The organism is Pseudomonas kitaguniensis (genome assembly GCF_049199985.1).
In the GTDB taxonomy this organism is placed as follows: domain Bacteria; phylum Pseudomonadota; class Gammaproteobacteria; order Pseudomonadales; family Pseudomonadaceae; genus Aquipseudomonas; species Aquipseudomonas kitaguniensis.
This window is the reverse complement of record NZ_JBLZPT010000026.1, coordinates 1-54,940: the sequence shown is the minus strand read 5'-3', so window position 1 is coordinate 54,940 and position 54,940 is coordinate 1. Positions and strand designations below refer to the sequence as shown.

The window sequence follows — 54,940 nt, the reverse complement described above, 5'->3', positions numbered from 1 at the left end:
AACGTGCTGTTGTACTCGTTCACGCACCTGCGTTTTACCCTGGTGGGCCGTTACTTTCACAACGGCGGCAACTGGGATGATGGCAGTGAGTTGAATTTCGGCGAGGGTAACTTCCGCGCCCGCTCCGATGGCTGGGGCTACTACGCCGGCGTCGGCTACCAATTCTGATCAAGGAGTATTAGATGAAAGCGTTTACCCGTCTCTCGCTGGCCGTTGGCCTGGCCCTGCTGCCCCACGTGGTGTTGGCTGACACCGCGCCGATCAAGCCCAAAGTGATGCTGATCACCATGTTTGCCCCCGAGGCGCAAACCTGGATTGACCGCCTGGAACTCAAGCAAGAAGTGCGCGTACCCGGCCTCTCGGCTGAATACCCGGCCATCCGCTGCAACGCCCAAGACGTTTGCCTGCTCGTCACCGGCATGGGCCAGACCAACGCCGCCGCCTCGACGCTGGCCTTGGCGCTGTCGCCCAAATTCGACCTGCGCCAGAGCTACTTTCTGATCGCAGGCATCGCTGGCATCAACCCCAAGCACGGCACCATCGGCACCGCCGCCTGGGCGCATTACCTGGTGGAATTCGGCACCCAATGGGAGCTTGATTCGCGGGATGTGCCCAAAGATTGGCCGACTGGTTACATCGGTATCAACACCAAAGGCCCCAACGAAAAACCACCGTTGGACTACAAGACCGAAGTGTTTGAGCTGAACCCCACGCTGCAAGCCAAGGCGTTTGCCTTGTCGCAAAAGGTTGAGCTGACGGAAAGCAAGGAATCCAGCGCCTGGCGCAAACACTACCCGGCGGCACCGGCGAATCAACCGCCGCAAGTCACCCGTTGCGACACCTTGGCCGGCAATACCTGGTTCTCCGGCACACGCCTGAGCGAGCGCGCCGAAGTCTGGACCCAATTACTCACCGACAACAAAGGCGAGTACTGCACGACGCAGCAGGAAGACAACTCCACCTATGAAGCCTTGCTGCGCGCCAGCCGCGAAGGCCTGGTGGACATCCAGCGCCTGGCCGTGGTGCGCGCCGGCTCTGATTTCGACCGTCCGTACCCCGGCTACAGCGAAGTCGACAACTTGCTGAAGTACGCCGACCAAGGCGGGTTTGTACCGGCGCTGGAAAACCTCTATCGCACAGGCAACCCACTGGTGCAGGCGATTCTGAAGAACTGGTCCGCCTGGGAGAAAGGCGTTCCGCAAGACTGATAAAGCGCAAACGTGTGGGAGGCCAGCGAAACCGGCCCCCACATCCACACCTTTAACCGTGGGCCGACTTGGCGCACTCACAGCCCGTCGCGGCTGCACACGGCTCACCGTGCGCATGATGCTCGGCGCATCCCTGGCAGCAATAGCCTTTACCGTCTTTGATTACCGCGTCAACGCCCAGCACGCATTTGCAGTGGGGGCAGGCACAGGTTGTATCTGGCATGATCAGACTCCTTTTGATGGTCGTCCAGGTGCGGCGAGCGCTGCACCTAAAGCAATGACTATGGGCAAGGCGCCAAGGTTCATTCCGGTTAATCGGCCTGACGCGTATTGCTGCGGTACATAAACACCAGCGCCAGCGCCAGGCACAGCATCGCCACGATGCGACTGCCCGACAGCTCTATCGCCGGGTTGCCCAGCCAACCGAAGTTATCGATCAGCATGCCCATGCCCAGTTGCCCGACGATCACCGCCACCGTCGCAACAGCCGTGCCGACGATGGGCACCGCGCCAACCATCACCATCATGTACACCACGCCGAACAACGCACCGGTCAGTTGCCATTTCGGCACATCGAGCAGGCTGATAGCCTGGGCGGGCTCAAAGAAGAAAATCAACAGCGCAGTGGTGATCGCGCCCACCGCAAAGGTCAACAAGCTGCTTCGCAACACACCCACCGACTGGCCCAAGCGCCCGTTGATAGCCGCCTGCATACTCAACACCGCACCTGCGGCGATCACCAGTACCAGTAACAAAATCAGATTCATCGCCTTACCCTCGTGCAATCAAAACAAGTGCCGCCACAATTAATGCCAAGGCAATCCAGCGCTCGCCATTGACCCGCTTGCGCGCAGTGCCGAACCAACCGAAATGGTCGATCAGCACACTCTTGCCAACCTGGCCCGACAAAATCGCGATCATGGTCATGGCGATACCGATATGCGGCGTGGCCAGGGTCAGCACCACCACGTACATCGGCCCCAGAAACCCGCCGATCAACTGCCAGCGTGGCAGCTCAGTCAACGCGGGGCCTTGCTGCGGGCCGCTGAACAGCATCAACAAAAACAGGATCGCCGTGCCCACACCAAAGATGCTCAAGGTCGCCCACAAATGCCCGACCTGCACGCCCAGTGGCCCGAGCAAACCCGCTTCCACCGACAAGCCCATGCCCGCCAGAATCACCAATGGCAGCAACAGCAACCGCAGTGCATTTTTTTTCGGCGTAGCCTGCGCCACACCCTCAATAGAACTTGCCTGCATACATCACCTGCGTTTCAAGAAAGAAAACATGGCGCGCATTATCCGGTGGCCGTCCTGTGCGATAAATGGGAGCATATGGATAACACCTTTGCGCAATACGCACAGCCTGGAGGCATGATGCAGGGCTTGAATGAGTTGAGTTTCAAGGCGATGCGCCTGTTTGTCGGCGTGCTCGACCACGGCAGCTTCTCCGAAGTGGCGCGCCGTGAAGGCTTGGCGCCCTCCTCCATTTCCCGACAAATCCAGGTGATGGAACAGGCGCTCGGCCAACAGTTGCTGTACCGGCACACCCGTGCGGTCAGCCCGACCGAGGCCGGGCGCCTGCTCGGCCATCACGCGCGGTTGATGCTGGAACAACTGGAAACCGCCGGCCAAGCCCTGCAGGAACAAGAAAGCGAGCCCAGCGGCCTGGTACGCATCAATGCGCCAATGGTGTTCGGTCAGCGTCATCTTTCGCCATGGCTGGGCGAGCTGTGTCGGCGCTACCCGAAGCTGCAACTGGACATTCAACAAACCGACACCTACGTCGACCCGCTGCAAGATGGCACCGACCTGCTGTTTCGCATTGGCGTGCTTAACGACTCCGGCATGCAGGCACGTATCTTTGCGCCCCAGCGCTTTCGCATCGCCGCCAGCCCCGCCTACCTGGCCCGCCATGGCACGCCGCAACACCCAGGTGAACTGATCAACCACCAGTGCCTGGCCTACAAAGGCATTACCGGCCAACAACGCTGGTTCTTTCGCCGCGATCAGGGCGACTGGACGCCCTACAGCGTCAAAGGCCCGATCACCGGCAACCACGCCGACACCTTGACCCACGCGGCAGAGCAAGGCTTGGGGTTGGTGGTGTTTCCTTCATGGCTGATTGGTGAAGGCCTGCGTGCAGGCACGTTGCAGGCAGTGCTTACCGAGTATGAAGTGGCGACTACGCTCGAACCCCAGCAAATAGCCGCGCTGTGGCCCGGCAGCCGACGTTTGTCGCTGAAGGTGCGCACGGTGATTGATTATTTTGTGGCGTGTTTTGGGACGGTGCCGTATTGGGATCGCTGAGCAATTTCGATCACTCAAACAGCGCTGGCGCGAAGAAAATTCCTAGCAGGAAATGTAGGTCCGTTCTGAGTTTTCGCGCCACTATTCCTAAGTACAGCACTCGGTATGCAGGCTTGAGCCTATTCTTTTATGGGGATCACCAGATGATTACCGTGCCGTTGGGCGAAGAAAAAATAACCTTTCAAAACCTGTCGATGAGGCCGCCTCCGGCAAGGTGATCACTATCGCCAAGCATGGGCGTGCGATGGCGCAGCTTGTGCCGGCAGGAAAACCCAAAGGCCATCGAATTGGCGCCATGAAAGGCAAGCTGGTCGTTCCCGACGACTTTGATGCTTCGTTGCCCGACGACCTGTTGGACGCGTTTCAGGGCGCTCAGCGATGACCCCAAGCTCTCCGGCAAGCCCGAAAGCTGATTGAAAATGCTGCAGAGATTTACGATTGCGACAGCGATCAGCGAACCGATGAAACTGCTGACGGCGCGATGCGCAGGTTGCTCAATACTCGTCTTTGGCGATGCTTGTGCAGGCTGGGGCCGCACCCATTGCCCTCCAATCAAAACAACCACTGCCCGATCAACCACGCATTCGCGCCACTGATTACCACAAACAGAAACCACGCCAACACACGTGTCGGCAGGCGGTTAACAAACGGCCCCATCAATTGCTTGTCGTCGGTCATGCGGATCAGCGGGTACAGCGCAAACGGTAACTGCAGGCTAAGCACCACTTGGCTCAAAATCAGCAACTTGCCGATGGCATCGTCGCCCATCAGCCACACCCCGAGAAACGCCGGGATCAGCGCCAGCCCACGGGTGATCAAGCGTCGCTGCCAGCAGGGAATACGCAGGTTGAGGTAACCCTCCATGATCACTTGCCCGGCAATCGTGCCCGTAAAGGTCGAACTTTGCCCCGAGGCCAGCAAGGCCACGCCGAACAGGATGCTGGCGAACGCACCGCCCACCAGTGGGTCGAGCAGATGGTAAGCGTCTTGAATCTCGACCACATCGGTGTGGCCGGTCTTGTAGAAAGCTGCGGCAGCCAGCACCAGGATGGCGGCGTTGACCAGTAACGCCAAGGCCAGGGAACCGATGGTGTCGATACGCGCCAGCTTGACCGCGTCCTGTTTACTGGCGAGGTCTTTGCCGATCAGCCGGGTCTGCACAATCGAGCTGTGCAGGTAGAGGTTATGCGGCATCACCGTAGCGCCCAGGATGCCGATGGCCAGATACAACGGCGCCGCATCGCTGATGGCCGACAATGACGGGGTGAAGCCCCTGAATACGTCCGGCCAGTAGGGTTTGATCAGCACCAGCTCGATAAAAAAACACACGCCGATGGTTGCCACCAGCGCCAGCATGATTGCCTCAAGGCGGCGAAAACCGCGGTTTTGCAGGGCCAGTATCAACAGTGTGTCGAACGCTGTAATCACTATCCCGGTAGTCAGCGACACGCTGAGCAGCAGGTGAAACGCCAAGGCGCAGCCGAGCACCTCGGCAAGGTCGGTGGCAATGATCGAGATTTCGGCCAGCGCCCATTGCGTGCGTGCCGAGCGTTTGCTGTAGCGTTCGCGGCACAGTTGCGCCAAGTCCTTGCCGGTGGCGATACCCAGCCGTGAGCACAGGCACTGCACCGCCATCCCGGCCAGGCTGGCCAATAACACCACGAACAACAGGCTGTAGCCGTAACGTGAACCCGCTTCGATGGCCGTGGCCCAGTTGCCGGGGTCCATGTAGCCGATAGAGATCAGCAGGCCGGGGCCGGCGAACATCAGCGCGCGTTTAAAAAACGAAGCCTTGGGGTCGACGATGACGGAGCCAGCCACTTCCGGCGGGCAGAACGGGGCGGTAGCGATTTTCGGCAGGCTGAATTTCACGCGGTATCCCAAGCAAACGTACGAGTCAGACGCGCAGCTTATCAGTCGGACGCGACGGTGCGCATCACCGTCTCACGCGGTAAGTCAAACGCTTCGACGACTTGCACCACCAGGTCCATCTCCTGGTTCAGCGCCTCGCGTTCCATGCGCTGGCGAACCACGCCCACCACCAATACCGCCAGGGTGGTGATGGAATAGGCCGGGCCGGAAAACGCCCGAACACCGCTGACCAGCAACATCGCGGCCGCCAGCGCCTGACCCACCACCGGAATCGCCGTGGCGGCGCCGCGCCGTAGCATAAACCCGGTCAACCCCGCCAACGCCGTGCCGCTCAGCGCAGTAGTCGCCGAGCGGCCAACATCGAAACGCTTGAACAAGCCCTGCTCTTTTTGCGCGGCGGCCTTGAGTTCAGCATCGAAGGCCTGCCGATCGGCATGACTGAGTTTGTCCTTGTACTGCGTGATCAGCTTTTCCGCCACCTGAGCCTCAATGTCCGCCAGCGACACGCTTTCCAGCGGCGCTTTGAACTTGATCCCAAGGCGCTGCGCCACCGCTTCGGCGATCTGGCGATAACTCACGCCGTGGCCACGAGAAAGGTTCATAAAGCTGTCACCGCCCATGCGCTGCAATGCGATGGCCAGCTTTAACGGCTCGCGTACGGCGGCATCAATCGAGGCGCTGCGCTTTTGCGCGATTAATTCGGCGAGGAATTTAAGCTCGTCCGGGCGCGCTTGCAGCAGTACCGGGAACAGTTCCGCGTCCTCTTCGGCGAAGCGTACCTCGCGGCTGCGCTGATCGGCGCGGATGATGCCGCGCCGCTCCTGCAACAGGTCGGTGTATTGCACCACGGTTTTCAACTGCGGCCAGTACGCGGCATGGTCGAAAGTAGCCAAGTGCACATTGGTCACTTTGGCCTTGAGCGCAGGTGTCAGCGCAATCGCATAACGGCCAATGCAGCGTTCGGTGTCCGGCTTCATCGCCAGCGCCCAGTCCTTGCTTGAGTAGCAATTGATCACGCGCCCCTTGAGCGGCGCCGACACCGCCTCCCACGGGCTGGATGTGCAAATAGCCCCGCCCATCAGCAACACGTTATTCAATGGCAGTTCGCGAGCGACTTCGGGGCTGGCCAGCACACTCTTGACCAGAATGCGTGCGCCGAGGGAATGACCGATCAGGTTGATGCGCCGCACCTCCAGCGATTCAGCGTGCAGGTAGCTGGCCAATTCCGGCAACAAGGTCTTGGCCACTTCATCAACACGCGCCTCGACACTTTTGTAGTGGTCGAGAAAATACGCAATCGCCTTGCCCACGCCCACAGTTGCGGCACCCAAACCACCGCCGCCGAGCATTGAGGTGATCACATCCTTGAACGGCGCGAAGATGTTTTCCAGAAAATGCCCCGCCGGCCAGAACAGCATCAGGTTGGTCGAGCCTTCGATGCTCGCCAGTTGTTGCTTGAAGTTGCCCAGTTGCTGGCGGTTGAAGAATGCCGAGTAACCGTGAACATAGAGATTGAGCACATCGCCCTGAGGCTCGCCACACATCACAAACGTGGGCTTGCGGGTGCGGTGCATTTCATCCCACTGGTGTTGCATGGGCCGGTGACTCCTGGTGACGATGGACGGCGATAGTAACAAAGCGTGAGCGCAAGTGAGGTGAATCCTGACCGGCGTGCGCGGCGCTGTCCACCTCGTCCAGCTCATCCACCAGGCGCCGGGCATGGCGGTAATACTCCAGCCCTTCAGGCGTCGGCGCCAGCGCCAGCGCCAGCGCCAGCGCGCGAGTGGTGCGGTGCATCAGCTTGATGCCAAGGTGTTTTTCCAGGTCCGTGACCACTTGCTGACGGTGGAGCGCGGCAGCGCCAACTGGTCGGACGCACGGCTGAATGAACCGGTATCGACCACACGCACGAGGGTGCGCATAGCGAGGAGCTGGTTCATGTGGGTCGGCCAATATGCATCAGTGAGCGAAGTTGTCGATCTTGACCTGCCCGTCTGGAAACGTCGCGATGATTTCCAGCTCGCCACCCATCGCACGGATGTAGTCACGCAGCGTGCTGATGTACATGTCGGTACGGCGTTCCATTTTCGACACGGCCGCCTGGTTGATCTTCAATGCCTTGGCGAGAGTCTCCTGGCTCAACTGTTGTGCCTTGCGCAGCTCATGCAGCGGCATTTCCTTGAGGTGCTGGTGAAACAGCTGCTCGGCCTCGGCCCGAGCCTCAGGCGCCATGCGAGCTTGAAGTTCAGCAAATTTTTTAGCCATGTTTAAGGCTCTCCTTACGCAATGTGTCCAAATGTACGTCATACAGCTTTTCAGCTACCGGAACGTACTCTTCATACCATCGGTCTTGTGCAGTTTTATTGCCGCCAATCAGCAATACCGCGCAGCGCCTGGGATCGAATGCATAGAGCACTCGATAAGGGCGCCCCGCGTGCTGTATACGCAGTTCTCGCAGGTTGCCATGCCGAGCCCCCTTGATATCGCTGCTGTGGGGAAAGCGCAGGCCCGGTCCAAAAAGCCCGAGCAGATCAACGCTGGCAGACACCGACGATTGCTCCCTTGCATCCAGGCAACCCCACCAATCTGCGAATTCATCCGTGTATTCAACGTCCCATATCATGCGAATATGCCACCTAAGGAATATAAACTCAAGGGCATAACTCTGGTTCACATAAAGCCATCCAGCCAGCCGCACTCCACCGTAAAGTGTTTGCACATTGTTCTGGCAGCGTGCAGAACAGGCATCTCGTCGTAGCAAGAGCCAGGCCGATACGTTGCGCAAGCACTGTTTGCGCGTGGGGTGACAGTCGACGGTCAGCGACTGTCGCGACAAAAATACAAGTTTCCGGATGTAAAAAAGCGCTCTAATACCCACCTGTTGATTGGCAATAAAGATTCTGGAGTTCGCAATGCCCCATGAAGGCAACCTGTTACAAGCAGCCGTGGTGTTCCTGCTCGCCGCCGTGCTGACCGTGCCCTTGGCCAAGCGCCTGCAACTGGGTGCGGTGCTGGGCTATTTGTTCGCCGGCGTGATCATCGGCCCGTCGGTGTTGGGCTTGGTGGGTAACCCGCAAAGCGTGGCGCAGTTCTCGGAACTGGGCGTGGTGCTGCTGCTGTTTATTATCGGCCTGGAGCTGTCGCCCAAGCGTTTATGGGTGATGCGCAAGTCGGTGTTCGGCGTCGGCCTGGCCCAAGTGTTGCTCACGGGCGTGGTGATGGGCGTGGTGGCGCTGTGGCTGTTTGGCCAATCCTGGAACGGCGCCATTGTGCTGGGCCTCGGCCTGGCGTTGTCCTCTACGGCTTTTGGCCTGCAAAGCCTGGCCGAGCGCAAGGAACTCAACCAGCCGCACGGGCGCCTGGCCTTTGCGATTTTGCTGTTTCAGGACATCGCGGCGATCCCGCTGATCGCGATGGTGCCACTGCTGGCCGGCAGCGATCACCCGACCACCGAGGCCCAAGGCCTGCAACACGTGCTGCAAATTCTCGGCAGCATCGCCGTGGTGATCCTCGGCGGTCGCTACTTGCTGCGCCCGGTGTTTCGCATTGTCGCCAAAACCGGCCTGCGCGAAGTGTCCACCGCCACCGCACTGCTGGTGGTGATCGGCACCGCCTGGCTGATGGAACTGGTGGGCGTGTCGATGGCCCTCGGCGCGTTCCTCGCCGGGTTGCTGCTGGCGGACTCGGAATACCGTCACGAGTTGGAATCGCAGATCGAGCCGTTCAAGGGGCTGTTGCTCGGGCTGTTTTTTATCAGCGTGGGCATGGGCGCCAACCTCAGCCTGCTGCTCAGCTCGCCGCTGGTGGTGATCGGCCTGACCCTGCTGTTGATCGGCTTGAAGCTGCCGATCCTGTACGCCGTGGGTCGGCTGGCGGGTGACCTTAACCGCGAAAGCGCGTTGCGCTTGGGCGTGGTGCTGGCCGCGGGTGGTGAGTTCGCGTTTGTGGTGTTCAAGATCGGCCGCGATCAAGGCCTGTTCGAACCGCACCTCTACGACGTGCTGGTGCTCACCATCACGCTGTCGATGGCGGTGACACCGTTGCTGCTGCTGGTGTGCCCAAAATTGTTCAAGCCCAAGGTCAAACCCGTCAACGTGCCGGAGGAATACCGCGCCATCGAAGGTGATGCGCCACGCGTGGTGATTGCCGGCATGGGCCGAATGGGCCAGATTGTGGCGCGTATTCTGCGCGCGCAAAACATCTCGTTTATTGCCCTCGATACCTCGGTAGAAACCATCGAACTGACGCGCAGTTTCGGCGGCATGCCGGTGTTCTATGGCGACCCGCAACGCCCGGAAATTCTGCACGCGGCCAAGGTCGACCAGGCAGAATTTTTCGTGATCGCGATGGACGATCCGGAGATCAACATCAAGACCGCCGAACTCGTCCGCAACCTCTACCCGCACATGAAAATCATCGCACGCGCGCGTAACCGCCAGCACGTGCACCGCCTGGTGGACCTGGACGCGTCACCGGTGCGTGAGACCTTTTATTCAAGCCTGGAAATGAGCCGGCGCACCCTGGTCGGGCTGGGTTTGAGCCAGGCGCAGGCCGATGCGCGTATCAGCCGCTTCAAAAACCACGACCTGCAGTTACTCGCCGCGCAACACGCGGTGTACGACGACGCCGCCAAGGTGATGCAGTCCGCCCAGGAAGCCCGTACGGAACTGGCGCGGCTGTTTGAGATGGACCGGCTAGAGGAAGAGTCCGACAAGGTTTGAGGCTATGTATGAACGTTATTGAGAATTTTCTGACAAAATACCGTGCAATTTCGTTCATCACTGGAGCGTTTCATGGCCACTTTCACTAAAACCGTCGCCCTGCTGGCCCTCGCGCTCACCGCTGGCAGCGTGTTTGCAGCCACCAAGCCCACCGAACAGACCATTTCGACGCTGGGCGGCAAATTCACCTTCAACTTGCCTAAGGCTTACACCGCCGACACGTTGCCAAGCGGCAAGGTTGAGGATGGCACCGCCGACACTCAGGGCACCCTTTACGCCAACTCGACCACTAAAAGTGTGGTGATCGTCGCCGAAACCGTGCGCAAGGACGCGGCGCCGATCAAGGACAATGACCCGCAGTTCCTCGATGGCGCCGTGGCCGATTTCGTCAAAGACCAAAGCGCCGCACTGCCTGACTTCAAGAAGCAAAACGAGAAAAAACTGACCGTTAGAGGCCTTGGACTGCGCCAAGTGGACAGCACGGCCACCCAAGGCGGCGGCAAGACCTTGAACTCCACCTTTCTGGGCGGCTCGGGCAACCACTTGCTGGTGATTCAGGCGATTTCGCGGGCGGATGATGTAAAGGGCCACGCCGAGTTGGTGAAGCAGATTACCGGCGCCAAGTAAGTAAACCGGCACAACAACACAGATCAAATACTGTGGAAGCGGGCTTGCTCGCGATAGCGGTGTGTCAGTTGAAAAATACTTATCTGACGTACCGCTATCGCGAGCAAGCCCACTCCCACATAAGGCGCTTTTGACCCAGGCTTGCCACAGGTTTATTTCAGGCTTTTTTCCAGCCAGGCTTTCAAATCCTGCACCTCGGCGTCACTCACGGTGTGCGGCATGCCCGGATACCCGTGAAACTCCGGCTTCAACCCCAACCCCGTCAACACCTCGTTCGCGCGCGTCGCCGAGGTATACGGCAGGGCCTGATCCAGCGTGCCGTGGCCGATAAAAATCGCCAACTGGCCCAACGCTGCGCTGGGCTTTAGCTCAGCCTTGAGCACCGGCAACACACTGCCACTCAACGCTGCGATACCGCGCAGCAACTTGGGCTGCCGCAAGCCCACCTCGTAAGACATGATCGCGCCCTGGCTGAACCCCACCAGGAACACCCGATCGCTTTGGGTGTGGTACTTGGCCGTGGCTTTGCCGACAAAGTCTTCGATCAGCTTGGCGCTGCGTTGCAAATCAGCCGTCCCGCCATCGTAATCGCCATCACCCGGCGTCTTGGTAAACCAGCGATAGCCATTCGGGGGCACCGGCAGCGGCGCGCGCGCCGACAAATAGGTCCACGTCGACGGCAGCGCGTCTTTGATGCCGAACAGGTCTTCCTCGTTGCTGCCAAACCCGTGCAAAAAAATCACCAGCGGCTGGTTGCGCGCCTCGCTTTGAGTCTGTTCCAGGTACGCCAACGGCAAGTCGGTGTGCAGTTCAGAATCGGCATGTGCGGAGCCCGCGAAAAGGGTCAACGCCAGGGCAAACAGTTTGAGCATGGGGAAGCTACCTCAGGGTTTGCGCAACAAATAAGTGTCCATGATCCAACCGTTTTCCAGGCGCGCAGCCTTGCGCACCCGTTCGATTTGTTCTGCCACTTCACTGACTTTGCCGCTGATGAGGATTTCATCCGGCGTGCCCAGGTAGGCGCCCCAGTAAATATCCAGGTCCTGATCAGCCACACTGCGGTAGGAATCTTCGGCGTCGAGCATCACCACCAGGGTGTCTGCATCACTCGCCTGCCCCGCCGCCAACCGGCGCCCGGTGGTGATCTCGACGGAACGGCCGATGCGGTTCAACGCCACCTTATGCTGGGCGGCCAGGGCCTGCACGCTGGTGATGCCGGGGATTACCTCAAACTCAAATTCACAGCGGCCGCTGGCCAGAATCGCCTGCAGAATGCGCAGGGTGCTGTCGTACAGCGCAGGGTCGCCCCAGGCCAGGAACGCGCCGACTTCACCGTCAGCCATTTCTTCGTTGATCATGCGTTCGAAGGTCTGCTGCTTGTCACGGTTGAGGTCTTGTACGGCGGTGGTGTAGTCAATATCGCCGCGCACGCGCTCGGGGCATTCGGCCTCGACGAAGCGGTAGCCGGGTTCGGTGATATAGGTCTCGCAGATCTCGCGGCGCAGGTCGATCAGCTTGTTTTTGCTCTGGCCCTTGTCCATCAGAAAAAACACGTCGGTGCGGTTCAGCGCCTTCACGGCCTGCATCGTGATGTAGTCAGGGTTGCCGGCGCCAATGCCGATGATCAGGATGCGTTTCATGGGTTGCTCTCAGTGCGGGGCGTAGATTTTGCCATGTTCGCGGGCTCAGGCGTGAGTTTCCAGGCGCAGGCGCCACACGGTGTTGAAGCGCAGCTCGGTGCTGCACAGCGGCTCAACGTCGATCCGGTAGAACATCGAAACCGGGAACTGCAAGGCGTACAGCATTGCGGCGCGAATCACAAATGGGTGGGTAATAGCCACTATGTGCCCGGATTGGCATTCGAGGGATTTCATCCAGCGCCCTACCCGTGCGCACACCTGCTCCACCGACTCGCCGCCATGCGGCGCGCTGGCGCTGTCGGCCATCCACGCGCTTAACTCGTCGTCGCCAAGCTGGCTGATTTGCTGACCTTTCCAGCGGCCAAAATCAGCGTCGCGCAAGGCGTCTTCAAGCTGTGCGTTGTCGCTGAACAAGCCGGCTGTTTGTCGGGTTCTGGCCTCTGGCCCGCACACCACGCGCAGGCTTTTTTTGAAGCGACCGGCTTGCGATAAGGCGGCGCTGTGCCAGTCCATCGTGATGGGCTCATCATCAGCAAACCGCGCTTGTTTTTGAAACAGCGTGGCGGCATGGCAAATCAAGGTTAAACGGGTGGCCTGCATCACAGTTCACTCTAGTTGCGCGCGCAGTCAACGTAGACCGGCCAAATTGGTTGAGCATATTACAATGAATAGGGCGCAGGACCTCGACTGGGGTGGGTGGGCGTCGAAGGTCTTCCGGGTGGCGTAAACACAGGTTAACGAATTTTTCATGTCGTGGCGTTTATGCTGCAGCCCTTCGTTGGGGAGTAACCGGCTTCTGACTCGGTCAGAAGCGTTCGTATCAACATATTCGGCAACCTGCCGTGGTACGAACACCGTTGTGGTTGGTGAGACCAGCGACACATCCATGCCTAAAGTCGGGCGTGTGGTTGTGTCGTTGACTCATACAGCCCGACTGGAACGCTTACCGTGAACCCCATTTCGCTGATCTTCCTCGCGCTTGCCATGTCCACTGACGCCTTTGCGGCGGCGATTGGCAAAGGCTCCAGCCTGCACAAACCACGCTTGACCGAAGCCCTGCGCGCAGGCCTGATCTTTGGTGTGATTGAAGCGATCACGCCGATGATCGGCTGGGCCATCGGCCATGCGGCCACACGCTGGGTAGAAAGCTGGGACCATTGGATCGCCTTCACGCTGCTGGTGGTGCTGGGCGCGCACATGATCTACAACGGCTTCAAGCCAGACGACGAATCGGTTGAAAAACCGACGCAGCATTCCTTCATGATCCTCGCCATCACGGCTTTTGCGACGAGCATTGATGCACTGGCGGTCGGCGTGGGCCTGGCGTTTGTCGACGTGAATATTCTGCTGGCCTCGGCGGCGATCGGCCTGGCGACCATGACCATGGTGACCATCGGCATGATGCTCGGCCGAGTGTTAGGGACGGTGGTGGGCAAACGTGCCGAGATGGTCGGCGGCGTGGTGCTGATGCTGGTGGGTGCGACGATTTTGTACGAGCACTTGTCGGCCTGATTAGCCGAGAATGCAGTCAAATGTGGGAGCGGGCTCGCTCGCGATGGCATCAACCCGGTGTGCCTGATATACCGAGTTGCCTGCATCGCGAGCAAGCCCGCTCCCACAAAAAGCCTTTGATTCAAGCCCTCAAGTGGGCTTTCAGGCCGCGTGGCTTTCCTTCTTCAAACTCTCCATATCAATCACAAAGCGATACTTCACATCGCCCTTGAGCATGCGTTCATAGGCCTCGTTGATCTCCTGTATATCAATCATCTCAACGTCCGAAACAATCTTGTGCTTGGCGCAGAAGTCCAACATATCCTGGGTTTCCTGAATGCCGCCAATCAACGAGCCCGCCAGACTACGGCGCTTGAAGATCAGGTTAAACACCGCAGGCGACGGATGCGGGCTGTCAGGCGCGCCCACCAGCGTCATGGTGCCATCGCGCTTGAGCAGGTTAAGGAACGCATCAAGGTCATGCGGCGCGGCCACCGTGTTGAGAATGAAGTCCAGGCTGTTGGTGACCTTGGCCATCTCATCCGGGTTCTTCGACACCACCACTTGGTCGGCACCCAAGCGCAGGCCGTCTTCACGCTTGTTCGGCGACGTCGTAAACAGCGTGACGTGTGCGCCCATCGCATGCGCGATCTTCACCGCCATATGGCCGAGCCCACCCAGACCGACCACACCGACTTTCGAGCCAGGGCCCACCTTCCAGTGGTGCAGCGGCGAATAGGTGGTAATGCCGGCGCACAGCAGCGGCGCGACGGCCGCCAGGTTGGCGTCGTCGTGGGAGATGCGCAGCACGAACTTTTCTTTGACCACGATCGCGTCGGAGTAGCCGCCGTACGTGTTTTCGCCGCCAAACACCGGGCCGTTGTAGGTGCCGGTAAAGCCGTTCTCGCAGTATTGCTCGTCGCCCTCGGCGCAGGATGCGCACGCCTGGCAACTGTCGACCATGCAACCGACACCGGCCAAATCACCGACCTTGAATTTTTTTACATCGGCACCGACTGCGGTAACGCGGCCGACGATTTCATGGCCCGGCACCGACGGGTACAGGGTGTTGTGCCACTCATTGCGCGCGGTATGCAAATCGGAATGGCACACGCCGCAGTAAAGAATTTCGATCTGTACGTCATCCGCCCCTGGGGTGCGGCGCTCGAAGGTAAAAGGCTTGAGCGAATCCTTGGAATCCCGCGCGGCGTAGCTGTAAGTCTTGGCCATTTGGTTCACCTGTTGATGTGACGGTAGAGGTCAGTTGACCAGCATAAACCCTGAACCGTTCAATCGATCAACGGCTATCGCAACGCGTCGCCAGTGGCGCAAGTACAAGGAACGTTGCGCCAGTGCCCAGGGTCAAGAACCTATCGGCGCCCGGTTTGCATCACTCGTTATGCCGAGCTTTTTTACTCGATAATCAGGAGTTTTGTATGAGTACATTCGTTGCCAAAGACGGTACCCAGATCTATTTCAAGGACTGGGGCAGCGGTAAACCCGTGCTGTTCAGCCATGGCTGGCCGCTGGACGCCGACATGTGGGAATACCAGATGGAATACCTCAGCAGCCGTGGCTTTCGCACTATTGCGTTCGACCGCCGTGGTTTTGGCCGGTCAGACCAACCGTGGACCGGCAACGACTACAACACGTTCGCCGACGATATTGCCCAGTTGATCGAACACCTGGACCTGAACGACGTGACCCTGGTGGGCTTTTCGATGGGCGGCGGCGACGTTGCGCGTTACATCGCTCGCCATGGCAGCGCGCGGGTTGCCGGCCTGGTATTGCTGGGTGCCGTCACCCCACTCTTGGGCCAGAAACCAGACTACCCACAGGGTGTGCCGGCCGACGTATTCGACGGCATCAAAGCCGCGTTGCTGAAAGACCGCGCGCAGTTCATTGCCGACTTCAGCACGCCGTTTTTTGGCCTCAACAAAGGCCAGACTGTCTCCGCAGGCGTGCAAAGCCAGACCCTGCAAATCGCGTTGCAAGCTTCACTGAAATCCACGCTGGACTGCGTCAGCGTGTTTTCCGAAACCGACTTCCGCCCGGACATGGCCACCATCGACGTGCCGACCCTGGTGATCCACGGTGACGCCGACCAGGTTGTGCCGTTCGAGACCACGGGCAAGGTTGCGGCCGAGATGATCAAGGGTGCTGAGCTGAAGGTGTACAAGGATGCGCCACACGGTTTCGCGGCGACCCACACCCAGCAGTTGAACCAAGACCTGTTGGCGTTCCTCAACCGCTGAAGCAACTGCCCTGCCCTCTGCTCTTTTGGCCGGGCTTGCCCGGTCTTTTTTTGCCTGGTGCAAACCTTGCGCCATAGCTGCGTATGATCGTGCTGAACCGCTGACGCCTTGGCACGGTCCCAGCTCATACGCTCATCGCTACAGGAATGTTCAAATGACGCTTCCCAAAGAAATGACCCTCATCGAAATCACCACCCCCGGTGGCCCCGAAGTCTTGCAGCCACGCAGGGCCGACGTGCCGGTGGCAGGTCCCGGTGAAATTCTGATTCGCGTGCACGCCGCCGGGGTCAATCGCCCTGACGCGTTGCAGCGCGCCGGCAAATACCCGATGAAACCCGGCATGAGCCCGATTCCAGGCCTGGAAGTGGCCGGTGAAGTGGTTGCACTCGGCACCGGTGTCAACGAATACGCCCTCGGCGACAAGGTCTGTGCACTGACCAACGGTGGCGGCTATGCGCAGTTTTGCGCCGTACCGGCCAGCCAGGCGCTGCCGATCCCGGATGGCATGGACTGGATTCACGCGGCGGCCGTTCCAGAAACCTTCTTTACGGTGTGGGCCAACCTGTTCGGCCTGGGCGGTGCACACAAGGGCCAACGTGCGTTGATTCACGGCGGCACCAGTGGCATCGGCACCACCGCGCTGATGCTCTGCCGCGAGTTTGGTATTCAGGCCTACGCCACCGCCGGCAGTGCGGACAAATGCGCCGCCATTTCCAAGCTCGGCGCTGAACCGATCAATTACCGCGAGCAGGACTTTGCCGACGTCATCGCGAAAAAGACCGGCGACAAAGGCGTGAATGTGATTCTCGACATCATGGGCGCCTCGTACCTGAACAATAACCTCAAGGCCTTGGGCATGGACGGCCACTTGGTGATGCTGGGTTTCCTCGGTGGCGGCAAAGCCAACGACGTCGACCTGCTGAGCATCCTCGGCAAGCGCGCGGTGATCACCGGCTCGCTCTTGCGGGCACGCAGCAAAGACGAAAAGGCGGCGATTGCCGACCAACTGCGCGAGTACGTGTGGCCGGTACTGGCCGCTGGGCGTTGCCTGCCGATGATCGACAAGGTGTACGAATACACCGACGCCGCCCAAGCCCATGCGCGCATGGAAGCGGGCGACCATATCGGCAAAATCGTGTTGCGCGTGGAGTAAGCCACGCTCCTGTCAAACTACAAATAGCCTATTGTTTTGGCTATTGAAGTTTATCCAGGCTTGTGGCTTTGGTTTTGGGTGCATATCCGTTATTGAGTTCATGGCTTATATCGGTTTCGCTCTTACAGCGAGTCACTTTTGAAAGGCCCGGAAGCCGGCCCAATCCCCCAAGCAGAATGTGGTCAAACTGTGGGAGGGGGCTTGCTCCCGATAGCGGTGTGTCAGTCAACTCATGTATCAACTGTAAAACTGCTATCGGGAGCAAGCCCCCTCCCACAGAAAGCCAAAAAAGCAGATCTGCTGTGTATGCAAAAGCCGCCCTTGATCTGCTTCAACCACTCAGGTCGGCTTTCAGGCCACCGTGCTTTATTCGGCGTAAGTCGGGTAATCGGTATAGCCGCGTTCCGAGCCGCCGTACAAGCCTTCGGCATTCAGGGGATTCAACGGCCAGCCATTAAAAATCCGCTGCGGCAGGTCTGGGTTGGCAATGAACGGGCGGCCGAATGCGATCAGATCCGCCAGCCCCGCCTCGACCAGTGCCGCCCCGCGCTCAGCGGTGTAACGGCCAGCGTAGATAATCCGCCCGCTGAAGGTGCTACGCACGGCTTCACGGAAGGTATCGGGCAGCACCGGCGCATTGTCCCAGTCGGCTTCGGCAATGGACACGTAGGCGATGCCCGACGCTTCCAGCACTTTGATCGCTTCGATGTAGGTGTGGTGCGGGTCTTCTTCCACCAGGCCGATGTACACCCGGTCTTCGTCGGTGCCGCTGAACAGCGGTGAGAAACGCACGCCGAGGCGTTCAGGGCCGACTACGGCGGTGACCGCTTCAACGATCTCGCGCAGAAAACGCAGGCGGTTGTGCAACGAGCCACCGTATTCGTCGTCACGCTGGTTGGCGTGGGCCGAGATGAACTGGTTAACCAGGTAGCCGTTGGCCGCGTGAATTTCGACGCCATCAAAGCCTGCGTCCAACGCATTGCGCGCAGCTTGGGCGTAAAGCTCCACCAACTCTTCGATCTCCAGCGCACTCAATGCGCGGGGTACGGGCGGCTGCTTGAGTTCACCCACGCCAGGCCCGGTTTGGATAAACGCTTTGGCTTGCTCGGCGGCAATCGCAGACGGCGCGACGGGTGCGGCGCCGTCAGGCTGCAACGCGTTATGCGACACACGCCCGACATGCCACAGTTGAGCAAAAATCACCCCGCCTTCGGCATGCACTGCATCGGTGACTTTACGCCAGCCGTCAATTTGCGCGGGTGTGTAAATACCTGGCGTCCAGGCGTAACCCTGGCCACGCGGCTCGATCTGCGTGCCTTCGCTGACCATGAAACCTGCGGTGGCACGCTGGCGGTAATACTCAGCCATCACGTCGGTGGCAATATCACCCGGTTGCGCGCTGCGTTGACGCGTAAGCGGCGGCAATACCACACGGTTATTCAAGGTGTGATGGCCCAGTTTGACCGGGGTATTTAAACTGCTGTTATTCATGTGAAACATTCCATCTTCAGGGCGCACTAAAGCATTGGCGGCTCTTGCGAGCCGCCAATCAATACAGCGATTAATTAACGTTAAGCGGTGAGTTTCAGCAGCGCCTTGGCGACATCGCTGGAACTGGCAGGGTTTTGCCCGGTGATCAGCAAACCATCTTCAAGTACAAAGGACTGCCAATCAGCGCCCTTTTCATAATGGCCGCCGAGTGCCTTGAAATCATCTTCAATCAAAAACGGCACCACATCAGTCAGGCCCACGGCCGCTTCTTCGCTGTTCGAGAAACCGGTGACGCGACGGCCTTTGACCAGTGGCTCGCCATTCACAGCCTTGACGTGACGCAATGCGCCGGGGGCATGGCAGACAAAACCGATGGGCTTGCCGGCGCGCTCGAAAGACTCGATCAGCGCGATGGACGTGCTCGACTCCGCCAGGTCCCACAGCGGCCCATGACCGCCTGGGTAAAATACGGTGTCGAAATCGTCGGCGTTAACTGTGTCCAGCTTGACGGTGCTGGCCAGGGCTTGCTGCGCCGCCGGGTCAGCGGCGAAACGCCGGGTTTGCTCGGTTTGCGCATCCGGCGCATCACTCACCGGGTCCAGCGGAGGCTGGCCGCCGGCCGGGGATGCCAGCACCAATTCAGCGCCGGCGTCCTTGAACACATAATAGGGTGCGGCAAATTCTTCAAGCCAGAAGCCGGTTTTTTTGCCGGTATCGCCAAGCTGGTCGTGAGAGGTCAGTACCATTAATACTTTCATTTTCCAGTGCCTCGATCGATGTGAATGTCAGTGTTTTCAGGGCAACCCAACAAGTGCCGGGTCAGCTGTAACGCCTCTTCAAAAGGCGCGGGTGTTCGGGTGATCTTGCTCATGACGCTGGTCCCCAACCACAACGCATACAGGCGTTCGGCCAGGTGTTGCGGGTCTTGCTCAATCGTCAGCGAGCCGTCTTCGAGCCCGTGCTGCAAGGCCTCGGCAAGCAACGCAATGGTGCGTGCGGTGCCGCGCTGCAGGGCCAAACGCATGGGCTCTGAGAGGTCTGACACCTCGGCACCCAGTTTGACGGCAAGGCATTTGCCCGCGTCGGTGCAGCCGGTCTGGTTATCGATCCAGGAAAGCCAATAGCGCAGTAACTTGGCGGACCCGGACAGTTCGGGTTGCTTGAACAGTTGCTCCATACCCTGCACATAGTTGTCGAAATAGGTATCGAGCAATACAACACCGAACGCATCTTTGGAGTTGAAGTAGTGATAAAACGAACCCTTTGGCACATCGGCGGCTTGAAGTATTTCGTTCAGCCCCACCGCAGAAAACCCTTTACGGCTAACAATTAATTGCGCCGTGTCCAGGATCGTCTGGCGTGCACTTTTGGATTCGTTGTTCATGCTTGCTCCCCACCGATTAGACCAGTCGTCTAGTTCGTTGAGGGAATCTTAGGCGTCGAGAAAAACTTCAACAATGTCATATCCGCAAGGATTTCGGACATCACGCAAAGTCAGTTGCCGTTTACGCGGCAGCCGCCGACAATCTGCCCTCCCGAGCCCCTGGAGAATAACGATGCACAGCGTTGCGCTGATGGTTTACCCGAACTTCCAATCGTTGAGCCTCAGCCTGGGCTCGGTGTTCGAGTGCGCAAACCTGCTGCGCGGCGAGCCGGCTTATGAATTTCACCTGGTGTCGGAGAGCGGCGGCGCAGTCATGACCTCGCAGGGTTTTTCCGTGAATACCTCGCCGATCCGCGCGCAGGGTTATGACACGCTGATCGTCAGCGGCTACCTGGAATTTCGCTTGCCGGAAGCCAACCTGCTCGAACTGGTCAAGGCCGCCTCCGCACAATCGCGACGCGTGGCCTCGTTGTGCATGGGCATCTTTGTGTTGGCCGAAGCCGGTTTGCTTGAGGGCAAACGCACCACCACCCACTGGATTCACGCCCCGGCGTTCCGCAAGCGCTACCCGCATATCCAGTTGGAAGACGACAAGCTGTTCGTGGTCGACGGGCAAGTGTGGACGGGGGCCGGCATGAGCGCCGGGGTCGACCTGGCACTGGCGATGGTCGAGGCCGATTTGGGCAGTGACCTGGCGCGGCGTATCGCGCGCAAGCTGGTGATCGCGCAACGCCGAGGCAGTGAGCAGTCGCAGCTGTCGGCGTTGTTGGAACTGGACCCCAAATCCGACCGCGTGCAACTGGCCCTGGCCTACGCCCGCGAGAACCTGACCCACGACTTATCCGTGGAAGCCCTGGCGGAAGTGGCCCGGCTCAGCCCGCGCCAATTCAGCCGGGTGTTTCGTGAAGAAACCGGGCAGACCCCGGCCAAGGCCATCGAAGCGTTGCGCGTAGAAGCGGCGCGGGCGCTGATGGAAACCAGCCGGCACCCGGTTGAAGTGGTGGCCCGCGAAACCGGGTTTGGTGACCGCGAGCGCATGCGCCAGGCGTTTTTGCGCGCATTCGGGCAGCCCCCCCAAGCGATGCAGCAGGCGTTTAATGCAGCGCCGCCCGCGTAATCAAGTAATTCACCAACTGCGGGTCATCCTCCAGCTCGATTGACTGCACCGAGCACGGCAAGTCGTCCAGCACTGCGCTCCAGAATGCCTGGGACACTTCATCCTGGTCAAAAAAACGTACCAGCCAACGGGTCTGGCCACTGCTCAACACCTGCGTGGCGATGGCACGGCCAATGCCCTTGCGGCGATAGCGCTTGAGGATGAACAGGTCGGCCAGCTCCAGCGCATCGATGCCGGGTAATTCACTGCCTTCAATCAGCAGGAAGCCGGCGATAGAGCCGTCCACCAGCAGCAGGTTGGCGCTCCATTGCGGGTCCTGCCAGTAGCGCGTCAGGTGCTCGTCATGGATATAAAAGCGGCCATCGGCCTCTACGTCTTCCTGTTCCCAGTCCGACGATTCATAGGCGTAGTACTGGTAAAGATTACGGATCAGCTCAGACGCTTCAGGGCCGGTCTGGATCAATTCGACGGTGGTTTCAGGCATTGGGCTCTCGGTCAAAACAGGCAAGGCGCCATTGTTCACAAAATGCCCGCGCAGGCCAATACATTGCATAACCTTTCTGTTTGCTGAACCGATTGCGGATTTGTCCGGCCACGTCCAAAATCTTGAAACATTTAGAATAAACTTCGCCCATTGCGTTTTTCAAAGACTCTTTATTTCAAGGACATGCACTGTGACAAACGTCTGTTCCGCCGGCCTGGATGTGGGCTTTGCTTCCCTGGACTACCTGCAGATCTTCATCCTGGGCGTGATCCAGGGCATTACCGAACTGTTGCCGGTGTCGTCCACCGCGCACATGCGTGTGGTGCCTGCCCTGCTCGGCTGGCAAGACCCGGGTTCAGCGTTTTCGGCTGCCATGCAGTTGGCGGCACTCGCGGCGGTGGTCAGTTACTTCTGGCGCGATGTGCGCCAAGTGGTCAGCGGCAGCATCGGCGCGGTGCGCCAAGGTGATTACGACAACCAATGGTTCAAGCTGGCGGTGGCGATTGTGCTGGCGACCATCCCGATTTGTATCGCGGGCCTGGCGCTGTCGTCGACTTTGAACAGCTGCAATTCGCCGTTGCGCGGCCTGATGGTGATCGGCATTTCCTGCGTGGTCATGGCGGTACTGCTGGCCGCCGCCGAGCTACGCGCGCGGCACACACGTGACGTAAGCCAAATGCGCCTGCGCGATGCGCTGATAGTGGGTATTGCACAGATCGGCGCGCTGATTCCCGGTGTCTCGCGCTCCGGCTCCACACTGACCGCAGCACTGTTTTTGAACTTCAAGCGTGAAGAAGCGGCGCGCTTCTCGTTCCTGCTTGGCCTGCCGGCGATTGCCCTCGCCGGCTTGAAAGAGTTGTGGGTGCTGCTGCACACCGACCTGCCCGCCCATGCCTGGCCGCACTTGCTCTTCGGCCTGGTGGTCGCCAGCGTGTCGGCGTTCTTCGCGATTTGGGGGCTGATGCGGTTTTTGGAGCGGTTCTCTACCTGGCCGTTTGTGATCTATCGCGCGTTGCTGGGGGTCTTTTTGATTGTGGCGGTCAGCACCGGCTTCTTATAGGCACTAGCGTGCTGCACAACAATCGTCCCAGACCTTGCGAATCAAGGTTTTCATCTTCAATGCCTGCGCCCAGCGATCACTGATCTCACGGCCCTGCGCGTCAGTGATCGCATACGGCGGCGGGCCTAACTCGCAGGTGAAGGACAGGCTGTGCGAGGCGTCAGGTCGGCGCAGCCAGTCTTCGATCGCGTAGCGCCACCAGTCGGTGAAACGCTGCACCCAGGCCTGGTGCTGGGGGAAATCCAGCGAGACCTGCACCTGCTCGCTGCTGGCCACGCGACCGTGCAAGCCCCAGCTATGCCGCAGGATCGTGCGGATCTGCTCGTCGTCTTCCAAGGCGCCAGGCTCGGGCAACTCGCGGCCGACCACGTAGTGAGACAAGTCGGCCAGCAGTTTGAGGTCGGGCATCTGCGCCAGCAGGTCGAGGGTGAACAGCAAGTCGCTGGTGAGGCGATAGCGGTGGGTTTCCAGCAGAATCGGGAAATCCACCTGCTCGGCCAGGCGCTGCCAGCCTTCGATCAGCCGCACCGCCTCGGCCTGGGTGCGCGGGCGTACATCAGCTTGCAGGGTGAGGTGGTGGCAGCCATGGCGGCTGATCACCTCCAGCGCGGCAGCGAGGTCGTCCACCGACTGCGGGAACACCTGGCCTTCGATCTGCAAACCCCTGGCGTTGGCGGCGGCGTGCAGGCGCTGCACGTCGGCGGTTTTCCAGTAATGGTCGGTGATGCCGTCAAAGCCTGCGGCGACAATTCGGTCAAGCTGCGCCTCAAGCGGGCCGGGCTCGGTTTGCATGGCCCAAAGAGATTGGAATACCACAAATTGGCGCATATCAGCCTCGCAGCAACTGTTTAAGGGACAGGTCGGGGTCGGCCAGGTTGGCCTCGTTGAGCACGGTGCCTGCGCTGATCAGGCGTTCGCAGAGTTTGATCTCCTTGGCCACGCTGTTGCCCGGCGCCCAGCCGCAGGCGCCTTGCAAACGGCGGTCGGGGTCGAGGTAGAACAACAGCAGGCCAGCGCCAGGCAATGGCCGGTTGACGCTCAGCGCGGTGATCGCGCCCACCGTCTGCAAGCCCCAGTCGTACTGATCGGACCAGAACCCCGGAAGCGCCTCGAACGCCAGCTCACGCCCGAGCAGATTCAGCGCGGCATGCCGACCCTGAGCTTCAGCGTTGCGCCAGGTTTCCTGACGCTGGTAAACCCCGCCCACGCTGAACTCGCAGACGTCGCCCGCCGCGTACACATCCGGCGCGCTGGTGCGCAACTGCGCATCGACACGAATGCCCTGCCCGGTTTCCAGCCCAGCCGCCACGGCCAATTCGATATTCGGTTGCATACCGATGCCGACCACCACCCAGTCGCACGGCACGTGCTCGCCGCCTGCTAACTGCACGGCGTCGGCGTGGATGGCCTCTACCACCACGTTCAAACGCACGTCCACTGCGTGCTGGCGATGCAGGTCGAGCAGCGCCTGCGAAATCACTGGCGGCAGCACCCTGCCCGCCAGCCTCGGCCCGGCTTCGAGCACCGTCACTGCGCAGCCCAAAGCTCGGGCGCTGGCTGCGACTTCGAGGCCGATAAACCCGCCACCGATAATCACCAGCCGTGCGCCGGGGCGTAACGCGCTGCGCAAGGCCACCGCGTCATCATGGGTGCGCAGGTACAGCACGTGCGCCAGGTTTGCGGGCAAACGCCGCGCCCTGCCACCGGTGGCCAGCAACAAGCCGGCATACGGCAGCCACTGGCCATCGGCCAATTGCAGGCGATGCTCGTGCGGCTGCAACCGGGTCATCGGGTTACCCGCTATATGCTCGATGCCCAACTCGGCAAGCCGGGCGCTGTCGAGCAAGCTGCAGCCTGCCAGGTCCATGGTGCCCTGCAGCACGCCCTTGGACAGCGGCGGTCGCTCGTAGGGCAAGTGCGGCTCATCGCCGATCAGGATCACGCGCCCGGTGTAGCCCTCTTCGCGCAGGGTCAGTGCTGCGCGGCCACCGGCATGGCCGGCGCCGACGATAATCAGCGGGTTATTCATCATCACGCCGTGACAGCGAGCAGCACCCGCCCCGCTTCGACCCGCACCGGGTAAGTCTTGAGGTTGATGCACACCGGCGCGCCCATCGCCTGGCCGGTGCGGTAGTCGAAGCGCCCGTTGTGCTTGGGGCACTCGATGATGTGGTCCATCACCAGGCCGTCGGCGAGGTGAATTTTCTCGTGGGTGCACAGGCCATCGGTGGCAAAAAACTGGTTATCGGCGGAACGGTAAACCGCGTAGGTGTGCGGCCCGTGGTCGAAGCGCAGCACATCTTCTTCATCTATTTCGCCCACGGCGCAGACATCGATCCATTGATCGTTCATGGCGTTTTCTCTTGTAATTGGGAGGTATCAGCGCGCGCAGGCGTCTGCATGCACAGCGGCATCTGCGGCCGGTTCAGGGCGCGGGCGTAACGGGCGCTGCACGAAATACGCCGGGTCGCTGCGCTGCTTCCAGAGCGTCGGGATGATTTCCTTAAACGCCTCAACCATATTCGCGTAAGGCGGCGGGCAGTCGTCGCGGATCTCCTGGTGCAGTTGCGCGAGGGCGTGGTACGGCACCATCGGGTACATGTGGTGCTCAAGGTGGTAGTTCATGTTCATGTAGATAAAGCGCAGCACGCGATTCATGTAGATCGTGCGGCAATTGCTGCGGTGGTCGAGCACATCCTCGGCCAAGCCGACGTGCTGGGTGAGGCCGAACAGGTAACCGAGCCAGGCACCGTAAAGACTCGGCAGGCCCACCAGCATCAGCGGCAACCCACTGTGCAGGTACAACGCCGCGCCGATGACAACGGCGTAAATGGCGACCCAGATACGCGCTGCGCGAAACACCTTGGGCCACTCCGACTCAGGGATAAAGTCCTGCTCCTGAGCACTCATCTTGCCGATCGAATGGCGTGCCACGCCACTGAAGGTCTTCCACGCCAGCGGCAAATTGAACAGGCTCAGGCCCATCATCAGCAGGCTCGGCGGGCGCGGCTCGACGATCTCCGGGTCACGGCCGACCACGATGGTGTCGGTATGGTGTCGGGCATGGCTCCAGCGCCACACATGCGGTTCGAAGAGGCACATAAAACTCGCCACCTGATACAGCGCGTCATTCATCCAGCGGGTCTTGAACGCGGTGCCATGGCCAGTTTCATGCCAGCGCGGGTTAGAGGCGGTGCCATACAGCACGCCATAGGCTACAAAGAACGGCACACAGGCCCATGTGCCCCAGAACCAGTAACCGCCGAAGCCGGTCGCCAGCAGCGCCAGCACCCAGAGCGCGGTGTCGAGCAACGCCGGGCCGTCGCGGCGCTGCATCAGTTCTTTCATGCGTTTACGCGAGATCGGCGACTGGTACCAACTGGCCGAGACCAGGCCTTTTTGAGCCGCGCGAGCGGCTTCCGGGCCGGTGAGGCTGTAGTCGCGACGGGTGGGATGAGCGGTGTGTTCAGGCATTCTTATTGTTCTCCGCAAGCGTGGGGTTTCAGAGGCTGTGCGAAGCAAAAGATAGAGCGCGGCTTAATCAGCCTCAAGGCCTTGAATCCATTCCCTATCAAGCTATCATCCAGGCCCAGCGCAGCTTGATGGTTTTCTATCAAGACGCATAAGGGGCCTGTCATGCACAACAATAAACGCCCAACGATCGCCACCGTCGCCGCCCACGCGGGCCTCAGTGTGGCCACCGTCGACCGGGTGCTCAACGCGCGCGCACCGGTCAACCCAGGCACCGCTGAACAAGTGTTCCAGGCCGCTGAAGCCGTGGGCTACTTTGCCGCGCGGCTGATCGGCCAGCGCATTCGCGAACGCCGCCCGACTTACCGCTTCGGCATTCTGCTGCTGGGCACCGCCCAAGCGTTCTACGCCAACCTTGCACAGTCGATCAGCGAGGCGGCGCACCACCACGCCACGGCCAACCTGACCTGCCAGTTCGACTACATCGTTGACCGCAGCCCCAGCGCCATCGTCGCTCAGATAGAACAACTGGCCGTGCAGTGCGACGCGCTCGCCGTGGTCAGCTTTGCCCACCCGCTGATCAACGCCACCCTCGCGCAAATCCGCGAAGCCGGCGTGCCGGTGGTCGCCCTGCTCTCGGCTATCCATGAGCAAGCCGCCGAGCCCTACGTGGGCCAGGACAATCATGTGGTCGGGCGCACCATGGGCTGGCTGCTGGCACGCACCTGTGGCGCGCGCAAAGGCAGCGTCGGGATCTTGCTCGGCGGTCATCGGTTTCTTGGCCATCAGGCGCGTGTCGAAGGCCTGCACAGCTACCTGGCCGAACACGCGCCGGGGCTAAAACCGCTGGACCCGCTGATCAACCTGGACAACTGCGACATTACCGAAGAAGCCACCCTCGACCTGCTCACCCGCCACACCGACCTGCGCGGCGTATGCGTAGTGGGCGGCGGCGGCGACGGCGTGATCAGTGCCCTCGCGCAATTGCCCAAGCGCCCGGCGCTGTGCTGCATTTTGCAGGAGTCCACCGAGCTGTCACGCCAGGCGCTGAGCCAGGGCCTGATCGATGTGGTGATGGATTCACAGCCACGCCAGACGGCGACCGCGCTGGTGGAATTACTGGTGCGATTGCAAAGCGCAGAAAGCTTCGACCCGGTACGGCATCGGGTGTATATCCCGCCGCTGATCGTGACCTCAGAGAACATGCCTGACTGATGGACGCCCATCAAACTGTGGGAGATTCTATGGCTGAAAAAGCGGGACGCAGAGCGTCCGGAGCGGCATTACCACGCAGAGCGTGGGAACGATCATCTAAGCCGAACTCGGTCAAACTGTGGGAGGGGGCTTGCTCCCGATGGCGGCGGGTCAGTCAACTCATGTATCAACTGTAAAACTGCTATCGGGAGCAAGCCCCCTCCCACAAAAAGCAAAAAAAGCAGATCTGCTGTGTATGCAAATCCGCCTTTGATCTGCTTCAACCACTCAGGTCGGCTTTCAGGCCGCCGTGGCGCTTTTCAGTCCAGATCACTCGCCGCGTGCCGCTCGGCCAACTGCTCGGCAGGTTCACCGGAAACCCGGTTCACCCGACGCCCGCGCTGCACCGCCGGGCGGGCGTCAATCGCGTTCGCCCAGCGCTGTACATGCGTGTACTCGTGCACCGCAAGAAACTCCGCCGCGTCGTACAATCGGCCTTTGACCAGCCCGCCATACCACGGCCAGATGGCGATGTCGGCGATGGTGTATTCATCACCGGCGATGTATTCACTCACCGCCAGGCGCTTGTCCAGCACATCCAGCTGACGCTTGGCCTCCATCGCAAACCGGTTGATCGCGTACTCCATCTTGCTCGGTGCGTACGCATAAAAATGCCCAAAGCCACCGCCCAGGTACGGCGCACTGCCCATCTGCCAGAACAACCACGACAAACACTCGGCACGCGCCGCCGGCTCAGTCGGCAAGAACGCCCCGAACTTCTCCGCCAGGTACTGCAAAATCGCCCCTGACTCAAACACCCGAATCGGCGTATCACCACTGCGGTCCAGCAGGGCCGGGATCTTCGAATTCGGGTTAACCGCAACAAACCCGCTGCCGAACTGGTCACCGTCGCCGATCTTGATCAGCCAGGCATCGTACTCAGCGCCGCTGTGACCCAAGGCCAACAGTTCTTCCAGCAGGATCGTGACCTTTTGCCCATTCGGCGTGGCCAGCGAATAAAGTTGCAGCGGGTGTTTGCCGACCGGCAGCGCTTGCTCATGCGTGGCGCCAGCGATGGGCCGGTTGATGCTGGCGAAAGTGCCGCCGTTTTCGGCCTCCCAGTTCCAGACCTTCGGGGGTACGTAGTCGCTCATGCTTACTTTTCCTTGGTGTCAGTCGTGTTCCGCCGGCAGGCGCAGCGCTTCGCAGTCTAGACCCAACCGCCGTCGACAATAAAGTTTTGCGCCGAACACATCGCTGATACATCGGAGGCGAGGAACAACGCCATGTTGGCGATGTGTTCCGGTAGCACGCTGCCGGGCAAGCACTGGCTGCGGCTGATCAATTCCCTGGCCGCGTCGTCGACCCACATCTCCAGTTGTTTTTCGGTCATGACCCAGCCGGGCACCAGGGTGTTGACCCGAATGCCGCTAGGGCCAAGTTCCCGCGCCAGCGCGCGTGTCATGCCATGCGCGGCGGCTTTGCTGGCGGCGTACACCGGGTAGCCGGCGGACGCCATCATCCAGCCGACCGAACCGAGGTTGATGATCGCCCCGCCGCCCGCCTTTTTCATCATCGGCACCACCGCCTTGGCGGCAAAAAAGGCGTGTTTGAGGTTGACTGCGATCAGCCGGTCGAACATCGCAGAATCGACTTCTTCGAGGGTGTGACGCACGTCATTCGCGGCGTTGTTGACCAGCACGGTGATGGCGCCGAGCGAGTGCTCAAAACGCTCGATGGCGGCCTTGAAGGCGATTTCATCGGTGATGTCGCAGCACACGAATTCAACGCGATGCCCTTGCGAACTCAAAAGCGCCGCCAAGCGTTCGCCCTGACTTTGCGCGCGGTCCACAAAACCGACGTTGGCGCCCTGCGCGGCGAAGGCGCGCACCATGAATTCGCCGATGCCGGAGGCACCACCAGAGACCAGTACGGTCTTACCTTTGAGGTCGGGATAAACGGCCTGTTCAGTACTCATATAACGGTTGCCTCGATCAATTAGTCTTATTTTATTTTACGTAATCGGCGTTAAAGGCTATAAATTCGCTGTCGAATCGACAAAATATCGCACATTAGTAGAACTATTCCACTCAAAACAACAAAAGGAAGTTCGACCATGAAGCACCCCAGGCATCTGCTGTCCGGCCTCGCTTTGTCCATGATGATCGTCAGCGGTGGCGCTCACGCCGCAGGGCTCACCAGCGAGCATAAACCCTTCGGCAAAACCAATGACGGCACCGCCGTCGAGCAGTACGTATTGCGCAACAGCCATGGCATGCAAGCCACGGTGATTACCTACGGTGGCGTGTTGCAGTCACTCAAAGTACCGGACAAAAACGGCACAGTCGAAGACGTGGTACTTGGCTTCGATGATGTGCAGGGCTACCAGGCCGGTACGGCGTTTTTCGGCGCAACCATCGGCCGCTTTGGCAATCGCCTGGCCGGCGGCGCCTTTGAACTCGACGGTAAACGCTACCAGGTGCCGCTCAACGATGGCCCCAACTCGTTGCATGGCGGCGCGCAGGGTTTCGACAAACACGTGTGGCAGGCCGAACCGGTCAAGGGCAAGGATTCGGTCGGCGTGAAGCTGAGCTACCTGTCCAAAGACGGTGAGATGGGTTTCCCCGGCAACCTGAAAACCGAGGTCACTTACAGCCTCAACGACAAAAACGAACTGCACATCGATTACACGGCCACCACCGACAAACCGACGGTGCTCAACCTCACCAACCACAGCTACTTCAACCTCGCCGGCGCCGGTAACGGTGACATTCTCAAGCAAGTAGCGACCTTGCACGCCAGCCATTACACGCCGGTAAATGCGACCTTGATTCCGACCGGCGAACTGGCCCCCGTCAAGGGCACGCCGATGGATTTTCTAACGCCTACCGCCATCGGCCAGCGCATCAAGGATGATCATCCGCAGCTCAAATTCGCCGAGCCAAAACAAGGCGGGTTCGACTTCAACTGGGCGTTGGACACCCAAGGCAATATCAAGCAACTGGCCGCCGAAGTGCATGACCCGGCGTCTGGTCGACGCTTGCAACTCTATACGACGGAGCCTGGCGTGCAGTTCTACACCAGCAACTTCCTCGACGGCACGGTGAAGGGTAAGGCTGGCAAGACCTACCAGCACTGGAGCGGTTTCACGCTGGAAACCCAGCATTTTCCGGATGCGCCCAACCAGCCCAAATTTGCCTCGACGCGGTTGAACCCTGGGCAGACGTATACGCAGCACACGGTGTTTAAATTCTCTGCTGATTGATGAGCTACTGTGGCGAGCCCGCTCGCCACAGGGGCCTACTTTTTATAGACGGCCCACTTACCACACCACTCTATCCGCGCTGCTTCATGCGGTCGATCACCACGGCCAACAGCAAAATAGAACCGCGAATCACATATTGGTAGAAGGTATCGATGTTCTTCAGGTTCATCGCATTCTCAATGATCGCCAATATCAACACCCCGGCGATCACGTGACGAATCATGCCCACCCCGCCGCTCAACGACACCCCGCCCAGCACACAGGCAGAAATCACCGTCAGCTCAAAACCCTGGCCGATCATCGGCTGGCCAGAGGTCATGCGCGACGCCAGAATCACCCCGGCCAACGCGCCGATCACGCCATGGATGGCGAAGATCAGGATCTTCGTGCGATCAACATTCACCCCTGCCAGCAGCGCCGCTTCGGGGTTGCCGCCAATGGCCATGGTGTTGCGCCCGTAGGTGGTGTAGTTGAGCAGCCAGCCAAAAAACAAGAAACACAGAATCGTGATCAGGATCGGTACAGGCACGCCGAACAGTTGGCCGTTGCCGAAAATAAAGAACTGATCCTGCGACACGCCAACCGCTTTGCCATTGGCAAAGATATACGCCAGGCCACGCACGATCTGCATGGTCGCCAGCGTGGTAATCAACGCGTTGACGCGCAACTTGGCGATCACGATGCCGTTGATCAGCCCCACGATCAGCCCCATCAGTAACGCCGCGCCGATGCCCAGCATCACGCTGTCGGTATCGCGCATGACAATCGCCGCCACCACGCCGGCGCAGGCAATCACCGAGCCCACGGACAAGTCGAAATGCCCCGACGCCAGGCAAAACAGCATGGTGCAGGCGGCGATGCCCACCGTCGAAATCGCCAGGCCGAGCCCCCGCATGTTCAGCGGCGAGAGGAAGTTATCGATCAGCAAGGCGCAGAGTAAAAAGATACTCACGGCGGCGATCAGCATCGCCCAGTTGTCGAGCAGCGCGCGCAGGTCGAGGGGTTTGCGTGCCGTCGGCAACGCGTTGTGTTGGGTCGTCATAGTCGTCTCTCAGTTCGCCGGGCCGCGCGGCAAGGCCAGCTGCAGCAAGTTGGATTCAGTCGCGTGTTCGCGGCGTTCTTCGCCGCGCAGGGCGCCTTCGCACAGCACCAGGATGCGGTCGGAAATGCCCATCACTTCCATCAGGTCGCTGGACACCACGATCACCGCAATGCCCTGTGTCGCGAGGTGATGGATGATCTGGTAGATCTCGGCCTTGGCGCCGATATCGATGCCTCGAGTCGGCTCATCGAGCAACAGCACCTTCATCGGCATCGACAGCCAACGGCCCAAAATGGCCTTCTGTTGGTTGCCACCGGACAGGTACATGATTTTCTGCTCTGCGTTCGGCGTTTTAACTTTCATCGCTTTGATCTGCTGGTCGGCATTGCCCTTTTCCCAGCCATCGCGCAGCAGCCAGCCAAACGCTGCATGCGCGCCTCGCGCACTGATGTTGATGTTTTCGGCAACGCTTGCCAGCGGAATAATCCCCTCTTTTTTGCGGTCTTCCGGGCACAGCAGCACGCCCGCTGCAATCGCATCACGCGGCGAGCGCAGTTGCAGCGGTTGCCCACAGAGGTGCAACTGGCCGGCAGTCGCGCGCTCCAGCCCGCTGAGCAGACGAAACAGCTCGGTACGCCCCGCACCGACCAAACCGAACAGGCCGAGAATCTCGCCTTTGTGCACCTCAAAACTCACTGGCTCACGCAAGCCAGGGCCGAGTAAACCCTCTACCTTGAGCGCAACCTCGCCGTGGTCGCGTGGGCGATAATCGTAAATATCCTGAATGTCGCGGCCGACCATGCAGGTGACCAACTGGTCGTGGGTCAGCGCGTGCATGTCGTCAAAGGTGCGCACGTAACGCCCGTCCTTGAACACGGTGACGGCGTCGCAGATGCGGAATACTTCTTCCATGCGATGGGACACATAGAGCACCACTTTGCCCTCATCACGCAGGCGCGTGATGATCGCCATCAGCCGGTCGATTTCGCGCGCCGACAAGCTGCTGGTCGGTTCATCGAAGGCGATCACATGCGCGCCACGCGACAGCGCCTTTGCGATTTCCACCAGTTGGCGCTGGCCGAGTGACAGCCGGCCAAGCTTTTCCTCGGGGTCGATTTCATCCGCCAGGCCTTTGAGGCAGGCCAGCGCCTGCTTGCGCAGCACGCTCCGATTGACCACGCCGAAGCGCGACGGCAAATGCCCGAGAAACAGGTTTTCGGCCACGCTCATTTCCGGCACCAGGTGCAGCTCCTGGTGAATCACCGCGACGCCGCTGGCAATGCTGTCGGCAGCGCATTTGAAAGCCATGCTGTGCTCGCCGATCTGCAACGTGCCGCTGCTGGGGATGTAGGCGCCGCCGAGAATTTTCAACAGCGTCGATTTGCCTGCGCCGTTCTCGCCCATCAAGGCGTGCACCTGCCCCGGCTGGGCGGTGAAGCTGATGGCGTCGAGCGCCTTCACGCCGGGAAAGGTTTTACCGATGCCGTTGAAACTCAAATGTGCACCGGCATTATTATGTGTTTGTAATTGCGCGTGCATAACCACCTCGTCACACCGATCAGGCGGCCCCGTTGCCGGGGCCGCCAAGCAAAACCATCAGTTCCACAAACCGATTTTTTCCAGTTCCTGCTTGAAGTTCTCGCGGGTAATCAGCGTCACTTCATCCATGGCGGTGTACTTCGGTGGCTCTTTGCCGGTGGTGACCCAGTCGAACATCATCTTCGCGGTGTTGTAGCCCTCGATGTGCGGGCTAGGCAGCATTGAGCCGAAGAAGCCGCTGTTGGGCTTTTTCAGTTCACCGATGGCGTCGGTGCCATTGATGCCGATACCGATCACGTTGGCAGCGGCAAAGCCTGCGCTTTCGGTGGCGCGTACGCCGCCCAGCACGGTGTTGTCATTCATGCCGCCGATGATCAGGTTTTTTGCGCCGCTGGGCAGTTTGACCAGTGCCGAGTTAGTTGCGTCCATGCTGCCGGGTACGTCGAGGGTTTTAGCGGCGGTAAAGAGGATGTGGTCCTTGGGAATACCGGCGTCTTCCAGCGATTTAACCGAACCGTCGGTGCGTTTCTTGCCGGTGTCGAGTTCGTTGAAGGTGTTGATCACGGCGTAGGTGTCTTTCCAGTCCCAGCCGCGTTTTTTCGCTTCAGCCGCCATCGCGGCGCCCTGCTTCTGGCCCACTTCGAAGGCGGCCATGCCCAGGTACGGCACGTCCTCCATGAAGTTGCCTTTGGCATCGACAAAACGGTCATCCACCGCAATCACTTTCAGGCCGTTGGCCTTGGCTTTGGCGACGATGGCCGGGCCGAGCGACACGTCCGGTGGGCAGATGACAAAACCCTTGGCGCCATTGGCCGCAAGGCTGTCGATGGCCGAGAGGGTTTTTTCGCCATCGGGCACGGCGATCTTGATCACGGTAAAGCCATGTTCCTTGCCGGCTTTTTCGGCAAAGGCCCATTCGGTCTGGAACCACGGCTCTTCAGCCTGCTTGACCAGAAAACCGATCTTCACTTCTTCTGCGGCCAGCAACAGGCCGCTCAAGCTTAAGGCCGATACCGCCACAGCGGCGCAGCACAGGGAACGGATACCACGACGACGATTCATACGGGTGACTCCTTGTTGTTGTTGTTCAAGTCTTGGGGGTTAACCTGCAAAGCGGTGACAGGCGGTGCCTGGCACGTCAACCTCGATGGCCAACAGCGCGCCATCCAGGGGGTGATCGAGTGGGCTAACGGCGCTGGTGATGTACAAGGTGCTGAGGTTGGGGCCGCCGAACACGCAACTGGTGGGGCGGCTGACCGGCAGTTCGATAATACGGTCGACTTCACCCGAAGGCGTCAGCCGCAGCAGGCAACTGCCGTCCCACCGCGCGTTCCAGATATAGCCTTGGCTGTCCAGCGCCGAGCCGTCCGGCCCGCCGCGCGCGTGCGCGCCGAACCACACCTGCGCCGGGCCGAGTTGGCCGTCGGCCTGGATCGCATGCCGATACAGCGTGCCGTCCAGGCTGTCGCCAAAATGCACGTGGCCGCCGTCTTCGCTCCACAACAAGGTGTTGGGAATGCCCAGGCCGTGCAGCAACGGCGTGACCTGCGCATAGGCATCGATGCGAAACAGGCCGCCGGAACGCCGCGTAACGGGCAGGTCTTGACCCTGCTCACCGATATTGTTTTGCATGGTGCCCAGCCACAGGCGACCTTGGGCATCGCAGCGTGCTTCATTGCCACGATTGCCCGTTTGCGGGTCGGCCACGCAGAGCAAGGTCAAGGCTTCGGTGGCAAGGTTCAGCCGGTAAACGCCGCTGCACAAGGTCACCAGCGCGTCACCGCTGGCACACGGAATAAACGCCGAGACGTGCTCGGGCAACTGCCAGATTTGCAGCTGCCCGCCCATCCAGCGCAGCGCCTGTTTACCGATAATATTTACCCAATACAGCGCCTGAGTGGGCGCGTCCCAGAACGGACCTTCGCCCAAGTGTGCGCGGTGCGGGGTAACGGCGTTACACGGCATATGGCCTCCTGGATTATTCTTCTTGTCAGGTAAGTGTTTTCAGCTGCGCGTTACAGCGAATCGCGCGACGGCGTGCCATCCACCAGCCGCTGGATACGCAACGGGTTGGCATTTTTCAACGCGTCCGGCAGCAAGCTGTCAGGGTAGTTCTGGAAGCACACAGGCCGCAGGAAGCGGTCGATGGCCAAGGTGCCGACCGACGTGCCACGCGCATCGGACGTCGCCGGGTATGGCCCGCCGTGCACCATCGAATCGCAGACCTCAACGCCGGTCGGGTAACCGTTAAGCAGGATGCGGCCGACCTTTTGTTCCAGCAGCGGGGTCAATTCGACGAACTGCTCAAAGTCTGCTGGCTCGCCAATAATCGTCGCCGTGAGTTGGCCGTGCAGGCCGTGCAACGCGGCGCTGAGTTGCGCCTGATCGGCGACTTCGACAAACACCGTGGTGGGGCCGAACACTTCTTCTTGCAGCACTTCATCGCCCTCGATCAGCAAGCGCGCACCGGCCTTGAACAACTGCGGCTGCGCCTGGTTGCCGGCTTGGGTGCTACCGGCCAAATGCTCAATGCCAGGGTGCGCCAGGAGCTTTTGCAAACCCTTGCCGTAGCTGCTCAAGGTGCCGGCGTTGAGCATGGTTTGCGCCGGTTGCTCGCCGATCAACTGGGCGACCTGTTGGGTGAATGCGCTGAATTCAGGCGATGCGATACCGATCACCAAGCCTGGGTTGGTGCAGAACTGGCCACAGCCTTGCACCACCGAAGCAGTCAAGTCGCGGGCGACGTTTTGCGCGCGCGCCTGCAAGGCGTGGGGCAACACGATCACCGGGTTGATGCTCGACATTTCAGCAAATACCGGGATCGGCTGCGCACGTGCCGCCGCCATGTCGCACAACGCGCGGCCGCCCTTGAGCGAGCCGGTAAAGCCGACCGCCTGGATCGCCGGGTGCTTGACCAGCGCCTCACCGACGCCACCGCCGAAGATCATATTGAACACACCCGCCGGCATCTCGGTGGCCTCGGCCGCGCGAATAATCGCATCAGCCACATGCTCTGCCGTCGCCATATGCCCGCTGTGGGCCTTGAACACCACCGGGCAACCCGCCGCCAGCGCCGCAGCGGTGTCGCCGCCCGCTGTGGAGAACGCCAGGGGAAAGTTGCTCGCGCCAAACACGGCGACCGGGCCGAGGCCGATGCGGTATTGGCGCAGGTCCGGGCGCGGCAGAGGCTGGCGATCAGGTAGCGCTTTGTCGATACGTGCGCCGTAGAAATCACCGCGGCGCAACACCGTTGCGAACAGGCGCATCTGGCCGCTGGTACGCCCGCGCTCGCCCTTGATACGTGCGGCGGGCAACGCGGTTTCGCGGCACACCAACTCCACAAAATCGTCGCCCAGCGCGTCCAGCTCGTCGGCCACCGCGTCCAGGAACTGCGCGCGGCGCGAGGCACTCAAGGCGCGGTACGCAGGGTAAGCCGCTGCGGCGGCTGTAGCGGCAGCGTCAACTTCTTCGGGGGTGGCCTGGTAGAAATGCTGCGGCAAGGCTTCGCCGGTGGTGGCGTCTACGCTTTGCAGGGTGACGCTGCCGTTGGCGCTGCGCTGGCCGCCGATGTAGTTGTGGCCGAGTAACTGGGTCATGTGGCTCTCCTTAAAGGGTGATGACAGTGCCGGGTTCGAACACCGCGTCAGCGCTGCCGACCGTGTTGATCAGCGGCGCGCCGAACTCGGCTTGGCTGATCTCGAACACATCGCCCGGTTGGGTACGTATACCGTCGGCGAATGACAGCGTAGCGGTGCCGAAGAAATGAATGTGCACATCGCCCGGCGTGAGGAACTGACTGTACTTGAAATGATGGTATTCGAGGTTTTCCAGGCTGTGGCACATATTCGCCTCGCCACTGAGGAACTGGTTTTCCCAAATGACCTTGCCGTCACGCAGGATGCGGCTGGTGCCCGCCAGGTGCTCGGGCAACTCACCCACGCGCAGCTCCGGGCCGTAGCTGCAACTGCGCAGTTTAGAGTGGGCCAGGTACAGGTAGTTTTTGCGTTCCATGACGTGGTCGGAGAATTCGTTGCCGACCGCATAACCCACGCGATAGGGTTTGCGATCGTGGCCGATCACGTACAGGCCGCCGATTTCCGGTTCTTCACCGGCGTCGTCGGCGAACGGCGGCACCGGGAATGCCTGGCCTGGGCGTACCACGGTGCTGCCGTCGCCCTTGTAAAACCATTCCGGTTGCACGCCCGCTTGGCCGCTGGCAGGTTTACCGCCCTCCACGCCCCATTTGAAAATGCGCATGGTGTCGGTCAACGCGCTGTCGTCGCCGGCCTGGTGCATTTTGTCGCGCGCCGAAGCGCTGCCCAAGTGGGTCAGGCCGGTGCCGCTGATCAGCATGTGCGCCGGGTCCGGGTGGTCGAGTGGCGGCAAAATTTTCAGCTCGGTCAACAATGCAGCGTAGTCATGGCTATCGCCCAAGCCGACGCTTTCAACCTGTTGCTGCAACTTGACGCCGGCCTCGATGGCGGCCAGCGCCAGCTCGCGCACCGTGTGCACGCTCTGAACTTCGCGCAGTTGCGTGCCTTCGACGACGCCAACCCGACGCTCACCGTTAGCCAATTCGAACTGAACTAAACGCATGAAACTTCTCCTCGATTAAGTACGTGTGGCGCCACGCGCGCTGGCGGCAAACTGGTCGGCGGGCAGTACGTGCTTGCGTTCCAACACACGATAGACCACACCGGTCAGCAGCAACCCGAACACCATCACGCCGGACAAAAAGTACAAACCCGACGCCAGGTTGCCGGTGTATTCCTTGAGCGCACCGATCACGAACGGGCCGATGTAGCCGCCGAGGTTGCCGACCGAGTTGATCAGCGCAATACCCGCCGCCGCACTCGCGCCGGCAAAAAACCGCCCCGGCAAGGTCCAGAACACCGCGGTGCAGGAAAACAGTGCAAACGCTGCCAGGCACAGCGCGGCCATTTGCAGCACCGGCACACTCAGCCAGGCACTGAAGAACAGGCCGATGGCGCCGAGCACATAGAGCACCGCGAGGTGGCCATAACGGTCATTCAAACGGTCGGAGCTGCGCGGGATGATCAGCAGCCCGATGATGCCGAAGATATACGGCACGGCGGACACGAACCCGGTGGTCAGGTCACTGCCGCCGAACTGCTTGATCAGGGTTGGCAGCCACAGGCCAAGCCCATAGATACTCAAGGTGACTGGCAGGTAGAACAACGCCAGCAGCAACACACGCGTTTCTTTCAGCGCGTGCAGCGGGTTGCCGTGGCGGGTTTGGCCATAGGCTTGCAGGTCCTTCGCCAGCTCACCGGTGAGCCAGGTTTTCTCGTCCTCGCTCATCCATTTGACCTGCTTGGGGCCGTCCGGCAGGTAGCGCAGCACCGGCCACGTCAACAACAATGCCGGAGTGCCGATCACAATAAACAGCCACTGCCAGCCGTGCAGGCCAAGCATGCCGTCCATACCCAGCAGGCCGCCGGACACCGGGCCGGTGATCATCATTGCGATGGGTTGCGAGAGGATGAACAGCCCGAGAATTTTGCCGCGATGGCGTATCGGAAACCATTGGGTGATGTAGTAGAGCACGCCCGGAAAGAACCCGGCCTCCGCCGCGCCAAGCAGAAAACGCATCACGTAGAAGCTGTGCGGCCCCTGCACAAAGGCCATGCCGATGGTGATGGCGCCCCACGTCAGCATGATGCGCGCAAACCAGCGCCGCGCACCGAAGCGGTCGAGCATCAGGTTGCTGGGAATTTCAAACAGAAAGTAGCCAATAAAAAACAGCCCTGCTCCCAGGCCATACGCCGCGTCACCGATGCCAACGTCGGCGCCCATGTGCAGCTTGGCAAAGCCCACCGCCGAGCGATCCACGTACGCGATCAGGTAGAGCAAGATCAGGAAGGGAATCAGTTTCAGCGTAATGCGCCGTATAAGCCGCAGTTCCTGGCTCATGGAGTCGATCTCCGATTGTTGTTTTTATAGACGCTCGGGGGATGCCTCTCGCGAAAATACGCCAGGGTCAAGCCGAAGATGAGATTGAATATATAGTAGTACTATTTAGCAAACAACACTTCCAAACAGAAGATTTTGCGCTTATGTTTAGCGGAATAGAGATCATATAGTCATACAATAAGAGAGACCATCATGCCTGACAAAAAGCCCGGCCTACGCTCCGCACAGTGGTTTGGTACCGCCGACAAGAACGGCTTCATGTACCGCAGCTGGATGAAGAACCAGGGCATCGCCGACCATCAGTTCCATGGCAAACCGATCATCGGTATCTGCAACACCTGGTCAGAGCTGACCCCGTGTAACGCGCACTTCCGCCAGATCGCCGAGCATGTAAAACGTGGCGTGATCGAGGCGGGTGGCTTCCCGGTGGAATTCCCGGTGTTCTCCAACGGCGAATCGAACTTGCGCCCTACCGCCATGCTCACCCGCAACCTCGCGAGCATGGACGTAGAGGAAGCGATTCGCGGCAACCCTATCGATGGCGTGGTGTTGCTGACCGGCTGCGACAAAACCACCCCGGCGCTGTTGATGGGCGCAGCCAGTTGCGACGTGCCGGCGATCGTGGTCACCGGCGGGCCGATGCTCAACGGCAAGCACAAGGGCCAGGACATCGGGTCGGGCACGGTGGTGTGGCAGCTCAGCGAACAGGTCAAGGCAGGCACGATTACCCTGGATGATTTTCTCGCGGCCGAAGGTGGCATGTCGCGTTCGGCGGGCACCTGCAACACCATGGGCACCGCGTCGACCATGGCCTGCATGGCCGAGGCACTCGGTACATCGCTGCCGCACAATGCGGCGATTCCGGCGGTGGATGCGCGCCGTTACGTGCTGGCCCACATGAGCGGCATGCGCGCGGTAGAGATGGTGCGCGAAGATCTGAAGCTGTCGAAGATTCTGACCAAAGAGGCGTTTGAAAACGCGATTCGCGTGAATGCGGCCATTGGCGGCTCGACCAACGCAGTGATTCACCTAAAGGCAATTGCCGGGCGCATCGGCGTCGAACTCGACCTGGATGACTGGACCCGCATGGGCCGGGGCATACCGACGATTGTCGACTTGCAACCGTCGGGGCGTTTCCTGATGGAAGAGTTCTACTACGCCGGTGGCCTGCCCGCCGTGTTGCGCCGCTTGGGCGAAGCCAACCTGATCCCGCACCCCAACGCACTCACCGTGAACGGCAAGAGCCTGGGCGAGAACACCAAGGACTCGCCGATTTATGGCCAGGACGAAGTGATCCGCACGCTCGACAACCCGATCCGCGCCGACGGCGGTATTTGCGTGCTGCGCGGCAACCTTGCGCCGCTGGGCGCAGTACTCAAACCCTCGGCCGCGAGTGCCGAACTGATGCAACACCGTGGCCGCGCGGTGGTGTTCGAGAATTTCGACATGTACAAGGCGCGCATCAATGACCCGGAACTGGACGTGGATGCCAACTCGATCCTGGTCATGAAAAACTGCGGCCCCAAGGGTTACCCAGGCATGGCCGAAGTCGGCAACATGGGCCTGCCGGCCAAGCTGCTGGCGCAGGGCGTGACGGATATGGTGCGTATTTCCGACGCACGCATGAGCGGCACCGCCTACGGCACCGTGGTCTTGCACGTGGCACCCGAAGCCGCTGCCGGCGGGCCGTTGGCCACGGTGCAGGAAGGTGACTGGATCGAACTTGACTGCGCCAATGGCCGCTTGCACCTGGACATTTCCGACGCAGAGCTGGCGGCGCGCATGGCTGACCTTAAACCGCCGCAGAACTTGATCGTCGGCGGCTACCGCCAGCTGTACATCGAGCATGTGCTGCAGGCGGACCAAGGCTGCGACTTTGACTTTCTGGTGGGTTGCCGTGGGGCGGAAGTCCCGCGTCATTCCCACTAATTGGGATGCTATGATGCCGCCTATTTAGCCAGAGCCTGCCTTTCGTTATGGATCACCAGCCGCCCAAGCCGCGCAAGAGCATGCATGCCCAGATCGTTCAGGACTTGGGCATGCACATCGTTTCCGGCCGCTTCAAACCCGAAGAACGGCTGCCCATGGAGGCCACGCTTTGCGAGGAGTACAAGGTCAGCCGCTCGGTGCTGCGCGAGGCAACGCGGGTGCTCAGCGCCAAGGGCCTGGTGTATTCCAAACCCCGCGTGGGCGCAGTGGTGCGGCCGCGCTTGAAGTGGCATTTGCTCGACCCGGACGTGTTGTCCTGGTTGATGCAGTCCACGCCGCACAGTGAATTTTTCAACACGCTGGCCGGCGTGCGGCGCATCCTCGAACCGGAAATCGCCGCCATGGCAGCGACCACCGCCACCGACGAAGACATCGCCATCATCGAGGCTGCTTACCTCGGCATGGAAACCGCGAAGACCCACGATGCGCTGTTACAGGCCGACCTGGACTTCCACCGCGCGATTGCCGACGCCACGCGCAACGACTTGCTCGCCTACATGTGCAACATGCTGTCGTTGCCGCTGCGCGAGTCGATCAACATCACCAACCGCCGCCCGGATATTCAGGGCCTCAGCCTGCCCCGCCACAAGGCGATCCTCACGGCCATTCGCAACCGTGACGCCCTCGGCGCACGGCACGCCTCGCTGGTGCAACTGGATGACACGCGGGTGGCGCTGGATACCGTGATGAATGTGCTGACCCCGCTGTAAAGCAGGGCCAGTCGGCTGAGTTTTTCGCGTTCGACAGGTGCATGCCATTCGATACGCCCTTTTACCGAGAAACCTGGAAGGCCTACGATGAAACTTCGTAGCCTCATTCGGAAACATCTCAAATACACAATGAGTTGCAGCCTAGAGACCGTGGCGTTAACCTCTCGCCGTCGCTGCTCATCAGCGATCGGGCCTGGAAACCCGTCACCGAGACGCACGTAGCGTCGTCAAACACTCATCAGACGCTTTTTTTGTGTCTGCGGTTTGTGCTTTTTGGCGGCCGTGTGCGGGAGACATTCGTGTCTGCCGAGTTGTCTCTGTCTCGGTTTCCAGCCTGCGCACGGCTGCCACCCATCACCTGGAAATGATGAGTGGCCGCCAAAGTTGGTCATCACAGAGGTTTCATAACGTGTTCGAATACCACAGTGCAGTTCGCACCAACATTGCCTCCAGTCACTTGGGAGGCCAGCAATGATCAACCCATCCTCAGCAGAAACCATTGGCGCTCAGACCTTCGCAGATTGCGGCGAAGAAAAAGGCCATTTGAAGCTGTTCCGCGTCAACGCCGGGGTTCCTCTTCGTGAAGCGCTTGAACATGCATCGCACGTGCTCTACTACGCAAAGATGCTCTCGCTTGAGGCCGCAATGGACCCAAAGGCGGAGAAATTCGCGTTCGCCTCGCACTACTTGGGCGAAATGGGCAAGGCCATCATTGATGATTTACTTTTGGCGATGGAGCCGAGTAGTCCCGAACCGCAGTAAGTAGTTCGCGCCCGGTGCAATGCATCGGGCGCCTAACCACTATCACAGCCGCAACTGCGTAATTGTCGTCCATATGCGACATTACGCTCTCCCCTTTAGCAAATGCCGCCACTCTGTCAGACATTTACAGTCCCATTTTCGGAAACGTCCGACTTTACTTCCAGCTTTTATATTATCAGTGTAGCGGCGTAATAAATACGTGCTGCTCCCTGTTACCGCCTGATAGGTCCCCGCCCTATCGTCCAGTCAAAGTGACAATAAGGAAGGCAGCACACTTATAACCCTGGATCAGGATAATAAAAGTGAGTGCAGCATCGTCCTGTTTATACACCAATGAAGTCTCTTCAGGCTTTCTCCGCGCCCCAGAAAACTTGAGGCTAACGAAGAGAAAACCAGGCACCTGCAACGAAGGAGTGTCGAGAATAGTTAAACAGCAGCAGAAACACATAAAAACTCACCCTCCTATCGCCATCTACCGCATCGCAGCGCAAGGCAGCCAAACCCGCAACGGTGGAGTTATTCAACAAACGGTATCGACGATGGAATTCAAGCTGCCCAATGGTGAGCAAGTACGTGCAGCGCAGAAGGGTGATTACGCTGTATATCCCGACGGCACAACGGCGCAAATCGTGACTGCTGCGGGTGAAGGCTTTAACCATGTTGCGCTGTTACGCCAATCACGTTGAGGCGACCAGTCGCGCAGCCGAGTATATGAAGGCAAGTGGATGGGCAAGTGGCCTAGCCGGTGGTTCGATTTGTGTGGCGCTTGGCATCTCGACAGGAATCGGTGGTGTCGTATGTGTTGCAGCCATAGTGGGGGCAGGCGCATGGGTGGGGACGACAGTCGGTGGTATGGGCGGCGAATTAGGCGGCGAAATTTTGTACGAGAAAACTTTACAATGACCTCAGACGAATTTTGGAAATCCTGGCTGGCTTTCTGGATTGTTGCAGGCGGCCCAGGCCTGCTTGCATTAGTCGGACTATCATTCAGTCTGTACCTTACCCGCCGTCACTTGGACGCGATGAAGGAGGCTTTGAAGAACAGCCTCTACATTTATATATGGGGAGATAGCTTGGGTAAGCGCGGTGTAATTTGGTCCCTATTGGAAATGTCAAAAATTGCCGGAATGATTACGATGCCAAAAGCGTACATCCGCCTAGGCGACTTGGACCCGGTAGATTTAGAAAACTTCCCACCGTATCTGAAACGTCTTCTTGTAATCGTGACGGCGATGATCTTCACGCCTGTAATTTGGATGGTAGTTGTGGCCGTCGTGCTGAAACTTAAGTAGCGCGATGGTCGACTATCCCAAGGCTCAAAGCGCAGCACTAGTTGCCAAGTGCAGGACGGCGCATGGGAGTTCGCCTGGCCACCCTGGACTGCGATCATTCTTACTAGTGGCTGGGGTCTGCTTGCATTTATGAATCTTGCTTACAGCCCGCAACTTACCCACCGTCACTTGGACGCTATGAAAGAGGCCTTGAAGAACAGCCGTTATATTTATATTTGGGGAGCTTGCCCAGGGAAACGGGGTTTGATTTGGTCTCTCTTGGAGATAGCCAAAATCACAGGAATGCTAATGATGCCAAGGATACACATCCGTCTTGGCGACCTAAACCCTGTCGATCTTGAAAACTTTCCTCCTTACCTTAAACACCTGCTGAAACTCGACTTTGCGATGATGATAGGGACTTGAGTTTGGCTAGCTGTTGTATTCGCGCGGATAAAACTCAGGTAATTCGGGCGAGTGTCACTTGAGGTCTCTTATCAGGAAGGACCGAGTGAGAACTCGTTCCAACCCATACGCCGATCACGCCGCAGTTGCTGATTCACCTTCAAAAACAACTGCCTGATCGGCCATATCTGGTTATTCGTATACACCCTGTGTGTCTTTTCAAAATCTGCAAGCCCCTCTGCAGCACGGGTGCGGCTGGGGTCGTAACCGATCCATACCGCGTCGCGTTGCCGAAGGGCGTTGAGCGTTGTTGCCTCGCCTCAGCGATAGCGTTCCAACCAATGCGCGTAGGGTGCCGGCAAGGTCCAGGACGCATTGTCGACGCCCAGCTCTTTGGCTGCAAAATACGCCCAATGCGGGTCGGCCAAGTGGGCGCGGCCCACCGAAACCAGGTCAAGGTGCCCGGCTTGCAGGGCGCTTTCGGCCAGTTGCGGCGTACCAAAACCCCACGCCGAGGTGACCGGGATGCCCGCTTCGCGACGTACGCGCTCGGCGATCGGGCCCATGAAGGCCGGGCCCCACGGAATGTTGGTGTCAGGAATGGTGAAACCGACGCTGACGCTCAGCAAGTCCAGGCCACCAGCCTTGAAACGGCGGGCCAGTTCGATGGATTCAGTCAGTGTTTGTTCGTCACGGCCGTCGTATTCGATCACACCGAAACGTGCGGTCAGTGGCAGGTTCTCTGGCCATACTTCACGCACGGCGGCCAGGGTTTCCAGAAGGAAACGGCAGCGGTTATCGAAGCTGCCACCGTAGGCATCGGTACGCTGGTTGGAATGCTCGGAGAAAAAGCTCTGCCCCAGGTAGCCGTGGGCGAAGTGCAGTTCGATCCATTCAAAACCGGCGTCACGCGCCCGGCGGGCGGCATCGACGAAGTCCTGGCGCACACGGGCGATGTCTTCCAGGGTCATGGCGCGCGGCACGTTAGGCAGGTTCGCACCAAACGCAATCGCCGACGGCGCGATGGTTTCCCAGCTTCGCGCGTCGGACGCCGGCATGTGGTCATCGCCTTCCCATGGGCGGTTGGCGCTGGCTTTGCGGCCGGCGTGGGCAATCTGGATGCCCGGCACTGAGCCTGCAGCCTTGATGGCCTTGACCATCGGCACGAAGGCTTCGGCGTGTGCGTCGCTCCAGATGCCGGCGCAGCCTGGGGTGATGCGGCCTTCGGGGGCCACGGCAGTGGCTTCAACCACCAGCAAACCGGCGCCGCCACGGGCCATGCTCGCCAAGTGAACGTGGTGCCAGTCGTTGACGATGCCATCGTCGGCTCGGTATTGGCACATCGGCGGTATTGCGATGCGGTTGCGCAGGGTAACGTCTTTGAGTTTGAACGGTTCGAACAATGCTGACATCGTGGACTCCAGGAGCGAGTGAGTGATTCGATAGTTCGATGGTAATCGAACTATAGTATTCAACGATAGCCCCCTGTTATGATTCATTTCATGCGAGCTTTCAAACACCCGGCCATTGAAGACCTGACTCTCGAACGCGTGCTCTACGCGCTGAGCGACTCTGTGCGCCTGGAAATCGTGCGCTGTTTGGCCGGTGTGCCCGAGGCCACGTGTGGCGAGTTGGACGGCGGGCGGCCTAAGTCGAGCATGTCCCACCACTTTCGCGTGCTGCGCGATGCAGGCCTGGTGCACACCCGCAGTGCGGGCACCACTCATCTGAATTCATTGCGTGGCGAGTTGCTTGAGAGCCGGTTCCCCGGGCTGCTGCAGAGTATTCTCAGCCAGCGCTAAAATTTGCATCAGCCCAGCAGCGAAACAAGCCGCGGCTCGATTGAGCTGCCCAGCACCTCAAGCACCGCCAGCGTCACCGGCAATGTGAAGCGCCGCCGCCCCGCGCTGCCGGGGTTCACATACAAGACTGCACCGCGCCACTCAATCAAAGGTTTATGCGAGTGACCGGTGATCACCAGCCGCGTCTGCGGGCCAAGTAACGCAGGCACGTCGGCAATGTCATGCACCACCAGCGTATTCCAGCCATGAACATCCAGGTTCAGATGGTCGGGCACCTGCTGCGCCCACACCGCGCCCTGGTCATTGTTGCCGCGCACCACGTGCAGCGGCGCGATGCACGCCAATTGCTGAAGAATCTCCGCGCTGCCGATGTCACCCGCATGAATGATCTGTTCACACCCTTGCAGCGCCGCCACGGCTTCGGGGCGCAGCAGGCCGTGGGTATCGGAAATTACGCCAACTGTGTACATCAGGTGTCCTGTTTTGCACAAGGCGGCTGATCAAGCAACTGCGCCCTGTAGGTTTTGTAAATCTGTTGAACCTCTGGGTTATCCAGATTTTCGTAAGTGATACCTTCCTTATCCAGCCCGTCCAGCCCTTTGATACCGCCAATCATTCCTGGCCATTCATCACGATGGTTAATATCGACCACGAAGGGTTTCAAGTAGCTGTTCAAGTGCCCTTTGAATGGCTCCCGAATCTCCTCACTAAGTGCCATAAGATACTCATCCTTATTCGTTCTTGACCACTCAATGGCAAACTTGGCGCGGTAACATAGCTCCATGAATACAAGCAGAATCGTACGACCATTACCATCAAGAAAAGGATGCGCAAACGCCAGTTGGCCCATCACATCGCCGGGGTAGTTTCTAAAACGTTGCGTGTTTGAAGCCAGTTCAAGCGCATATTCAACAGAGCGCTTGATCGAATCCGGATGTTCGAAAGCCGTATGACGGGGGTTAGCCTGCGTGCCTTTGAAGACTGCAAGATGGGGGACGAGCGCTTTTCGGTCCTTCCCCGCCCAGTGATAGAAATCGGCGAACAAGACTTCATGCACCTTGAGTACGCAGCGGTAATCAATGGGCTTTTTTGTTGCCAGGTACGCGAGCGCATCTTCCAGGCTCAGTTCAAAAGAAAGATGCTCGGACTCTTTTACATCGACAGGGTCTTTGAGTTGTAACGTATTTTGCAGGTACCCTGCGGTTTCAAAGTCGCCGAAGGGATCAAAACTCATGCGCTGATTTGCTTCTTGGCGCGCCGCTTTTCCTGAAGATAACTGCCTTGTAGTGCCAGGGTTTCCGATTTGCTCAGAACGCCCTTGCGCTTAAGGTTGACCAACAATTGCTCGACACCGTCCAACTCGACAACGTCGCCAGCCAAGCCGCTGATTGCCACAGCCATTCGGCTGATGCCATCACGTTCGGCGGTGACATGGTGAGCTTTGGCCATTCGGCGTACTTGGTTGGCAACACTGACATCGGCTGTTTTAGTCATCTGCAATCCCTCGATTAGCACATTGAGCATAGCATGGCGCTGATCCTGCCTATCAACCCGCCTCAAAGCATTCAGCAACGGCACGCGACTTAATCGATTCAGTCGCATGGCGAACCTTTACCCGCACATCAGCGTCCGAGTGTAGGTATTCTTGCTTACCGCTCCCCGCGAGGTCCTCGTTTGAAAGCCGCCATCATCAAAAAGTATCGCCTGATCATCAAGACCATGGGTTATGTGGGTTGGGCGCTGTTCTGGCTATTGTTGTGGGATGTCGCCGTCACGGTGGACTTCATGCTGTTCCTGACCACCAAGATCAATTTACCGCTGATGCCCCTGACGCTGCTGGGTTCGGCGCTGGTGGTGCTGATCAGTTTTCGTAACAGCAGCGCGTATAACCGTTGGTGGGAAGCCCGTACCCTGTGGGGCGCGATGGTGAATAACTCGCGCAGTTTTGCGCGTCAGGTGCTGACGCTGCTGGATGACCCGGACGGCGAGGCGCACCCGATCAAAGCCACCCTGCTGCGCCGCCATGTGGCCTACGTAAATTGCCTGGCCGCGCAACTACGACGCAAGCCGTGCCCGGACGAGGTGCGCGCGTTTATCCCGGCTGAAGAGTTCGCCCGCAACGGCACCACCAATAACTTCGCCAACGACATTCTCACCGGCTCCGCCGCCCTGCTGGCCAAGGAATACAAGGCCGGGCATTTGGACAGCATTCGCCTGGCGCGGATCGAATCCACTCTGGTGGACTTGTCCAACTCGCAGGGCGGCATGGAACGCATCGCCAACACGCCGCTGCCCTACCCTTACGTGTATTTTCCGCGGCTGTTTATTTCGCTGTTCTGCCTGATCGTACCGGTCGGCCTGGTGGAATCGCTGGGTTGGTTTACGCCGCTGGCGTCGACGGTGGTGGGCTTTATGCTGCTGGCAATTGAACGCATCGGCACCGACCTGCAAAGCCCGTTTCACTCCAGCGAACACCAGATCCAGATGGAAAGCATCTGCGAAACCATCGAGAAAAACCTGCAGTCGATGCAGCGCGATGCGCTGGGCAGTGACCGCATCGGCTAACCACCCGCCTTACTGCATTCTCCCGCCTCAAGTGCCTGCTGCCCCGGTCGATATACCGGGGTAAGCATGGACCGCTTCACCCAAAAAACACATGCGCTGCTCCCTCCTACCGTTTCCCCTTGCCATAACTATAAATACCTGCGGGAGAAGTAATGAATATCAAGCAAAAGCTGACGTGGGCGTTTGCGGCTGTCGCGTGCCTGCCGGTTATTCTGGTGGCCGTGCTGGTTGTGTTGAACCTGCGTGCGGGGGCCATGGCCAACTTCCTCGACAGCAGTGGCCGCGAGATCCGCCAGATCGACAATGGCATGCAGCAGTTTTTCGACGGCATCAGCCAGAACGTCGACTACGTGGCCAAAGACCCGCGCATTATCGCGGCCAAAGACCTGAAGAGTTACGCCGGTGCCGACGCCGCGCAAATTGCGCTCACGCCGACCAATAAAGAGCTGCTGGAGATGTTCGACCAGTTTGCCAAGACCCACCCCAGCACCGCTTACCTGTCTTTGGGGTTGAAAGACGGCGGCTACGCCAGTTGGCCCGACGACACCAAACTCAACAACTACGACCCGCGCGTACGCCCCTGGTACCAGGCCGCTTTGGCCGCGCCCGGCACCACTGTGCGCACCGGCGCCTACTATTGGGCACCGGACGATGTGTCACTGATCGGCACCGTGCACACCGTCGCCGACGCCACCGGTAACGTACTGGGCGTGGTTGGCCTGGACGTATCGCTTAAACAACTCACCGAATTGGTGCGCAATATCAAGCTCGGCGAGAGCGGCTACCTGATGCTGGTAGAAGCCAACGGCAACGTGCTGGTGGACCCCAGCGATGCCAAGCACAACTTCAAGCCGCTGGCCGACTTGGGCGCCCATTACGCCGAGCTGGCCAAGCGTGGCGACGGCGTCACCCAGGTCGACATCAATGGCGTGACCTACATGGCCAACGTGGTCAGTTCCAAGGGCTTGGGCTGGCGCTTTATCGGTTTGATCAAGCGCGATGAAGTGATGGCGCAAGCCTCAAGCCTCACTTGGCTGATTGCTGCCATCGCGGCGGTTCTGGCGGTGATCTTTGCACTCGTCGGCGCAAGCTTCGCCCGCGTCATCGTGCGTCCGATTCGCGGGGTCGCTGAGGGTTTGCAAGAGATTGCCGAAGGCGAAGGCGACTTGACCCGCCAGCTCAAGGTCGAGGGCAAGGACGAAACCGCCAGCCTGGCCGGCTGGTTCAACCAGTTCCTGAGCATGATCGCGCAGTTGGTGCAGCGCATCGGCAACGCCTCTACCGACCTGCAAGCGGCCGCCGCCGATACGCACGACGTCGCGCACAACATGAACCAGGCCGCCGGGCGCCAGCGTGAAGCAGTGGAACTGGTGAGCACCGCCTTCAACGAAATGCTCGCCACCGCCAACGAAGTGGCCCGCTCGTGCAGCGCCGCCGCGTCGAGTGCCGACGCAGGCTATCGCGATGTGCACGACGGCCAAGTGCACATCGGCGAAGCCACCGGCAGCGTGCTCAAACTCAGCGAAGACCTGCAAAAGTCGACCCAGACCATGCAGTTGCTTGAGCAGGACAGCAAGAACATCAACACCATCCTCGACACCATCCGCTCGATCGCCGAGCAGACCAACCTGCTGGCCCTTAACGCCGCTATCGAGGCCGCCCGTGCGGGTGACCAGGGGCGTGGTTTTGCCGTAGTTGCCGACGAAGTCCGCGCCCTGGCCCGGCGCACCGCCGACTCCACCGGAGAGATCGACAGCCTGCTCGGTAACCTCGCCCGCCGCACGCAAGACGTCACCCAACAGATGCAGGCCAGCCTGACGGTGTCGCACACCAGCGTGGAACGTATCCAGCAGGCCCGCGACAGTTTCGACAAGATTCGCGGCTCGGTGGATTCGATTCGTGACCAGAACACGCAGATCGCGACAGCCGCCGAGGAGCAACACCAGGTGGCTGAAGAGATCAACCGGCACATCGCGCAGATTCATGCCGACGCGCAGTTGATTGAAGGCTTTGCGCACTCGGCACAGACCGGGTCTGGCCGCTTGACGGATATTTCCGGCCAACTCAACGGCTTGGTGGGCCGCTTCAAGTACTGACGCGTCGGTGAGGCGGTGAGTAATCACCGCCTCACTGGGCTTGAAGACGCTGATCGCGAGCACGTCGAACACAGTGCATCATCACCGCAAGCGTAAAAGACTATTGCAGGACGGAATGTACTAACTGGTTACTTATATTGCTAAAATCGCGTCTTTGCCCTCTCACCTTCGAGTCCTGTCGACATGAAAAGAGCATCGCGCGCCGCTGGCGCCTCAAAATATCTGCTGCTGGGGCTGGGCGTCATCATCGCCCTGCTCGGCCTCGCGCTGGCCATTGGCGGCGGTAAACTGGTCAGCCTGGGAGGCTCGTGGTACTTCCTGATCGGCGGTGCGGCGATGGCCGTCTCCGGCCTGTTGATTGCCCGGCGCAACCCGGCGGGTGCGTGGCTGTTCGCGGCGTTCCTGGTCGGTACGGCGATTTGGGCGGTGGCGGACGTGGGCCTGGTGTTCTGGCCGTTGTTCTCGCGGCTGTTCATGTTCGCGGCCATCGGCGTGGTGGTGGCGCTGGTGTATCCACTGCTCGCCGGCAAACCTGCGCGCAGTGCCTATGGCGTTGCCGCCGTATTGGCGGTGGGCGTGGTGGTGGCAGCCGGCAACATGTTCGTCGCGCACCCAAGTGTGGCACCGACCGGCGCTGGCCCTGGCGTAACGCCGGTGGCCCCGGCCGCTGCACAAAAAGATTGGGCGCACTACGGCAACACCGAAGGTGGCAGCCGTTTCGCCGCACTCGACCAGATCAATCGTGACACCGTTGATAAACTCAAAGTGGCGTGGACCTATCACACCGGCGACGTGGCTATCAGCGACGGCAACGGCGCCGAAGACCAACTGACGCCGCTGCAAATCGGCAACAAGGTGTTCATCTGCACGCCGCATAACAACCTGATCGCGCTGGACGCCGACACCGGCAAAGAGCTGTGGAAGAACGAGGTCAACGCCAAGTCGGCGGTATGGCAACGCTGCCGGGGCATGGCGTATTTTGACGCCACCGCGCCGCTCGCCCAACCGAGCCAACCGAACAGCTCGCCGATCATTGCCGCCAGTGTGGCCGCCGGTGCGCAATGCCAGCGCCGCTTGCTGACCAACACGATTGACGCGCGCCTGATCGCAGTGGATGCCGACACCGGCAAATTCTGTGAAGACTTCGGCACCCACGGCCAAGTGGATTTGAAAGCCGGTTTGGGTAACGTCCCGGACAGCTACTACCAACTGTCCTCGGCGCCGCTGATCGCCGGCACTACCGTGGTGGTTGGCGGCCGCGTGGCCGACAACGTGCAAACCGATATGCCGGGCGGCGTGATTCGTGGTTTCGACGTCATCAGCGGGCAGATGCGTTGGGCATTCGACCCGGGCAACCCTGAAGACAAAAAAGCCCCGAGCGGCGACAAGACCTACGTGCGCAGCACTCCAAACAGCTGGGCGCCGATGTCGTATGACCCGCTGATGAACACCGTCTTCCTGCCGATGGGCAGCTCGTCCACCGACATCTACGGCGTGGAACGCACCCAGCTCAATCATAAATACGGCGCCTCCGTGCTGGCGCTGGACGCCTCCACCGGCGCTGAAAAGTGGGTATACCAGACCGTCCACAATGACCTGTGGGACTTCGACCTGCCGATGCAGCCGAGCCTGATCGATTTCACCCCGCCGGGCGCCGACAAGCCTGTACCTGCGTTGGTGATCGGCACCAAAGCCGGGCAGATTTACGTGCTCGACCGTGCCACCGGCAAGCCGTTGACCGAGGTAAAGGACGTACCGGTCAAGGCCGCGAACATCCCCAACGAACCCTACTCGCTGACGCAGCCCAAATCGGTAGGCATGCCGCAGATCGGCGCGCAAACCCTGACTGAATCAGACATGTGGGGCGCCACGCCGTACGACCAGTTGCTGTGCCGCATCGACTTCAAGGGCATGCGCTACGAAGGCCTGTACACGGCGCCTGGCACCGATAAATCGCTGAGCTTCCCGGGCTCGTTGGGCGGCATGAACTGGGGCAGTATTTCCACCGACCCGGTGCATGGTTTTATCTTCGTCAACGACATGCGCCTGGGCCTGTGGATTCAGATGGTGCCGTCGCAGAACAAGGCCCTCGCCGCGTCCGGTGGTGAAGCGCTGAACACCGGCATGGGCGCCGTACCGCTCAAGGGCACGCCGTATGCGGTGAACAAAAACCGCTTCCTCTCGGTGGCCGGCATTCCGTGCCAGGCGCCGCCGTTCGGCACCCTCACCGCCATCGACATGAAGACCCAGAAAATCGCCTGGCAAGTGCCGGTCGGCACGGTGGAAGACACCGGCCCACTGGGGATTCGCATGCACTTGCCGATCAAGATCGGCCTGCCAACCCTCGGCGGCACCTTGTCGACCCAAGGCGGCCTGATCTTCATCGCCGGCACCCAAGACTTCTACCTGCGCGCTTTCAACAGCGGCAACGGTGATGAAGTCTGGAAAGCCCGCCTGCCGGTGGGCAGCCAAGGTGGCCCGATGACGTATGTGTCGCCGAAAACCGGCAAGCAGTACATCGTCATCACCGCCGGCGGCGCGCGCCAATCCACCGACCGCGGTGATTACGTGATCGCCTACGCCCTGCCCTAACCCCTGCTCGCGCGGTGCCGCCCGGCACCGCGCTTTGCGTTTGCTACCAATGCGTTTGGAAAACCCCGCATGCACCCCACTTCTCACACCTCTATTGGGCGCCTGTTGCTGGGCCTGGCCTTGGGCGCCGCCCTGCCCGTACACGCCGACGACACCCGCCTGAGCGGCGACTGGGGTGGCCTGCGCCGCGAACTCGACGAGCAAGGCATCCGCTTTACCGGTGACTACAGCGGCGAGACCGCCTACAACGCCGACGGCGGCCAGCACCGCGCGGCGCGCTATTCGCAAAACCTCAAGCTCGGGGTGCAGTTGGACCTCGGCAAGCTCTACGGGTTTAACCATGGCGACCGCGTCCAACTGACGATTAACGACCGGCGCGGCAACAGCGCCTCCGAAGACCTGGTGGGCAACCGCCTGCCGATTCAGGAAAACTACGGCGGCCTCTACACGCGCCTCACCGAGCTGAGTTACGAGCGCACGCTGTTCACCGACGCGCTGAACCTCAAACTCGGCTACATGGCGATGGGCAATGACCTCGGCGGCCTCGACAGCGGCATCCTGTGCAACTTCATGAACGCCGGTTTCTGTGGGCACCCGCTGAATATGTCCGGTGGCAGCGGCTGGACCAACTACCCGAATGCGCGTTTGGGTGCACGGCTGAAATACGACCTTTCGCCGCAGTGGCAACTGCGCGTGGCCGCATTTAATGTCGACCCGTCGAGCAACGGCAACGCCAGCCGTGCCTGGCACCTGACGCCCAAACACACCACCGGCACGGTGGTGCCCATCGAGCTGGTCTACAAACACGCGGGCACGCTGCCGGGTGAATACAAGCTGGGTTATTACTACGACAGCTCCGATGTAAAGCGCATCGGCAGCCACCAGGACGTCAGCGGGCGCAGCGGTCATTACCTGCTGATTGACCAAGCCGTGTGGGCTTCCAGCACCACCGCTGGCCGGGTGCTGCACGCGTTCGGCCAATACTCGGGCGCAAGCCTTGCCGCCTCGCCCTTCAGCAAATGGTATGGCGCGGGCGTGGTGCTGTACGCGCCGTTCGAAGGTCGCCCGCGCGACACCGTCGCCCTCGGTTATGGCCGTGCGGTGCCGAACCCGCGCAGTCGTGAGGTGCAAGAATTGGCGGCGTTCAACGCCGGGGCTGACTACCCAAACCTGAACAATGCCGAGCAATTGGTCGAACTCAGTTATGGCTATAAGGCGACGCCGTGGCTGACCTTGCGCCCGGATGTGCAATACATCATCGAGCCGGGGGCATTTTCAGGCATGAATATCGACAACGCGCTGGTGCTGGGCTTGCAGGCCAAGGCGGTGTTTTAAGCGCCCCACTCCCTCAAGCAGCATGCAGTCACCTGTGGGAGATTCTATGGTTTTGGGGAAGCCTCCAAAACCGCTTTCGACTGGTATTCGCTCAGGTTTTTCATGAGAGAAAACGCGATGCGAGCCAGCTTGCGGGCGATGATGACCAGGGCCTG

At 60.1% G+C, this 54,940-nt stretch carries 55 protein-coding genes, 3 pseudogenes and 1 riboswitch (1 of these 59 cut by a window edge); of the genes and pseudogenes, 24 read left to right on the top strand and 34 right to left on the bottom strand.

The window, feature by feature from the left end; translation table 11 throughout:
- Positions 1–168: the 3' end of a nucleoside-specific channel-forming protein Tsx gene (locus ACOZK9_RS23550; protein ID WP_421556675.1), read on the top strand. It extends 804 nt beyond the left edge of the window; 168 of the gene's 972 nt are visible here — the last part of the coding sequence; its start codon lies beyond the left edge, outside the window; the stop codon is at positions 166–168.
- A gap of 14 nt (positions 169–182) precedes the next feature.
- The gene (locus ACOZK9_RS23545) at positions 183–1,208 is read left to right on the top strand and encodes a purine-nucleoside phosphorylase (protein ID WP_122251623.1); all 1,026 of its coding nucleotides are present in this window, start codon (positions 183–185) and stop codon (positions 1,206–1,208) included.
- A 52-nt stretch (positions 1,209–1,260) separates the two neighbouring features.
- Here the strand turns inward: ACOZK9_RS23545 and ACOZK9_RS23540 are convergent, their stop codons facing one another.
- The 3 genes from ACOZK9_RS23540 to ACOZK9_RS23530 form a co-directional block, all read right to left on the bottom strand.
- Positions 1,261–1,431: a metallothionein gene (locus tag ACOZK9_RS23540; protein WP_082649060.1), complete on the bottom strand. Its 171-nt coding sequence runs from the start codon at positions 1,429–1,431 to the stop codon at positions 1,261–1,263.
- 88 nt (positions 1,432–1,519) lie between these two features.
- Positions 1,520–1,975 carry a DMT family transporter gene (locus tag ACOZK9_RS23535; protein ID WP_058413954.1) on the bottom strand — a complete coding sequence of 152 codons (456 nt, stop codon included), beginning with the start codon at positions 1,973–1,975 and terminating at the stop codon, positions 1,520–1,522.
- A 4-nt stretch (positions 1,976–1,979) separates the two neighbouring features.
- Entirely contained in the window at positions 1,980–2,468 is a 489-nt protein-coding gene (locus ACOZK9_RS23530; protein ID WP_099237112.1) for a DMT family transporter, read from the bottom strand.
- 117 nt (positions 2,469–2,585) lie between these two features.
- On the opposite strand from ACOZK9_RS23530, the gene ACOZK9_RS23525 reads away from it, so the two are divergent.
- Together ACOZK9_RS23525 and ACOZK9_RS23520 are read left to right on the top strand one after the other, a co-directional pair.
- Positions 2,586–3,518 carry a LysR family transcriptional regulator gene (locus ACOZK9_RS23525; protein ID WP_421556686.1) on the top strand — a complete coding sequence of 311 codons (933 nt, stop codon included), beginning with the start codon at positions 2,586–2,588 and terminating at the stop codon, positions 3,516–3,518.
- Between the two features lie 143 nt (positions 3,519–3,661).
- A pseudogene (locus ACOZK9_RS23520) lies at positions 3,662–3,900 on the top strand (type II toxin-antitoxin system Phd/YefM family antitoxin).
- A 170-nt stretch (positions 3,901–4,070) separates the two neighbouring features.
- Here ACOZK9_RS23520 and ACOZK9_RS23515 read toward each other — a convergent pair.
- Genes ACOZK9_RS23515 through ACOZK9_RS23490 form a run of 6 tightly spaced genes read right to left on the bottom strand, consistent with a single transcriptional unit; the run spans position 4,071 to position 8,013 of the window.
- Complete coding sequence (locus ACOZK9_RS23515) at positions 4,071–5,390, bottom strand: Nramp family divalent metal transporter (protein ID WP_421556674.1); 1,320 nt, start codon at positions 5,388–5,390, stop codon at positions 4,071–4,073.
- 41 nt (positions 5,391–5,431) lie between these two features.
- Entirely contained in the window at positions 5,432–6,985 is a 1,554-nt protein-coding gene (locus ACOZK9_RS23510) for a DUF726 domain-containing protein (protein ID WP_421556673.1), read from the bottom strand.
- On the bottom strand, positions 6,966–7,187 hold the full coding sequence (locus ACOZK9_RS23505) for a hypothetical protein (protein ID WP_421556672.1): 222 nt from the start codon (positions 7,185–7,187) through the stop codon (positions 6,966–6,968). The genes ACOZK9_RS23510 and ACOZK9_RS23505 overlap by 20 nt, the downstream gene beginning before the upstream one ends.
- Positions 7,187–7,330, bottom strand: coding sequence for a LysR family transcriptional regulator (locus ACOZK9_RS23500; RefSeq protein ID WP_421556671.1), 144 nt, complete (start codon positions 7,328–7,330; stop codon positions 7,187–7,189). Before ACOZK9_RS23500 ends, ACOZK9_RS23505 begins: the two co-directional genes overlap by 1 nt.
- Before the next feature lie 19 nt (positions 7,331–7,349).
- The gene (locus tag ACOZK9_RS23495; protein ID WP_058413963.1) at positions 7,350–7,655 is read right to left on the bottom strand and encodes a helix-turn-helix domain-containing protein; all 306 of its coding nucleotides are present in this window, start codon (positions 7,653–7,655) and stop codon (positions 7,350–7,352) included.
- Entirely contained in the window at positions 7,648–8,013 is a 366-nt protein-coding gene (locus ACOZK9_RS23490) for a type II toxin-antitoxin system RelE/ParE family toxin (RefSeq protein WP_058413974.1), read from the bottom strand. The genes ACOZK9_RS23495 and ACOZK9_RS23490 overlap by 8 nt, the downstream gene beginning before the upstream one ends.
- Positions 8,014–8,302: 289 nt before the next feature.
- Here ACOZK9_RS23490 and ACOZK9_RS23485 point away from each other — a divergent pair, with 289 nt between their 5' ends.
- Positions 8,303–10,111, top strand: a complete 1,809-nt coding sequence (locus ACOZK9_RS23485; RefSeq protein ID WP_421556670.1) for a monovalent cation:proton antiporter-2 (CPA2) family protein — start codon at positions 8,303–8,305, stop codon at positions 10,109–10,111.
- A gap of 72 nt (positions 10,112–10,183) precedes the next feature.
- The gene (locus tag ACOZK9_RS23480; RefSeq protein ID WP_152747598.1) at positions 10,184–10,738 is read left to right on the top strand and encodes a DcrB/PsbP domain-containing protein; all 555 of its coding nucleotides are present in this window, start codon (positions 10,184–10,186) and stop codon (positions 10,736–10,738) included.
- 152 nt (positions 10,739–10,890) lie between these two features.
- On the opposite strand, the gene ACOZK9_RS23475 is transcribed toward ACOZK9_RS23480, so the two are convergent.
- Genes ACOZK9_RS23475 through ACOZK9_RS23465 form a run of 3 tightly spaced genes read right to left on the bottom strand, consistent with a single transcriptional unit; the run spans position 10,891 to position 12,978 of the window.
- Positions 10,891–11,610, bottom strand: coding sequence for an alpha/beta hydrolase (locus ACOZK9_RS23475; protein ID WP_421556669.1), 720 nt, complete (start codon positions 11,608–11,610; stop codon positions 10,891–10,893).
- Between the two features lie 12 nt (positions 11,611–11,622).
- Complete coding sequence (cobF, locus tag ACOZK9_RS23470; RefSeq protein ID WP_058413967.1) at positions 11,623–12,378, bottom strand: precorrin-6A synthase (deacetylating); 756 nt, start codon at positions 12,376–12,378, stop codon at positions 11,623–11,625.
- A gap of 45 nt (positions 12,379–12,423) precedes the next feature.
- Positions 12,424–12,978, bottom strand: a complete 555-nt coding sequence (locus tag ACOZK9_RS23465) for a histidine phosphatase family protein (protein ID WP_058413968.1) — start codon at positions 12,976–12,978, stop codon at positions 12,424–12,426.
- Positions 12,979–13,146: 168 nt separating this feature from the next.
- Positions 13,147–13,314, top strand: a riboswitch (yybP-ykoY riboswitch).
- 12 nt (positions 13,315–13,326) lie between these two features.
- On the opposite strand from ACOZK9_RS23465, the gene mntP reads away from it, so the two are divergent.
- Complete coding sequence (gene mntP / locus ACOZK9_RS23460) at positions 13,327–13,890, top strand: manganese efflux pump MntP (RefSeq protein WP_058413969.1); 564 nt, start codon at positions 13,327–13,329, stop codon at positions 13,888–13,890.
- Between the two features lie 141 nt (positions 13,891–14,031).
- Here mntP and ACOZK9_RS23455 read toward each other — a convergent pair whose 3' ends face one another.
- Positions 14,032–15,099: an NAD(P)-dependent alcohol dehydrogenase gene (locus ACOZK9_RS23455; RefSeq protein WP_058413970.1), complete on the bottom strand. Its 1,068-nt coding sequence runs from the start codon at positions 15,097–15,099 to the stop codon at positions 14,032–14,034.
- A gap of 206 nt (positions 15,100–15,305) precedes the next feature.
- Between ACOZK9_RS23455 and ACOZK9_RS23450 the strand changes: the two genes are divergently transcribed.
- Complete coding sequence (locus ACOZK9_RS23450) at positions 15,306–16,124, top strand: alpha/beta fold hydrolase (protein WP_058413971.1); 819 nt, start codon at positions 15,306–15,308, stop codon at positions 16,122–16,124.
- 154 nt (positions 16,125–16,278) lie between these two features.
- The gene (locus ACOZK9_RS23445) at positions 16,279–17,277 is read left to right on the top strand and encodes an NAD(P)H-quinone oxidoreductase (RefSeq protein ID WP_421556668.1); all 999 of its coding nucleotides are present in this window, start codon (positions 16,279–16,281) and stop codon (positions 17,275–17,277) included.
- A gap of 366 nt (positions 17,278–17,643) precedes the next feature.
- On the opposite strand, the gene ACOZK9_RS23440 is transcribed toward ACOZK9_RS23445, so the two are convergent.
- The 3 genes from ACOZK9_RS23440 to ACOZK9_RS23430 all read right to left on the bottom strand — a co-directional run bounded on the left by ACOZK9_RS23440 (position 17,644) and on the right by ACOZK9_RS23430 (position 20,152).
- Complete coding sequence (locus ACOZK9_RS23440) at positions 17,644–18,768, bottom strand: alkene reductase (RefSeq protein WP_122252419.1); 1,125 nt, start codon at positions 18,766–18,768, stop codon at positions 17,644–17,646.
- An 80-nt stretch (positions 18,769–18,848) separates the two neighbouring features.
- Complete coding sequence (locus ACOZK9_RS23435; RefSeq protein ID WP_058413223.1) at positions 18,849–19,526, bottom strand: type 1 glutamine amidotransferase domain-containing protein; 678 nt, start codon at positions 19,524–19,526, stop codon at positions 18,849–18,851.
- Positions 19,523–20,152, bottom strand: a complete 630-nt coding sequence (locus ACOZK9_RS23430) for a TetR/AcrR family transcriptional regulator (RefSeq protein ID WP_421556667.1) — start codon at positions 20,150–20,152, stop codon at positions 19,523–19,525. The genes ACOZK9_RS23435 and ACOZK9_RS23430 overlap by 4 nt, the downstream gene beginning before the upstream one ends.
- Positions 20,153–20,324: 172 nt before the next feature.
- Here ACOZK9_RS23430 and ACOZK9_RS23425 point away from each other — a divergent pair, with 172 nt between their 5' ends.
- On the top strand, positions 20,325–21,269 hold the full coding sequence (locus tag ACOZK9_RS23425; protein WP_058413225.1) for a GlxA family transcriptional regulator: 945 nt from the start codon (positions 20,325–20,327) through the stop codon (positions 21,267–21,269).
- Here the strand turns inward: ACOZK9_RS23425 and ACOZK9_RS23420 are convergent.
- On the bottom strand, positions 21,247–21,753 hold the full coding sequence (locus ACOZK9_RS23420; RefSeq protein WP_058413270.1) for a GNAT family N-acetyltransferase: 507 nt from the start codon (positions 21,751–21,753) through the stop codon (positions 21,247–21,249). The two genes, ACOZK9_RS23425 and ACOZK9_RS23420, sit on opposite strands and share 23 nt — an antisense overlap.
- A 190-nt stretch (positions 21,754–21,943) precedes the next feature.
- Between ACOZK9_RS23420 and ACOZK9_RS23415 the strand changes: the two genes are divergently transcribed.
- Complete coding sequence (locus tag ACOZK9_RS23415; RefSeq protein WP_058413226.1) at positions 21,944–22,813, top strand: undecaprenyl-diphosphate phosphatase; 870 nt, start codon at positions 21,944–21,946, stop codon at positions 22,811–22,813.
- Positions 22,814–22,816: 3 nt separating this feature from the next.
- Here the strand turns inward: ACOZK9_RS23415 and ACOZK9_RS23410 are convergent, their stop codons facing one another.
- From ACOZK9_RS23410 to ACOZK9_RS23395, 4 genes are read right to left on the bottom strand one after another with little or no spacing between them, the layout of a single operon-like run.
- Positions 22,817–23,641 carry a sugar phosphate isomerase/epimerase family protein gene (locus ACOZK9_RS23410; RefSeq protein ID WP_421556666.1) on the bottom strand — a complete coding sequence of 275 codons (825 nt, stop codon included), beginning with the start codon at positions 23,639–23,641 and terminating at the stop codon, positions 22,817–22,819.
- Position 23,642: 1 nt separating this feature from the next.
- Positions 23,643–24,842, bottom strand: coding sequence for an NAD(P)/FAD-dependent oxidoreductase (locus tag ACOZK9_RS23405; RefSeq protein ID WP_421556665.1), 1,200 nt, complete (start codon positions 24,840–24,842; stop codon positions 23,643–23,645).
- 2 nt (positions 24,843–24,844) lie between these two features.
- Positions 24,845–25,165, bottom strand: a complete 321-nt coding sequence (locus tag ACOZK9_RS23400; protein ID WP_058413229.1) for a MocE family 2Fe-2S type ferredoxin — start codon at positions 25,163–25,165, stop codon at positions 24,845–24,847.
- Between the two features lie 27 nt (positions 25,166–25,192).
- Positions 25,193–26,287, bottom strand: a complete 1,095-nt coding sequence (locus tag ACOZK9_RS23395; protein WP_421556664.1) for a fatty acid desaturase family protein — start codon at positions 26,285–26,287, stop codon at positions 25,193–25,195.
- Between the two features lie 162 nt (positions 26,288–26,449).
- Here ACOZK9_RS23395 and ACOZK9_RS23390 point away from each other — a divergent pair, with 162 nt between their 5' ends.
- Positions 26,450–27,499: a LacI family DNA-binding transcriptional regulator gene (locus tag ACOZK9_RS23390; protein WP_421556663.1), complete on the top strand. Its 1,050-nt coding sequence runs from the start codon at positions 26,450–26,452 to the stop codon at positions 27,497–27,499.
- 299 nt (positions 27,500–27,798) lie between these two features.
- Here the strand turns inward: ACOZK9_RS23390 and yghU are convergent, their stop codons facing one another.
- Together yghU and ACOZK9_RS23380 are read right to left on the bottom strand one after the other, a co-directional pair.
- Positions 27,799–28,632, bottom strand: coding sequence for a glutathione-dependent disulfide-bond oxidoreductase (gene yghU, locus ACOZK9_RS23385; protein ID WP_421556662.1), 834 nt, complete (start codon positions 28,630–28,632; stop codon positions 27,799–27,801).
- A 56-nt stretch (positions 28,633–28,688) separates the two neighbouring features.
- A complete protein-coding gene (locus tag ACOZK9_RS23380; protein WP_152748040.1) occupies positions 28,689–29,456 on the bottom strand; it encodes an SDR family NAD(P)-dependent oxidoreductase in 768 nt (255 codons plus the stop codon).
- A gap of 138 nt (positions 29,457–29,594) precedes the next feature.
- On the opposite strand from ACOZK9_RS23380, the gene ACOZK9_RS23375 reads away from it, so the two are divergent.
- Complete coding sequence (locus tag ACOZK9_RS23375; RefSeq protein ID WP_421556661.1) at positions 29,595–30,743, top strand: aldose epimerase family protein; 1,149 nt, start codon at positions 29,595–29,597, stop codon at positions 30,741–30,743.
- A gap of 70 nt (positions 30,744–30,813) precedes the next feature.
- Here ACOZK9_RS23375 and araH read toward each other — a convergent pair whose 3' ends face one another.
- Genes araH through ACOZK9_RS23340 form a run of 7 tightly spaced genes read right to left on the bottom strand, consistent with a single transcriptional unit; the run spans position 30,814 to position 39,258 of the window.
- Positions 30,814–31,785: an L-arabinose ABC transporter permease AraH gene (gene araH / locus ACOZK9_RS23370; protein WP_058413235.1), complete on the bottom strand. Its 972-nt coding sequence runs from the start codon at positions 31,783–31,785 to the stop codon at positions 30,814–30,816.
- 9 nt (positions 31,786–31,794) lie between these two features.
- On the bottom strand, positions 31,795–33,324 hold the full coding sequence (gene araG / locus ACOZK9_RS23365) for an L-arabinose ABC transporter ATP-binding protein AraG (protein ID WP_421556660.1): 1,530 nt from the start codon (positions 33,322–33,324) through the stop codon (positions 31,795–31,797).
- 57 nt (positions 33,325–33,381) lie between these two features.
- Entirely contained in the window at positions 33,382–34,386 is a 1,005-nt protein-coding gene (locus tag ACOZK9_RS23360) for a substrate-binding domain-containing protein (RefSeq protein ID WP_053256670.1), read from the bottom strand.
- 39 nt (positions 34,387–34,425) lie between these two features.
- Positions 34,426–35,289 (bottom strand): SMP-30/gluconolactonase/LRE family protein, encoded by an 864-nt coding sequence (locus ACOZK9_RS23355; RefSeq protein WP_421556659.1) that lies wholly within the window; start codon positions 35,287–35,289, stop codon positions 34,426–34,428.
- 50 nt (positions 35,290–35,339) lie between these two features.
- A complete protein-coding gene (locus tag ACOZK9_RS23350) occupies positions 35,340–36,920 on the bottom strand; it encodes an aldehyde dehydrogenase (NADP(+)) (RefSeq protein WP_421556658.1) in 1,581 nt (526 codons plus the stop codon).
- Between the two features lie 10 nt (positions 36,921–36,930).
- Positions 36,931–37,920 (bottom strand): AraD1 family protein, encoded by a 990-nt coding sequence (gene araD1 / locus ACOZK9_RS23345; protein ID WP_421556657.1) that lies wholly within the window; start codon positions 37,918–37,920, stop codon positions 36,931–36,933.
- Positions 37,921–37,935: 15 nt separating this feature from the next.
- Complete coding sequence (locus ACOZK9_RS23340; RefSeq protein ID WP_421556656.1) at positions 37,936–39,258, bottom strand: MFS transporter; 1,323 nt, start codon at positions 39,256–39,258, stop codon at positions 37,936–37,938.
- A 192-nt stretch (positions 39,259–39,450) separates the two neighbouring features.
- Here ACOZK9_RS23340 and ACOZK9_RS23335 point away from each other — a divergent pair, with 192 nt between their 5' ends.
- From ACOZK9_RS23335 to ACOZK9_RS23315, 5 genes are all read left to right on the top strand, one after another.
- Positions 39,451–41,187 carry an IlvD/Edd family dehydratase gene (locus ACOZK9_RS23335; RefSeq protein ID WP_421556655.1) on the top strand — a complete coding sequence of 579 codons (1,737 nt, stop codon included), beginning with the start codon at positions 39,451–39,453 and terminating at the stop codon, positions 41,185–41,187.
- 47 nt (positions 41,188–41,234) lie between these two features.
- Positions 41,235–41,957: a FadR/GntR family transcriptional regulator gene (locus tag ACOZK9_RS23330; protein WP_058413243.1), complete on the top strand. Its 723-nt coding sequence runs from the start codon at positions 41,235–41,237 to the stop codon at positions 41,955–41,957.
- 471 nt (positions 41,958–42,428) lie between these two features.
- Positions 42,429–42,719 (top strand): DUF3077 domain-containing protein, encoded by a 291-nt coding sequence (locus ACOZK9_RS23325; RefSeq protein ID WP_122250302.1) that lies wholly within the window; start codon positions 42,429–42,431, stop codon positions 42,717–42,719.
- 302 nt (positions 42,720–43,021) lie between these two features.
- Positions 43,022–43,405 carry a hypothetical protein gene (locus ACOZK9_RS23320; RefSeq protein WP_421556654.1) on the top strand — a complete coding sequence of 128 codons (384 nt, stop codon included), beginning with the start codon at positions 43,022–43,024 and terminating at the stop codon, positions 43,403–43,405.
- A 213-nt stretch (positions 43,406–43,618) separates the two neighbouring features.
- The gene (locus tag ACOZK9_RS23315; RefSeq protein ID WP_421556653.1) at positions 43,619–44,011 is read left to right on the top strand and encodes a hypothetical protein; all 393 of its coding nucleotides are present in this window, start codon (positions 43,619–43,621) and stop codon (positions 44,009–44,011) included.
- Between the two features lie 704 nt (positions 44,012–44,715).
- Here the strand turns inward: ACOZK9_RS23315 and ACOZK9_RS23310 are convergent.
- Positions 44,716–45,807: an NADH:flavin oxidoreductase/NADH oxidase gene (locus tag ACOZK9_RS23310; RefSeq protein WP_122250300.1), complete on the bottom strand. Its 1,092-nt coding sequence runs from the start codon at positions 45,805–45,807 to the stop codon at positions 44,716–44,718.
- Between the two features lie 78 nt (positions 45,808–45,885).
- Here ACOZK9_RS23310 and ACOZK9_RS23305 point away from each other — a divergent pair, with 78 nt between their 5' ends.
- Complete coding sequence (locus tag ACOZK9_RS23305; RefSeq protein ID WP_058413245.1) at positions 45,886–46,197, top strand: ArsR/SmtB family transcription factor; 312 nt, start codon at positions 45,886–45,888, stop codon at positions 46,195–46,197.
- Between the two features lie 8 nt (positions 46,198–46,205).
- On the opposite strand, the gene ACOZK9_RS23300 is transcribed toward ACOZK9_RS23305, so the two are convergent.
- From ACOZK9_RS23300 to ACOZK9_RS23290, 3 genes are read right to left on the bottom strand one after another with little or no spacing between them, the layout of a single operon-like run.
- A complete protein-coding gene (locus tag ACOZK9_RS23300) occupies positions 46,206–46,667 on the bottom strand; it encodes a metallophosphoesterase family protein (protein ID WP_421556652.1) in 462 nt (153 codons plus the stop codon).
- Complete coding sequence (locus ACOZK9_RS23295) at positions 46,667–47,431, bottom strand: Fic family protein (protein ID WP_421556651.1); 765 nt, start codon at positions 47,429–47,431, stop codon at positions 46,667–46,669. The genes ACOZK9_RS23300 and ACOZK9_RS23295 overlap by 1 nt, the downstream gene beginning before the upstream one ends.
- Complete coding sequence (locus tag ACOZK9_RS23290) at positions 47,428–47,691, bottom strand: hypothetical protein (RefSeq protein ID WP_421556685.1); 264 nt, start codon at positions 47,689–47,691, stop codon at positions 47,428–47,430. The genes ACOZK9_RS23295 and ACOZK9_RS23290 overlap by 4 nt, the downstream gene beginning before the upstream one ends.
- A gap of 180 nt (positions 47,692–47,871) precedes the next feature.
- On the opposite strand from ACOZK9_RS23290, the gene ACOZK9_RS23285 reads away from it, so the two are divergent.
- From ACOZK9_RS23285 to ACOZK9_RS23265, 5 genes and pseudogenes are all read left to right on the top strand, one after another.
- On the top strand, positions 47,872–48,762 hold the full coding sequence (locus tag ACOZK9_RS23285; protein WP_058413247.1) for a bestrophin family protein: 891 nt from the start codon (positions 47,872–47,874) through the stop codon (positions 48,760–48,762).
- Between the two features lie 152 nt (positions 48,763–48,914).
- Positions 48,915–49,994, top strand: a pseudogene (locus tag ACOZK9_RS23280) (HAMP domain-containing protein); the annotation flags it as partial.
- 327 nt (positions 49,995–50,321) lie between these two features.
- A pseudogene (locus ACOZK9_RS23275) lies at positions 50,322–50,858 on the top strand (methyl-accepting chemotaxis protein); the annotation flags it as partial.
- Between the two features lie 183 nt (positions 50,859–51,041).
- A complete protein-coding gene (locus tag ACOZK9_RS23270) occupies positions 51,042–53,450 on the top strand; it encodes a glucose/quinate/shikimate family membrane-bound PQQ-dependent dehydrogenase (RefSeq protein ID WP_421556650.1) in 2,409 nt (802 codons plus the stop codon).
- Positions 53,451–53,519: 69 nt separating this feature from the next.
- Positions 53,520–54,785, top strand: coding sequence for a carbohydrate porin (locus ACOZK9_RS23265; protein WP_421556649.1), 1,266 nt, complete (start codon positions 53,520–53,522; stop codon positions 54,783–54,785).
- The last annotated feature ends 155 nt before the right edge of the window (positions 54,786–54,940 follow it).

What these genes read in the sequence shown, in the direction of transcription:
- cobF (WP_058413967.1), bottom strand. Translation starts at nt 12,378, where the DNA reads ATGAAACGCATCCTGATCATCGGCATTGGCGCCGGCAACCCTGACTAC.
- ACOZK9_RS23455 (WP_058413970.1), bottom strand. Translation starts at nt 15,099, where the DNA reads ATGGCCAAGACTTACAGCTACGCCGCGCGGGATTCCAAGGATTCGCTC.
- ACOZK9_RS23525 (WP_421556686.1), top strand. Translation starts at nt 2,586, where the DNA reads ATGCAGGGCTTGAATGAGTTGAGTTTCAAGGCGATGCGCCTGTTTGTC.
- araG (WP_421556660.1), bottom strand. Translation starts at nt 33,324, where the DNA reads ATGCACGCGCAATTACAAACACATAATAATGCCGGTGCACATTTGAGT.
- ACOZK9_RS23400 (WP_058413229.1), bottom strand. Translation starts at nt 25,165, where the DNA reads ATGAACGATCAATGGATCGATGTCTGCGCCGTGGGCGAAATAGATGAA.
- ACOZK9_RS23435 (WP_058413223.1), bottom strand. Translation starts at nt 19,526, where the DNA reads ATGAAAGTATTAATGGTACTGACCTCTCACGACCAGCTTGGCGATACC.
- ACOZK9_RS23315 (WP_421556653.1), top strand. Translation starts at nt 43,619, where the DNA reads ATGACCTCAGACGAATTTTGGAAATCCTGGCTGGCTTTCTGGATTGTT.
- ACOZK9_RS23310 (WP_122250300.1), bottom strand. Translation starts at nt 45,807, where the DNA reads ATGTCAGCATTGTTCGAACCGTTCAAACTCAAAGACGTTACCCTGCGC.
- ACOZK9_RS23540 (WP_082649060.1), bottom strand. Translation starts at nt 1,431, where the DNA reads ATGCCAGATACAACCTGTGCCTGCCCCCACTGCAAATGCGTGCTGGGC.
- ACOZK9_RS23445 (WP_421556668.1), top strand. Translation starts at nt 16,279, where the DNA reads ATGACGCTTCCCAAAGAAATGACCCTCATCGAAATCACCACCCCCGGT.
- ACOZK9_RS23475 (WP_421556669.1), bottom strand. Translation starts at nt 11,610, where the DNA reads ATGCTCAAACTGTTTGCCCTGGCGTTGACCCTTTTCGCGGGCTCCGCA.
- ACOZK9_RS23340 (WP_421556656.1), bottom strand. Translation starts at nt 39,258, where the DNA reads ATGAGCCAGGAACTGCGGCTTATACGGCGCATTACGCTGAAACTGATT.
- ACOZK9_RS23350 (WP_421556658.1), bottom strand. Translation starts at nt 36,920, where the DNA reads ATGACCCAGTTACTCGGCCACAACTACATCGGCGGCCAGCGCAGCGCC.
- ACOZK9_RS23300 (WP_421556652.1), bottom strand. Translation starts at nt 46,667, where the DNA reads ATGTACACAGTTGGCGTAATTTCCGATACCCACGGCCTGCTGCGCCCC.
- ACOZK9_RS23290 (WP_421556685.1), bottom strand. Translation starts at nt 47,691, where the DNA reads ATGACTAAAACAGCCGATGTCAGTGTTGCCAACCAAGTACGCCGAATG.
- ACOZK9_RS23380 (WP_152748040.1), bottom strand. Translation starts at nt 29,456, where the DNA reads ATGAGTACTGAACAGGCCGTTTATCCCGACCTCAAAGGTAAGACCGTA.
- yghU (WP_421556662.1), bottom strand. Translation starts at nt 28,632, where the DNA reads ATGAGCGACTACGTACCCCCGAAGGTCTGGAACTGGGAGGCCGAAAAC.
- ACOZK9_RS23405 (WP_421556665.1), bottom strand. Translation starts at nt 24,842, where the DNA reads ATGAATAACCCGCTGATTATCGTCGGCGCCGGCCATGCCGGTGGCCGC.
- ACOZK9_RS23495 (WP_058413963.1), bottom strand. Translation starts at nt 7,655, where the DNA reads ATGGCTAAAAAATTTGCTGAACTTCAAGCTCGCATGGCGCCTGAGGCT.
- ACOZK9_RS23360 (WP_053256670.1), bottom strand. Translation starts at nt 34,386, where the DNA reads ATGAATCGTCGTCGTGGTATCCGTTCCCTGTGCTGCGCCGCTGTGGCG.
- ACOZK9_RS23395 (WP_421556664.1), bottom strand. Translation starts at nt 26,287, where the DNA reads ATGCCTGAACACACCGCTCATCCCACCCGTCGCGACTACAGCCTCACC.
- ACOZK9_RS23330 (WP_058413243.1), top strand. Translation starts at nt 41,235, where the DNA reads ATGGATCACCAGCCGCCCAAGCCGCGCAAGAGCATGCATGCCCAGATC.
- ACOZK9_RS23390 (WP_421556663.1), top strand. Translation starts at nt 26,450, where the DNA reads ATGCACAACAATAAACGCCCAACGATCGCCACCGTCGCCGCCCACGCG.
- ACOZK9_RS23375 (WP_421556661.1), top strand. Translation starts at nt 29,595, where the DNA reads ATGAAGCACCCCAGGCATCTGCTGTCCGGCCTCGCTTTGTCCATGATG.
- ACOZK9_RS23535 (WP_058413954.1), bottom strand. Translation starts at nt 1,975, where the DNA reads ATGAATCTGATTTTGTTACTGGTACTGGTGATCGCCGCAGGTGCGGTG.
- araH (WP_058413235.1), bottom strand. Translation starts at nt 31,785, where the DNA reads ATGACGACCCAACACAACGCGTTGCCGACGGCACGCAAACCCCTCGAC.
- ACOZK9_RS23265 (WP_421556649.1), top strand. Translation starts at nt 53,520, where the DNA reads ATGCACCCCACTTCTCACACCTCTATTGGGCGCCTGTTGCTGGGCCTG.
- ACOZK9_RS23305 (WP_058413245.1), top strand. Translation starts at nt 45,886, where the DNA reads ATGATTCATTTCATGCGAGCTTTCAAACACCCGGCCATTGAAGACCTG.
- ACOZK9_RS23510 (WP_421556673.1), bottom strand. Translation starts at nt 6,985, where the DNA reads ATGCAACACCAGTGGGATGAAATGCACCGCACCCGCAAGCCCACGTTT.
- ACOZK9_RS23295 (WP_421556651.1), bottom strand. Translation starts at nt 47,431, where the DNA reads ATGAGTTTTGATCCCTTCGGCGACTTTGAAACCGCAGGGTACCTGCAA.
- ACOZK9_RS23410 (WP_421556666.1), bottom strand. Translation starts at nt 23,641, where the DNA reads ATGCGCCAATTTGTGGTATTCCAATCTCTTTGGGCCATGCAAACCGAG.
- ACOZK9_RS23420 (WP_058413270.1), bottom strand. Translation starts at nt 21,753, where the DNA reads ATGCCTGAAACCACCGTCGAATTGATCCAGACCGGCCCTGAAGCGTCT.
- ACOZK9_RS23505 (WP_421556672.1), bottom strand. Translation starts at nt 7,187, where the DNA reads ATGCACCGCACCACTCGCGCGCTGGCGCTGGCGCTGGCGCTGGCGCCG.
- ACOZK9_RS23485 (WP_421556670.1), top strand. Translation starts at nt 8,303, where the DNA reads ATGCCCCATGAAGGCAACCTGTTACAAGCAGCCGTGGTGTTCCTGCTC.
- araD1 (WP_421556657.1), bottom strand. Translation starts at nt 37,920, where the DNA reads ATGCGTTTAGTTCAGTTCGAATTGGCTAACGGTGAGCGTCGGGTTGGC.
- ACOZK9_RS23450 (WP_058413971.1), top strand. Translation starts at nt 15,306, where the DNA reads ATGAGTACATTCGTTGCCAAAGACGGTACCCAGATCTATTTCAAGGAC.
- ACOZK9_RS23270 (WP_421556650.1), top strand. Translation starts at nt 51,042, where the DNA reads ATGAAAAGAGCATCGCGCGCCGCTGGCGCCTCAAAATATCTGCTGCTG.
- ACOZK9_RS23490 (WP_058413974.1), bottom strand. Translation starts at nt 8,013, where the DNA reads ATGATATGGGACGTTGAATACACGGATGAATTCGCAGATTGGTGGGGT.
- ACOZK9_RS23430 (WP_421556667.1), bottom strand. Translation starts at nt 20,152, where the DNA reads ATGAACAACGAATCCAAAAGTGCACGCCAGACGATCCTGGACACGGCG.
- ACOZK9_RS23325 (WP_122250302.1), top strand. Translation starts at nt 42,429, where the DNA reads ATGATCAACCCATCCTCAGCAGAAACCATTGGCGCTCAGACCTTCGCA.
- ACOZK9_RS23480 (WP_152747598.1), top strand. Translation starts at nt 10,184, where the DNA reads ATGGCCACTTTCACTAAAACCGTCGCCCTGCTGGCCCTCGCGCTCACC.
- ACOZK9_RS23530 (WP_099237112.1), bottom strand. Translation starts at nt 2,468, where the DNA reads ATGCAGGCAAGTTCTATTGAGGGTGTGGCGCAGGCTACGCCGAAAAAA.
- ACOZK9_RS23425 (WP_058413225.1), top strand. Translation starts at nt 20,325, where the DNA reads ATGCACAGCGTTGCGCTGATGGTTTACCCGAACTTCCAATCGTTGAGC.
- ACOZK9_RS23355 (WP_421556659.1), bottom strand. Translation starts at nt 35,289, where the DNA reads ATGCCGTGTAACGCCGTTACCCCGCACCGCGCACACTTGGGCGAAGGT.
- ACOZK9_RS23545 (WP_122251623.1), top strand. Translation starts at nt 183, where the DNA reads ATGAAAGCGTTTACCCGTCTCTCGCTGGCCGTTGGCCTGGCCCTGCTG.
- ACOZK9_RS23465 (WP_058413968.1), bottom strand. Translation starts at nt 12,978, where the DNA reads ATGCAGGCCACCCGTTTAACCTTGATTTGCCATGCCGCCACGCTGTTT.
- ACOZK9_RS23500 (WP_421556671.1), bottom strand. Translation starts at nt 7,330, where the DNA reads ATGAACCAGCTCCTCGCTATGCGCACCCTCGTGCGTGTGGTCGATACC.
- ACOZK9_RS23335 (WP_421556655.1), top strand. Translation starts at nt 39,451, where the DNA reads ATGCCTGACAAAAAGCCCGGCCTACGCTCCGCACAGTGGTTTGGTACC.
- ACOZK9_RS23440 (WP_122252419.1), bottom strand. Translation starts at nt 18,768, where the DNA reads ATGAATAACAGCAGTTTAAATACCCCGGTCAAACTGGGCCATCACACC.